43 protein-coding genes (1 of these 43 running past the window's edge) are annotated in these 57,671 nt (G+C 74.9%); 9 read left to right on the forward strand and 34 right to left on the reverse strand.

The features are described 5' to 3' along the window. Nucleotides 1-657 precede the first annotated feature (657 nt). A complete protein-coding gene (locus V6U89_RS15700) occupies nt 658-1,956 on the reverse strand; it encodes a DUF1479 domain-containing protein (protein WP_334571882.1) in 1,299 nt (432 codons plus the stop codon). A gap of 91 nt (nt 1,957-2,047) precedes the next feature. On the opposite strand from V6U89_RS15700, the gene V6U89_RS15705 reads away from it, so the two are divergent. Beyond that, the gene (locus V6U89_RS15705; protein ID WP_334571884.1) at nt 2,048-3,166 is read left to right on the forward strand and encodes an ROK family transcriptional regulator; all 1,119 of its coding nucleotides are present in this window, start codon (nt 2,048-2,050) and stop codon (nt 3,164-3,166) included. A gap of 282 nt (nt 3,167-3,448) precedes the next feature. Then, nucleotides 3,449-4,870, forward strand: a complete 1,422-nt coding sequence (locus V6U89_RS15710; RefSeq protein ID WP_334571885.1) for a hypothetical protein — start codon at nt 3,449-3,451, stop codon at nt 4,868-4,870. A 27-nt stretch (nt 4,871-4,897) separates the two neighbouring features. On the opposite strand, the gene V6U89_RS15715 is transcribed toward V6U89_RS15710, so the two are convergent. The 24 genes from V6U89_RS15715 to V6U89_RS15830 form a co-directional block, all read right to left on the reverse strand. Beyond that, nucleotides 4,898-5,869 (reverse strand): NAD(P)-dependent alcohol dehydrogenase, encoded by a 972-nt coding sequence (locus V6U89_RS15715; protein WP_334571886.1) that lies wholly within the window; start codon nt 5,867-5,869, stop codon nt 4,898-4,900. Continuing rightward, nucleotides 5,866-6,090 (reverse strand): helix-turn-helix transcriptional regulator, encoded by a 225-nt coding sequence (locus V6U89_RS15720; protein WP_442933932.1) that lies wholly within the window; start codon nt 6,088-6,090, stop codon nt 5,866-5,868. Before V6U89_RS15720 ends, V6U89_RS15715 begins: the two co-directional genes overlap by 4 nt. Then, complete coding sequence (locus V6U89_RS15725; protein ID WP_334571887.1) at nt 6,084-6,512, reverse strand: hypothetical protein; 429 nt, start codon at nt 6,510-6,512, stop codon at nt 6,084-6,086. Before V6U89_RS15725 ends, V6U89_RS15720 begins: the two co-directional genes overlap by 7 nt. Nucleotides 6,513-6,772: 260 nt before the next feature. Then, entirely contained in the window at nt 6,773-10,204 is a 3,432-nt protein-coding gene (locus V6U89_RS15730) for a DUF6519 domain-containing protein (RefSeq protein ID WP_334571889.1), read from the reverse strand. Next, nucleotides 10,201-12,324, reverse strand: a complete 2,124-nt coding sequence (locus V6U89_RS15735) for a phage tail protein (RefSeq protein ID WP_334571890.1) — start codon at nt 12,322-12,324, stop codon at nt 10,201-10,203. The genes V6U89_RS15730 and V6U89_RS15735 overlap by 4 nt, the downstream gene beginning before the upstream one ends. Continuing rightward, nucleotides 12,321-14,777, reverse strand: a complete 2,457-nt coding sequence (locus V6U89_RS15740; protein WP_334571891.1) for a putative baseplate assembly protein — start codon at nt 14,775-14,777, stop codon at nt 12,321-12,323. Before V6U89_RS15740 ends, V6U89_RS15735 begins: the two co-directional genes overlap by 4 nt. Then, a complete protein-coding gene (locus tag V6U89_RS15745) occupies nt 14,774-17,140 on the reverse strand; it encodes a hypothetical protein (protein WP_334571892.1) in 2,367 nt (788 codons plus the stop codon). Before V6U89_RS15745 ends, V6U89_RS15740 begins: the two co-directional genes overlap by 4 nt. Then, entirely contained in the window at nt 17,137-17,499 is a 363-nt protein-coding gene (locus V6U89_RS15750; protein ID WP_334571893.1) for a GPW/gp25 family protein, read from the reverse strand. The genes V6U89_RS15745 and V6U89_RS15750 overlap by 4 nt, the downstream gene beginning before the upstream one ends. Continuing rightward, nucleotides 17,496-17,840 (reverse strand): hypothetical protein, encoded by a 345-nt coding sequence (locus tag V6U89_RS15755; protein ID WP_088961873.1) that lies wholly within the window; start codon nt 17,838-17,840, stop codon nt 17,496-17,498. Before V6U89_RS15755 ends, V6U89_RS15750 begins: the two co-directional genes overlap by 4 nt. Then, the gene (locus V6U89_RS15760; protein ID WP_179805109.1) at nt 17,840-18,343 is read right to left on the reverse strand and encodes a phage baseplate assembly protein V; all 504 of its coding nucleotides are present in this window, start codon (nt 18,341-18,343) and stop codon (nt 17,840-17,842) included. Before V6U89_RS15760 ends, V6U89_RS15755 begins: the two co-directional genes overlap by 1 nt. Next, the gene (locus tag V6U89_RS15765; protein WP_334571895.1) at nt 18,340-19,491 is read right to left on the reverse strand and encodes a hypothetical protein; all 1,152 of its coding nucleotides are present in this window, start codon (nt 19,489-19,491) and stop codon (nt 18,340-18,342) included. The genes V6U89_RS15760 and V6U89_RS15765 overlap by 4 nt, the downstream gene beginning before the upstream one ends. After that, a complete protein-coding gene (locus tag V6U89_RS15770) occupies nt 19,484-19,912 on the reverse strand; it encodes a hypothetical protein (RefSeq protein WP_334571896.1) in 429 nt (142 codons plus the stop codon). Before V6U89_RS15770 ends, V6U89_RS15765 begins: the two co-directional genes overlap by 8 nt. Further along, nucleotides 19,909-20,565 carry a hypothetical protein gene (locus V6U89_RS15775; RefSeq protein WP_154936630.1) on the reverse strand — a complete coding sequence of 219 codons (657 nt, stop codon included), beginning with the start codon at nt 20,563-20,565 and terminating at the stop codon, nt 19,909-19,911. Before V6U89_RS15775 ends, V6U89_RS15770 begins: the two co-directional genes overlap by 4 nt. After that, the gene (locus V6U89_RS15780; RefSeq protein ID WP_334571897.1) at nt 20,562-28,094 is read right to left on the reverse strand and encodes an eCIS core domain-containing protein; all 7,533 of its coding nucleotides are present in this window, start codon (nt 28,092-28,094) and stop codon (nt 20,562-20,564) included. The genes V6U89_RS15775 and V6U89_RS15780 overlap by 4 nt, the downstream gene beginning before the upstream one ends. Continuing rightward, complete coding sequence (locus V6U89_RS15785; RefSeq protein WP_334571898.1) at nt 28,091-28,333, reverse strand: hypothetical protein; 243 nt, start codon at nt 28,331-28,333, stop codon at nt 28,091-28,093. The genes V6U89_RS15780 and V6U89_RS15785 overlap by 4 nt, the downstream gene beginning before the upstream one ends. Beyond that, nucleotides 28,330-30,165: an ATP-binding protein gene (locus tag V6U89_RS15790; protein WP_334571899.1), complete on the reverse strand. Its 1,836-nt coding sequence runs from the start codon at nt 30,163-30,165 to the stop codon at nt 28,330-28,332. Before V6U89_RS15790 ends, V6U89_RS15785 begins: the two co-directional genes overlap by 4 nt. Continuing rightward, nucleotides 30,165-31,451: a DUF4255 domain-containing protein gene (locus V6U89_RS15795; RefSeq protein ID WP_334571901.1), complete on the reverse strand. Its 1,287-nt coding sequence runs from the start codon at nt 31,449-31,451 to the stop codon at nt 30,165-30,167. Before V6U89_RS15795 ends, V6U89_RS15790 begins: the two co-directional genes overlap by 1 nt. Further along, nucleotides 31,448-32,203, reverse strand: a complete 756-nt coding sequence (locus V6U89_RS15800) for a hypothetical protein (protein WP_334571903.1) — start codon at nt 32,201-32,203, stop codon at nt 31,448-31,450. The genes V6U89_RS15795 and V6U89_RS15800 overlap by 4 nt, the downstream gene beginning before the upstream one ends. After that, complete coding sequence (locus tag V6U89_RS15805) at nt 32,200-32,901, reverse strand: hypothetical protein (RefSeq protein WP_334571904.1); 702 nt, start codon at nt 32,899-32,901, stop codon at nt 32,200-32,202. Before V6U89_RS15805 ends, V6U89_RS15800 begins: the two co-directional genes overlap by 4 nt. Next, nucleotides 32,898-33,416, reverse strand: coding sequence for a phage tail protein (locus V6U89_RS15810; RefSeq protein WP_088961863.1), 519 nt, complete (start codon nt 33,414-33,416; stop codon nt 32,898-32,900). Before V6U89_RS15810 ends, V6U89_RS15805 begins: the two co-directional genes overlap by 4 nt. Nucleotides 33,417-33,428: 12 nt before the next feature. Then, nucleotides 33,429-35,444, reverse strand: a complete 2,016-nt coding sequence (locus tag V6U89_RS15815; RefSeq protein WP_334571905.1) for a phage tail sheath family protein — start codon at nt 35,442-35,444, stop codon at nt 33,429-33,431. Nucleotides 35,445-35,664: 220 nt separating this feature from the next. After that, nucleotides 35,665-36,438 carry a nucleotidyltransferase domain-containing protein gene (locus tag V6U89_RS15820; RefSeq protein WP_334571906.1) on the reverse strand — a complete coding sequence of 258 codons (774 nt, stop codon included), beginning with the start codon at nt 36,436-36,438 and terminating at the stop codon, nt 35,665-35,667. A 68-nt stretch (nt 36,439-36,506) separates the two neighbouring features. Then, complete coding sequence (locus tag V6U89_RS15825) at nt 36,507-37,172, reverse strand: DUF998 domain-containing protein (RefSeq protein ID WP_334571908.1); 666 nt, start codon at nt 37,170-37,172, stop codon at nt 36,507-36,509. A gap of 32 nt (nt 37,173-37,204) precedes the next feature. Further along, entirely contained in the window at nt 37,205-38,140 is a 936-nt protein-coding gene (locus V6U89_RS15830; protein ID WP_334571912.1) for a diacylglycerol/lipid kinase family protein, read from the reverse strand. A gap of 211 nt (nt 38,141-38,351) precedes the next feature. Here V6U89_RS15830 and V6U89_RS15835 point away from each other — a divergent pair, with 211 nt between their 5' ends. Both V6U89_RS15835 and V6U89_RS15840 read left to right on the forward strand, forming a co-directional pair. After that, nucleotides 38,352-39,365, forward strand: a complete 1,014-nt coding sequence (locus V6U89_RS15835) for a helix-turn-helix domain-containing protein (RefSeq protein ID WP_334571914.1) — start codon at nt 38,352-38,354, stop codon at nt 39,363-39,365. Between the two features lie 232 nt (nt 39,366-39,597). Continuing rightward, a complete protein-coding gene (locus tag V6U89_RS15840; protein WP_334571918.1) occupies nt 39,598-40,551 on the forward strand; it encodes an alpha/beta fold hydrolase in 954 nt (317 codons plus the stop codon). Here V6U89_RS15840 and fxsT read toward each other — a convergent pair. The 7 genes from fxsT to V6U89_RS15875 form a co-directional block, all read right to left on the reverse strand. After that, nucleotides 40,545-44,459, reverse strand: a complete 3,915-nt coding sequence (gene fxsT / locus V6U89_RS15845) for an FxSxx-COOH system tetratricopeptide repeat protein (RefSeq protein ID WP_334571919.1) — start codon at nt 44,457-44,459, stop codon at nt 40,545-40,547. The genes V6U89_RS15840 and fxsT overlap by 7 nt on opposite strands. Further along, nucleotides 44,456-45,622 (reverse strand): TIR-like protein FxsC, encoded by a 1,167-nt coding sequence (locus V6U89_RS15850; protein ID WP_334571920.1) that lies wholly within the window; start codon nt 45,620-45,622, stop codon nt 44,456-44,458. Before V6U89_RS15850 ends, fxsT begins: the two co-directional genes overlap by 4 nt. Next, nucleotides 45,609-46,289 (reverse strand): TIR-like protein FxsC, encoded by a 681-nt coding sequence (locus V6U89_RS15855; protein ID WP_334571921.1) that lies wholly within the window; start codon nt 46,287-46,289, stop codon nt 45,609-45,611. Before V6U89_RS15855 ends, V6U89_RS15850 begins: the two co-directional genes overlap by 14 nt. 132 nt (nt 46,290-46,421) lie before the next feature. Beyond that, the gene (locus V6U89_RS15860; protein ID WP_334571922.1) at nt 46,422-48,755 is read right to left on the reverse strand and encodes an FxsB family cyclophane-forming radical SAM/SPASM peptide maturase; all 2,334 of its coding nucleotides are present in this window, start codon (nt 48,753-48,755) and stop codon (nt 46,422-46,424) included. Beyond that, the gene (gene fxsA, locus V6U89_RS15865) at nt 48,727-48,912 is read right to left on the reverse strand and encodes an FxSxx-COOH cyclophane-containing RiPP peptide (protein ID WP_334571923.1); all 186 of its coding nucleotides are present in this window, start codon (nt 48,910-48,912) and stop codon (nt 48,727-48,729) included. The genes V6U89_RS15860 and fxsA overlap by 29 nt, the downstream gene beginning before the upstream one ends. A gap of 87 nt (nt 48,913-48,999) precedes the next feature. After that, the gene (locus V6U89_RS15870) at nt 49,000-49,902 is read right to left on the reverse strand and encodes a DUF4231 domain-containing protein (protein WP_334571924.1); all 903 of its coding nucleotides are present in this window, start codon (nt 49,900-49,902) and stop codon (nt 49,000-49,002) included. Between the two features lie 57 nt (nt 49,903-49,959). Beyond that, nucleotides 49,960-50,319 carry a hypothetical protein gene (locus tag V6U89_RS15875; protein ID WP_334571925.1) on the reverse strand — a complete coding sequence of 120 codons (360 nt, stop codon included), beginning with the start codon at nt 50,317-50,319 and terminating at the stop codon, nt 49,960-49,962. A gap of 477 nt (nt 50,320-50,796) precedes the next feature. Here V6U89_RS15875 and V6U89_RS15880 point away from each other — a divergent pair, with 477 nt between their 5' ends. Together V6U89_RS15880 and V6U89_RS15885 are read left to right on the forward strand one after the other, a co-directional pair. Beyond that, nucleotides 50,797-52,851: a M4 family metallopeptidase gene (locus V6U89_RS15880; protein ID WP_334571926.1), complete on the forward strand. Its 2,055-nt coding sequence runs from the start codon at nt 50,797-50,799 to the stop codon at nt 52,849-52,851. Nucleotides 52,852-53,036: 185 nt separating this feature from the next. Continuing rightward, complete coding sequence (locus tag V6U89_RS15885; RefSeq protein ID WP_210775216.1) at nt 53,037-53,456, forward strand: TOBE domain-containing protein; 420 nt, start codon at nt 53,037-53,039, stop codon at nt 53,454-53,456. 119 nt (nt 53,457-53,575) lie between these two features. On the opposite strand, the gene V6U89_RS15890 is transcribed toward V6U89_RS15885, so the two are convergent. Continuing rightward, complete coding sequence (locus V6U89_RS15890) at nt 53,576-53,992, reverse strand: RNA-guided endonuclease TnpB family protein (protein ID WP_334571928.1); 417 nt, start codon at nt 53,990-53,992, stop codon at nt 53,576-53,578. Between the two features lie 2 nt (nt 53,993-53,994). On the opposite strand from V6U89_RS15890, the gene modA reads away from it, so the two are divergent. Genes modA through V6U89_RS15905 form a run of 3 tightly spaced genes read left to right on the forward strand, consistent with a single transcriptional unit; the run spans nt 53,995 to nt 56,671 of the window. Beyond that, nucleotides 53,995-54,777 carry a molybdate ABC transporter substrate-binding protein gene (modA, locus tag V6U89_RS15895; protein ID WP_334571929.1) on the forward strand — a complete coding sequence of 261 codons (783 nt, stop codon included), beginning with the start codon at nt 53,995-53,997 and terminating at the stop codon, nt 54,775-54,777. Beyond that, complete coding sequence (locus V6U89_RS15900) at nt 54,774-55,601, forward strand: ABC transporter permease (RefSeq protein WP_334571931.1); 828 nt, start codon at nt 54,774-54,776, stop codon at nt 55,599-55,601. The genes modA and V6U89_RS15900 overlap by 4 nt, the downstream gene beginning before the upstream one ends. Beyond that, nucleotides 55,598-56,671, forward strand: coding sequence for an ABC transporter ATP-binding protein (locus V6U89_RS15905; RefSeq protein ID WP_334571933.1), 1,074 nt, complete (start codon nt 55,598-55,600; stop codon nt 56,669-56,671). Before V6U89_RS15900 ends, V6U89_RS15905 begins: the two co-directional genes overlap by 4 nt. Here V6U89_RS15905 and nhaA read toward each other — a convergent pair. Continuing rightward, a protein-coding gene (nhaA, locus tag V6U89_RS15910; RefSeq protein WP_334571935.1) for a Na+/H+ antiporter NhaA crosses the window boundary here: on the reverse strand, nt 56,668-57,671 show its 3' portion. It continues 304 nt past the right edge of the window; only the last 1,004 of its 1,308 coding nucleotides appear in the window; the start codon falls outside the window, past its right edge; it ends in the stop codon at nt 56,668-56,670. The genes V6U89_RS15905 and nhaA overlap by 4 nt on opposite strands.

Genomic DNA, 57,671 nt, shown 5'->3' on the forward strand with positions numbered 1-57,671 from the left:
TTCTCAAAGAACAACCACACACCGCCCGGAAGCTCCACACTGTGGAGCCCCGACCCGGGGCAATTTCACACTGTCGCGACCGCCGCTCCCGCGCCGGGCACTTTTACTACGCTACCCGCTGATATCCGCCGTGTCAAACCGCTCTGTCGCGATCCGCACCACTTCCACCACAATTACGGGCACCACAATTCGACCGGCTCACGCCGCTCTCCTCAATGGCTTCCGACAGGCCGGCCGCTGCGGTCACCCGCCAGCTCGCCCGGTTCCCTACCGGCGATGAACCATACCCGGTCGACTCCGCCCCACCAAATCCGCCTCGCAGCGTCTTCGGGGCACCGCCCGGTCCAAGCTCACATGGGAATCAACCCATCCGACCCCGGCATCATTCCCACACCCCCACCGGCTTTCGCAAGCCCCGGGGAGCCGGTCCAGGCTCGTACCGGAAGACAACCCGGCCGACCCTTGAACCATTCCCGCACTCCGGCCTACCAGACCTTTCGCCTGTTTCGTCCGTTCCGCGCTGGCAGAGAGAAAGTTACGCGGGCCGCGAGTTGATCGTCAAATCTGCGGCCTGCGTCCCCCGTCACATCGGGGGCGCGCCGTTCCGCTGCTCCCGTCGGGCGCCAGTCATCCCTGGAGCCAGGCCCTGGCTACGGCTCAGTCGAGGCCGAGGCCGCGTCGGCCGGTGGAGTTCAGGCGCTCGGCCGAGAAGCGGTCGGGCCAGCTGCGCTCGTAGTGCTCCTCGGGAAAGTCGGCGGGACTGGCCCCGGAGTGGAAGGCCTCCCGGACGCTGGCCGCGTACCGCTCGTTGCGCGGGCACCAGGGTGCGGCGGGGATGTACATGACGTTGCCCCAGCCCAGCTGGTTCCGCACCGGCGCCACGCTGTGGATCATGTCGCAGTGCCACCAGACGGAGTCGCCGGCCCGGACGTCGGGAATGCCGACGAGGGCGCGCATCAGCAGCGGGTGCCAGGTCTGGTTGGCGGGGAACACCTGGTTGACCGTCACGCCGCACATGTCGTCCTCGGGCACGTCGGCCAGCAGCGGCCGGAGCATCAGGTACGCCATGGCCCCGGGGATCGGCACGGTGTGCAGCACCCCCTGGTCGTGGTCCATGTCGGACAGGGCGGTCCAGCCCTGGAAGGTGCGGAAGGCCGAGCACATGGTGGTGCCCGGGTACTGCGGCCCGGCGGTGCGGTAGGCGGCGTCCCAGGGGTCGTACTGCTCGACGGTGCCGTCGAAGAGGTGGCGGAAGGTCTGCTGGTACGCCTCGGTCATCCACAGGTCGAGGGTGCCGGGGTCGAGGTGGGTGCCGAGGCCCTGGGAGTCGGCGCCCGGCGGCCGGCGGCGGATCCGGTCGGGGTAGAGCGAATCGCGCTCCGGGTCGAACCACCGCACGCCCTCGGACTCGTGCTTCCACTGGCTGTTGAGGAACGCCTGCACCCGGGCCATCCGGTCGCTCTGGCGGGCCTGCATCTGCGCCGGCGACCAGTAGATCGGGTAGATCTCGGGCGTGGAACCCACGCTGCCGAAGAAGTCGTCGCCGGGGCCGCGGTAGGCGTCGAAGAAGCCGTTGCCCGCCACGTAGTCGACGATGTCGCGGTCCCAGGCGAGGGCCTGCTCCCGGTCGAAGTGTCCGCGCACGACGAGGCAGCCACGCCGGCGCACCGCCCGCAGGGTCTCGGCCGGCACCGTGCCGGCCTCGATGTCGGCGTACTCGATGACCGGCCAGACCGGCTCGCCGCGGTCGCGCGCCGCGACGATCTCGTCGACCTCCGCCTGGATCCGCTGCTCGACGACGGCGAACACCTCCTCGACCCTCCGGCCGGAGGCCTCGATGCGGGCGCGCAGCGCCGCCTTGATCTCCCGGATCGCGCCGGGCAGGTCGGTCGGGGTCGACTCCCAGTGCGGCAGCGGCGGGAGCGTGGCGGTCGGGCGGGCGGCTTGGGTGGTCACGGCAGGACTCCTTCTAGTTAAGGCTCCTTCTTTGTAAAGACTGTAGGTCGCGGGACGCTTTCTAGGCAAGACCCCTGACTAGAATCGTGGCGTGACCGCCGCCAAGCCCTCGCTCGAGCTGCTCCGCTCGCTGACCGACGAGCACGTGCTTCGCGAGCTGATGCAGTCCAGGCGCCTGACCCGGGCCGACCTGGCGGCCCGCAGCGGCCTGTCCAAGCCGACGGTGAGCGAGAGCGTGCGCCGGCTGACCGAGGCGGGGCTGGTCGTGGACACCGGAGAACGGACCCCCGGCGGACGCGGCCGGGGGCGCGTCGGCTCGTACTACGCGCTCGCCGACACCGTCGGCACCGCCCTGGTGATCGGCATCGCGCCCGACGGGGTGGTGGCCGAGTGCGTCGACGCCTACGGCGACACCCTGGCCCGGACGCACCACGAGATCAGCCGCCCGGCCCGGCCCGAGCAGGTCACGGCCGCGCTGCGCACCGCCGCCACGCAGGCCCAGCGGAGTACGGGACGGGCCACCCGGCTGGCGGTCGTCAGCGCCGCCGACCCGGTGCAGCGCGCCACCGGCCGCCTGATCCGGCTCCCCGACGCGCCGTTCCTGCTCGGCGAACTGGACCCGGTCGACGTGCTCGCGCCGCAGGTCCAGGGGCCGGTCGTCGTCGACAACGACGTCAACTGGGCGGCACAGGCCGAACGCGACAGCGATCCGACCAGCCTGACCGACTTCGCGTACCTCTTCCTCGGCGAGGGACTGGGCTGCGCGGTGGTCAGCGACGGCCAGGTACGCCGGGGGCACGCCGGCCTAGCCGGCGAGATCGCGCACCTGATCACCATCGGCCCGGACGGTCGGGCGACGCGGTTCATCGAGGTCTTCGGTGACCTGGGGCTGCGCCGGCCCGGCAGCACGGCGATCGACGTCGACCGGCTCCGCGGGCTGGCCGACGCGTCGGCGGCCACCTGCGAGGCGATCGGAGCGGCGGTGAGCGGCGTCCTCGCCGCCATCGTCGCGCTCACCGACCCGCAGCTGGTCGTCCTCGGCGGACCGTGGGGCCCGACGGTCCTCGACGCCGTCACCGCCGCCTTCGGCCGCCTGCCCCGGCACGTCGACCTCCGCGCGGCCCGACTGACCCGGGAACCGTCCCTGACCGGCGCGCGCACCGACGCCCTCGTCCGCCTCCGCTCGGCCATCGTCGCGGCCCCTCGGTGAACATCCGGCTGACCCGGCCGCCGGACCCCGATCCACCCGAGGGACGAGCACCGTCGGCCGACCGGGTAGCGGTCCGACCGGGGCACCGCACTGTCGACGCGGAAGCCACCGCATCGACAGGCCGTGACCCCGCGGACGCCACCGACGCGACAGGTGCCCCTCACCGCGTTCCGAGAACCGGGGCGGGCCTATTGTGCGGGGCCGGACGACGGTAGCGTTGCGCCACATCATGGCCCGTGGGCGTCCATCCGCGTGGCGTTCACACAGTACGGAGGGTGCGGCATGTCCAACGGCGAGGAGCCGTTCGCGCTGCGTGACGACGCGGCCGGACGGCCGCATTTCGAGACCGCCCTGCGCGGGTACGACAAGCGGCAGGTGGACCGGTACATCGAGCAGACCGACGGTCAGCTCGCGACGCTGTCGACCGAGCGGGACCAGGCGGCGGCCCAGGTGCACGGCCTTACCACGCACATCCAGCGACTCCAGGCGGAGCTGACCGAGCTGCGGCAGCGCCCCGCCCAGGTGGACCGGGCGTCCTTCCGGGACCTGGGCCCGATGGTGGACCAGATCCTGGCGCTGGCCGAGAAGCAGGGCGGGGCGATCACCGAGACGGCGACGCAGCGGGCGACCAGCCTGCAGGCCGAGGCCGAGAAGGTGCTGACCGAGGCGCGGGACCGGACTGTCCAGGCGCTGCGCGACCTCGACGAGGAACTGTCCGCGCGCCGGGCCGAGCAGGACAAGGTGTACGAGGAGCGCCGGTCGGCGGCCGAGCGGGAGCTGGCCGAGATCCACGAGCGGGCCGAGAAGCTGCGGGCGGAGGGTGAGGCCGCGCACGAGCGCGCCCAGCAGGAGGCGAAGCGGATCAGCGAGCAGACCGCCAAGCAGATCACTCAGACCCGTACGGCGGCGGAGGCGCTGACCAAGGCGGCCCGTACCCAGATCCAGCAGGAGATCCAGGCGGCGCGGGCGCAGAGCCAGCAGGAGCTGGCCCAGTGGCAGGCCACCGCCGAGAAGGAGATCGCCGAGCGGCGGGCCGCCGCCGAGCAGGAGCTGGCCGAGCACCGGGCGGCGGCCGAGCAGGAGCTGACCAACCAGCACAGCGCCGCGGAGCAGCAGATGCAGGCGCTGATCGCCGAGGCGCAGCAGTACGCCACCGAGGTGCGCCAGCGCGCCGACGAGCAGATGGCCGCGCAGCAGGAGCAGCTCACCGCGGTGCAGGAGGAGATCGCGGAGCGGCAGCAGGCGCTGACGCAGGTGAGCGAGGAGTTGGAGACCGCCCGGCAGCAGCTCGCCGAGATTCAGCAGGAGGGCGACACCACCGAGCGGGACCTCGTGCAGACGCAGCGCCGGCTGGAGGAGACCCGTCGGAGCCTGGTCGCCGAGACCCGGCGGTTGGAGGAGGCGCGGCAGGCGGCCGAGTCGGTCGAGCGGCACGCCAAGGACGTCCGGGCGCGCGTGCAGCGGGAGGCCAAGCGGGTGGCGGACCTGGCGGCCGCCGCGGTGATGGCGGCCGCGGCCGGTGGCGGGGAGACCGCCGAGTACCCGATGCTGGCCGTCCGTCCCGGCACAGACCGGTCCGCGAACGGAACGCCGGCGGAGCCGGAGACCGAGCAGCCGGCCGAACCGCCGGTGGCGGTGCGGCCGGCGCCCGAGCAGTACGTGCCGCCGGCGGCGCACCGGCCCGAGGTGGTCTCGAGCAGCTGAGCGGTGGCGCGCCAGCGGTCGCCCCGGTCAGGGCAGGACGACGTTCTTGCCCCGGGCGTGGCCGCCGCGCAGGTGCCGGATCGCGTCGGCCGCCTCGGCCAGCGGCCAGCTCCGGTCGAGGACGGGCCGGAGCCGGCCGGCGTCGACCAGCGCGGTGAGAGCGTCGAGGTTCTCGCTGCTCTCCTTGGCCACCAGGGGGATCAGCCGCTGGCCGACCAGCGGGGAGAGCAGCAGCGCGCGCAGCTGCCGGTCGAAGCCCTGCAGCAGCCTGCCGGTGGCGGCCTCGCCGCCGACGAGGACCAGCGTGCCGGTCGGGGTGAGGGCGCGGCGCAGGTGGGTCAGGGTGCGGTTGCCGGCGGTGTCGACGATGACGTCGTATCGCACGCCCCGGTCGGTGATGTCCTCGCGGGTGTGGTCGATGACGTCGGTCGCGCCGAGGGACGTCACGAGGTCGGGTTTGCTGGGTCCGCAGACGCCGGTGACCTCGGCGCCGGCTGCCGTGGCGAGCTGTACGGCGTACGAGCCGACGCCGCCACCGGCGCCGATGACGAGCACCCGCTGGCCGGGGCGGACCGTCGCGGCGTCCCGCACGGCGGTGAGCGCCGTCTGGCCGGAGACCGGGATGGCGGCGGCCTCGGCGAAGGTGAGCGCGGCGGGCTTGCGGGCGAGCTTGTGCTGCGGCGCGAGGGCGTACTCGGCGTAGCTGCCGGCGCCGGTGCCGTAGACCTCGTCGCCGGGGGCGAAGCGGGTGACCTGGCGGCCGACGGCCTCGACGACGCCGGCGAGGTCCATACCGGGGACGCGGTGGCGGGGGCGGCGCAGCCCGTAGCCGAGGCGGACCGGGTACGGCAGGCCGGTCATCAGGTGCCAGACGCCGGGGTCGACGCCGGCGGCGCGGACCCGGACGAGCACGTCGTCGTCGCCGACCCGGGGCGGGTCGATGTCGCGCAACTGGAGCACGTCGGCGGAGCCGTAGCGGTCCTGGACGATGGCTTTCACGAGCCCTCCCGGGGGTACTGGAACACGTCGGTGACGGGGACGTCGAACACGGCGGCGATCTGGAAGGCCATCTCCAACGACGGCGAGTACCGGCCCTGTTCGATGGCGATGACGGTCTGCCGCGTCACGCCGATGCGGCGGGCCAGTTCGGCCTGGGTCAGGTCGCCGTGCGCGGCGCGCAGGGCGCGGATGGAGTTGGTGATCCGGGTCGGTTTCACCACGACTGGAAGCCCCGCCGGTAGGCGACGATCTTGGCGGTGGAGCCGACCACGGCGGAGAGCACGAAGCACAGGTAGATGACGTTGGCGATCCAGAAGTGGTCCCAGCGGGCCAGCGCCATGCCGAGCGCGGCGACCCCGCCGACGACCACGAAGGACTGGCCGATGTGCTCGCCGGTGCGGTGGATCTCCCGGTCGCGCTGGTCGGACTGGTTGGCGCCCTCGGGCGAGACGATCGAGATGACGATGTGCGCGACGATCGACGCCGCGATCGCGCCGGCGATCGTCCACAGCAGGGCGCCGGCGTACGGCGCGTCGGCCAGCGGGCGGCCGTCGGCGCGGCCGAGGACGACGGCGGCGTACGTGGCGTAGCCGACGACCGCGACCACGGCCATCATCCAGGCGCGTTTCTCTTCGAACGCCACTGGCCCTCCCGGGTGTGTAAAGAATTCTTGACACCCGAACGGTATGCCCCGGCGGCCAGGCGTGTCAAGAATTCTTTACACGACGGGACGGGGCGCACACGCAGACAAGGCGGGCCCGTGAGGACCCGCCTTGCCTTTGTTGAGCGACTACCAGAGGACTTGAACCCCTAGACCACATCCGCAATCCGCAACCGTGCTAAGTGGCAGTCACCGAAAGCGTAGGGCGGCGCGGAAGCCCACGCAGTCACCCATGTGACAGCTCAGCTCACGTTGCCCGCGTTCCGCGCACCGCCCTCGACCCGGATCAGGCCGTCCATCGACACGTTGTCGGTCACCGACCAGAGGCGCTTCGCCGGGGCGCCCGACCAGAGCGGGTTGACCATGATGCCGGGGTTGCAGTTCTGCACCAGGTTGTCCCGCACCGCCAGGATCGGCCCCCCGGCCGCGAACGCCCAGATCCCCAGGCCGGTGCCGCCCGAGACGGAGATCCGGTTGTCCGAGACGAAGACGTGGCGCATGCTGCCGATCTTGATGCCGCGGATCGTGCCCTCCCCCCGCCACCAGGCCTTGACCAGGTGGATGTCGTTGCCGGTCACCCGGATCGTCCGGCCCTGGATGGGCGGACCGGGGTGGTACGACACCCCGATGTGGACACCCTCGGCCACCTGGTCGAAGCGGCAGTCGGAGACCTCGACGTCACCGACGGCCGTGCCGCCGCCGATCACCACCCCACAGGCCCCGATCGACGCCTCGGCCGCGGCCGCCAGTTCCTTGCGGTAACCGGCGGCGTACCGGTCGCCGAACGCCGGCTCCAGCAGGATCCGGTCGGCGACCGAGCGCAGGTGCTTGGCCGCCGCCGACGGCGTCTGCACCGGGCGCGACGGCGGTGACGCGGCCAGCGCCGCCTCCCAGGCGCCCTGGGCCAGGGTGGAGTCGAAGCGCAGGCTGGCTCCGGGCGCCGGCAGGGCGACGTCCCGTCGGTCCCGGGCGATGTCGTCGGCCCTGCGCACGTTGACGCCCTCGCCGACCAGGTAGTCCCGCAGCGCCTTGCGACCCTCGTCGGTGTCGAAGATCCGCCCGGCGGCGTCGCCGAGGCGGCCCTTGAGCGAGGTGAGCTGCCGCTTGTAGCTGGGCAGCCGGCCCGGGTCCGCGGCGGCCAGGTCCGCCAGCCGGTGCAGGTACGCCCCGGCGCTCTGGTCCGAGTGCAGGTCCTCCGGCGTCGGCGGGTGCAGGGCGGCCAGGGTCTTCCACTCGCTCTCCGGCACCGTCGAGTTCATCCGCACGCCCCACTGCCCGACCCGGACCACGGTGTTGAAGTCGCCGCGTTCCAGCCGGTCCGCCCGGTCCAACGCCAGCCGGCCGACCAGCTGGGTGGCCAGCTCGCCGCGGAACTTCTCGTCCTTGACCAGCTCCTGAAGGGTCAGCGAGAGCGGTCGGGGCGGGGTGCTGAACCGGCAGCGGGTGACGACGGCGTGGTCCGGGTTGACCAGGAGCACGCCCTGCTGGCCGTGACCGATCAGGAAGTCCGAGTCGAGCACCCGGACCCGCCCGGGCGGGGTGCCCTGGTCGTTGCGCACGGTGAGGCAGGTGCTGCGCGGCGCGGCGCCGGCGACCCCGGCCAGCCGGACGTGCTCGACGGTCACCTCCGTGCAGTTGATCGCGCTGACCGGACCGAGCCGCCCCGAACTGTCGGCCGGCCCCGGGGTCTCCACGAACAGGTGCGACACCGACACCGAGCCGCAGTTGGCGAAGAGCAGGGCGTACTCGTGGCCCTGCACCTGGATCCGGCTCGCCGGCCCGCTGCCGAGCAGCCGGATGTTCGCCCGGTTGCTGAAGGTCACCGGCGTGTTGCTGGTGTAGAGCCCGGGCGCGAAGCAGATCAGCGCGTCCCCGGCGGGCAGGGTGTTCAACGCCTGCACCCAGTCGATGCCCGGCCGCAGCGTCAGCGTCGCCCAGCCGCCGGTGCTGGCCGCGGCGAGCTGGTTGATGGCGGCCTGGACGGTGGTCGCCCCGGCCAGCGACGGCCGCCCGGTCGGGTCGTACGACACCCGGTCGGCGCGGGAGAGGCTTGCGGTGAAGGTGAGCGGCAGGTGGGCCGGCTGCATCGCCTCGTCGAGGAGCTGGGCGGTGACCGCCTGGGTGGCGGTGCCCGAGTCGAGCTGCCAGGCGCAGCGGGCCCGACCGTCCGTACCGGTCTCCACGGTGACCGTGCTCGCGGTGGTCGCGCCGGCGGTCAGCTTCCCCTGGCCGGTGCTGACGGTGAACCGCACGCGCGCCTTGGCGACCGGTTGGCCGCCCGTGGAGACACCCGCCACCAGGTCGTGGCCGAGCGGCACCAGCGTCGCCGGGCTGTTCGGCACCGGCACCGCCTCCTGGCCGTCCCCGCCGAGCAGGCTCAGGGTCACCTGCCCGGTCAGCGGGGCGAAGACCGGGCGGCAGTCGCGCAGCACGCTCCACTGGCTGCCGTCGTACCCGAGGACGCCCAGCCGGCCGTGGGCCCGGCGGGGGCCGTGCGGGGTCTGCGGCACCGGCGTCGTGCCGGTCCTCGGCCACTGGACGTCGTGCACCGCCGAGCGGGCGGGGAAGGACCACCAGTCCCCCGTCCGGTAACTGCCCGCCGCGCCGAAGCGGATCTTGATGCCGAGCTCCAGGTCCAGCTCGGCGCCGCCGGTGGGGACGGTGCCCCGGCCGTCCCAGCGGCGCACCCGTGGCCGCCGGGGGAAGTCGGCCCGGTTCAGGCTGCCGGTGGCGGTGGCCGGGCGGATCACGATCCGGTCGCCCTCCACCCGGTCGACCTGCACCAGCGTGCCCGGCGTCGCGTTCTGCTCCCGGGTGTCGTCGGTCAGCTCCACCCAGGACCCGTTGGCGAAGCCCGCGCTGCCGTCGCGGCCGGGCACCTTCACCGTGAGCACGTCGACGTCGATGCTCTCCCAGGTCGCGACCGTGGAGCCGTTGTCGCGGGACCACACGTAGGTCGCCCCGCCGGGAGCGCCGCCGGCGAGGATCTCCACCCGGTAGCACTGGTTGTCCAGGCCGGTGTACGGGGAACCGGTCGGGATGACGCAGTCGCCGCCCGGAGCGCCGGTGGGATCGGCGCGGACCGCGAGGGTGCCGGTCGAGGCGGCGGTCAGCTCCGCCCAGCCGGGCGGGGTGTCGGCGCACCCCACCGGGGTGCTCGGCGGGCCGGCCTGCACCAGCCGGACCTGCCAGACGGTGCGCAGTCGGGTGGCGGTGTCCGGGCCGCCCAGGGCCACCTCGCGCAGGCTCGCGTCCTCGATGGCGGTGATGTGCTGCGACCAGGCCTGGAGCCAGGCCACGTAGACCCCGGCGGGGACGGCCGCGCCGGCGGCCAGCCAGGTGCCGTCGAGCTTGCGCACGAACGGGCCGGCCGGCAGGTCGGGCTGGGCGAAGACGGAGACCTGCGCGTCGTTCTCGCAGAGCACCCCGTCGAGGTAGTAGCGGCCGGCCGACAGCTTCAGGTCGCCGCCGCCCCCGGTCAGCGCGAAGGCCCCGTTGGCCAGCGGCGCGCCGGCCGGGCCGACCAGATCGGTCAGCGCGGTCGCCCGCAGGTGCGCCTGGATGTCCTGCTGCTCGTTCCAGTCCGCGTCCAGGTCCACCCGGCCCTGCTGTTTGCGCACGCTCGTCGCGTGCCGCCGCTGGTCGAACGTCGAGCGGCTGATGTCGCCCTTCATGGTGTGGTTCCTCCGGTCGGCAGCACGGGCAAGGGAGATGCCACCCGCCCCAGCGGCAGGTGCTCCCGCAGGGCGAGGGCCAGGTTGTTGAGGCGTTGCGGGGTGAGCGCGCGCCGAAACGCGCCCATCTCTGCACCGGACTCCGCGCCGGTGCGCAGCTCGGCGGCGGCGGTCTCGGCGAGCCGGCCGTACGTCGCGTCGCCGTACCGGGTGCTGGCGAAGGCCGGACCCACCCGGGTGGCCACGTCCGGGTCGCCGGGGTGGGCCTGCACGGCCAGGTCCGGCTGGCAGCGGTAGCGGCGCGGGGTCACCGAGCCGGGCCGCAGGTAGCTGAACCGCACGTACCCCTGCTGCCGGCGGGCCACCGTGACCACCCCGTCGAGCAGGCAGTCGGTCGCGGTCAGCACCCGCGCGCCGGTCGCGCCGAGCACGGTGACGCCGGCCAGCTCGACCTCGGCGTCCGCGGCGCCGATCCCGCCGTGCACCAGGGTGTCGGTGACGGTGAGCGGGCCGTCGCCGACGGCCAGCGACCCGGTGACGCACCGGTGCAGCGCCACCTCGACCCGCTCGTTGCCGGCCGCCACGGTCAGCCCGGTCGCGCCGGGCCCGACCGTGCAGTGCCGCAGCTCCAGCCGTCCCAGCCCCGGGCCGCCGGCGGACGGCGCGGCCACCGTCACCGGGCCGGCCACCAGCAGGCCGTCGACGACCAGCTCGCCGGGGCGGTCCCCCGCGCCGGCGCCGGTGACCGCCAGCCCGCCCAGCAGGCAGGGCCGCACGCCGACCGGGTCCAGGTCGGTCTGCCGGCGGGGCCGGTCCGGCGGCCGGGGCCACTGGGCGGCCAGCAGGATGAGCCGGCTGCCCTGCCCGACGCGCACCGCGACGGTCTCGGCGTAGCGGTGGCTGTCCAGCAGCACGATCCGGCCGGCGGTGCCGGGATGGGCCGCCTGCCAGTCGTGCCAGGCGGTGACGGCCTCGCCGAGCGAGGCGACCACCTCACCCGCGCGGGGCGGCTCCGTCGCGCTCACCCCGAGCTGCCAGTCCACCGGGCCGTCGGCCGCGCCGAGGTCACCCCGACGGGGGTACGGGCCGGCGCCGACGTCGGCGCTGAACGCGTACCACCAGGAGAGGGCCAGGCGGTGCACCGGCCGCCCGGCGGCGACGGTGACCCGGCCGAGCACCGGGTCGACCCGGACCAGGCTGCCGGTGGGCAGCTCCCACCCGGTCAGGTCGCAGATCCGCAGGTGTTCCAGGGGTACGGGGCGCAACTCGTCCGCCGCGGTCGGCTGGATCCACACCACGAAGGAGGGGTCGTCCTCGCGGAACCAGCGCAGCTCCTCCGACGCGGGCGGCGCGGTGGAGCCCAGCGCGGCCAGCTCGTCGCGCAGCGGGCGGCGGCGCAACGGGCCGGGCACGTTCGCCTCGTCGGCACGGTGGTCGATGTCCGGCTCGGTCACGGTCGGGCCGGTCAGCTGCCGGCCCACTCCGACCGGCTCGATCCACCACCGGCCGTCCGGCGGGTCGGCCGCCGGGGCGGCGGTGGCCCGGTCCAGCCGGTACGACGGCAGCGGCCACACGTACATGCCGATGTTGGGGATGTTCGGCCTGCCCGTGCCGGCGCCCATCGCCCGCACGTCGACCGTGCGGCAGACCGGTTCGAACGGACCGCCGACCAGTTCCAGCGGCCCGGCGTCCCGGATCGCCGCGGTGGCCGGCGCGGTCTTCGGGTGGTTGACGTGCTGGGTGATCACCAGCCGCTCGAAGAACTCGACGGCGGCGGTGCTCCAGCCGGTGTTCGCCCGGGTCAGCTCCTCCAGCGCGGCGGCGGTGCCCTTGCGGCGCCGGAACCGGATGGTGTCGGCCACCCGGGCCCGGTCGGAGAAGGCGGCCGCGTCGGGCAGCGGATGCAGCCGGCCCGCGCCCACCAGCTCGCCCAGGTAGGGCACCACCCACTCGGCGCAGGTCTCCACGAACCAGTCGTCGGAGAGCTGGTCGACGTCGGCGCCGAGCAGGTCGGCCTGCTCGGCCATCACCTCGACCAGGGCGCGCAGCACGCCCCCGGCGGCCTCGTCCTCGCTGCGCAGCGCGGCGGGCAGCAACCCCCAGATCTCCTCGGTCCTCACGATGCCTCCAGCAGGGTGACGTCGCCGGCGTCCGCGGTGAGCAGGTCGGCGGGGAGCAGCAGGTCGCCGGCGCGGCGGGCCGGCGCGGCCACGATCACGTCCGCCCGGCCCGGGGGCAGCTCCGCGTCGTGCAGGAGTTCCAGCACCACGCCGGCCACCCCGGGCACCCGGTGCAGCAGGGCCTGCACCTCGCTGGCGCGTACCGGTTGGGCGTAGTCGCGGGCGTCGAAGGACAGGCCGGCGACCAGGGCCGCGCGGGCGGCGGCGGCGACCGCGACGAAGCGGTGCCCGGGGGCGACCAGCAGCCGGGCGGTCACCGCGACCCGGCGGCGGCGGTGGCCGAGGATCCGGACCGGCACGGCGGGTTGCCGGGCGGCGTCCAGCGCGCGGAGCAGGTCCGTGCGCAGCGGCGCGCCGTCCGGGATCGCCGCGCCGTCCGGCCCGGCGACGGTGAGCAGGACGATCTGCCGCTCGCCGTCCCAGACCAGGTCGGCGCGGGCCTTCCCGACGCCGGCGAAGGCCCGCGCGAAGTCCGCGTGATCGTCGAGGGAGACGACCCGGCCGAGGGTACGCACCGCCAGCGGCGCGTTGCGCCGCGCCCGGCCCACGTTCTCCGGGTCGTCGGCGCCAGCCGCCGGGACCGGGTTGGTGACCTCCATCAGGCCCAGCGGGCGGGACAGCGGAATGGTCAGCCGTCCCGCCGCCAGGTCGGCCGGCCGGCCGATGCCGGACCGGTAGGTGGCCACCACGTTGTCCTGCCCGGTGGGCAACCGTGCGCCGGTGCGGCCGTCGCCGAAGGTGACGGTGACGGTGCCGTCGTCGGCCCGGCGGACGGTGTAGACCCGGGCGGTGGGCGCCTGGCCGAGCAGCGCGGGGACCTCCTGCCAGCGGACCCCGTCCACCCAGACGGCCAGGGTGGTGCGCGCCCCGCTGGCGGTGGCGGCAGGTACGTGGGTCAGTGGCGCGTGCCGGAGGGTGAAGCGCTGGAACGCCTGCCGGGCGTCGCCGGCGCCGAGCACCTCGGCCCGGCTCTCGCCGTGCGTCGCCTTCGCCACGTTGCCGAGCAGCCGCACGCTGTCGCGGCGGTAGGTGTGGGCGATCGTGCTGTCCAGATCCACCGTGGACGGGCCGCGTACCCGCAGCACGGTGACCACCTCGGAGACCGCCGCGCCGGTCGGGTCGACGCCGGTGAGCACCAGCCGGCGGCCGGGTTCCAGGCCGGGCGTCGGGCGGGCCAGCTCCAGGGTGGCCACCGTCGCCAGCGGGGCGGTCTCCGGTCGCGGGGCCACGGGGAGCTGCCGGCTGTCGGCGAGCACGGTGGTGCTCCGTCGGGAGAACGTGTCCGAGTCGCCGCCCGTGACGGTGATCCGGCTGGTCCGGGCGGTGATGCCGAAGTCCGCCACCGGCACCTCGGCCACTCCGCTGACCCAGCGCACCTGCGCCGCCCCGGCGGTCTCGAGCACCACCCAGGACCCGGCCAGGATCGCCGGGTACGACTGGTCCAGGTGCAGGTGGCGGTCCGCGGCGGCGAGCGGGGCGTCCGCCCAGCTGTCCTTGCGGGCGGCGTACGCGCCGGGCAGCACCTGGCTGGTGCCCGGGTTCAGCTCGCCGACCCGCAGCGCCACCGGCAGCGCCGACCACGGCTGGGCGTTGAAGCCGAACAGCGCGGCCCGCTGCGCGAGCAGGTGCACCTGCACCCCGGTGACCCGGGGGCGCAGCTCGACCGGGAGCACCTGCGCGGTCAGCGGCGCGTCCAGCGTCACCACCGTGTACGCGGGCACCACCTGCCGGCCGTCCCCGCCGGCCTGCGGCGCGGGCAGCACCGCCGTGGCGGCCCGGACCCGCCGCACGTCGAACCAGTCCGGGCCGAGCACCAGCAGCACGCTGCCGGCCGGCAGGACGGTGTCGGCGCCGGCCAGTGTCAGCGTCTCGTCGCCGGGGCGGGGCGGCCGGGGCTCGGTGACCCGCAGTCCCACCGCGTTGAGCTCCGGCCGGGCGACCAGCGGCTCGACGGTCTCGAACACCTGCGGCAGCTCGCCGGGGCCGGGGACGCTCTGCGCCTGGCTGCCCGCCGGGATCGGCACCCCGTCCGGCGCGCCGGGGGTGGCGGTGACGGTGAACGACAACCAGGTCGTGGCGGCGACACCGGGCCGCAGCTCGTACCCGATGGCCCGGGCCAGCATCAGCACCGAGCCGCGCTCGGTGGCGGTGCCGAGGAAGCCCTCGTTGGCGATCCGCTCCTGATAGAAGGCGAGCACGTCCAGGGTGGTCGCCCAGGCGTGCAGCAGGGCCACGGCCGGGTCGTCGACCTCGCGGGTGGTCAGCCCGGCCAGCTCGGGGCGGGCCCCGAGCCGGGCGAGCATGTCGGCGGCGAAGTCCGCCTGCCGGCCCAGCCGGTAGCTCACGCCGGCCCGGCCGGGCGGGTTGGGCCCACGGCCCGCTCGTGTCGTCACAGTCCACCCACCAGGTCGAGGTGCAGGATGCCGTGCTCGGGCACGCTGGGATCGTTGTCGAGGCGGATCACCTCGGTGTCGCCCGCGCGCAGCACCCGCGCGGTCAGCTCGCCGCCGGGCGCCACCCCGACCGGGTGCAGCTCGGTGACCCGTACGTCGGTGACGCCCGGGACGGTGACGGCGGCGGCGAGCAGCTGGCTGAGGTACAGCGGCGTGCCGAAGCTGAACCGGTCCGGGTGGAAGAAGCCCCGGCTCCCGTCGGGCAGGTCCCGGGTCGAGAAGAGGTCCAGCAGGGCCCGCCGCACGTCGGAGCGGAACGCCCCGGGCGTGACGCACACCCACAGCCGCAGCTCGACCGGCAGGTCGACCGGGTCGCGCAGTTGCAGGTCGTACCCGGCCACGCGGAACCGGTCCAGCCGCCCGGCCAGCCCGGGCTCGCCGGCCAGCCGCTGCCCGCCGCGCAGGTCGAGGGTGAGGAACACCGTCCACCAGGAACCGGTCCAGCGGATCCGTGCGGTGGCGTTGTCCACCTCCGGCAGGCGCAGCGCCGCGGCCACCCAGTCCGTGGTGGTCACCGCCCGTTCCTGGGTTCCGAAGGCGACCGGGGCGTGCTGGCGGGCGTGCTCGATGTCCTCCGGGTCGGTGCCGCCGACGGCGGGCAGCGGGTTGGTCACGGCCAGCACGCCGGAGCGGTCCGTGACCAGGGTGGTCAGGGCGTCGTGGCCGAGGTTGCCGGCCGCGCCGCCGCCGCGCCACCAGGTCACCTCGAACACCGTGCCGGCCGGTGGGCGGCGACCGGACACGTCGTCGCCGAAGCGCAGGACGACCCGGCCGTCGCCCTCGCGTTCGGGCACGAACCCCTGGTCGAACCGGTCGGCGTTGAGCAGGTCCCGCCGGGGCCGCCAACTGCCCTCGGTGGTCTCCAGCCGGATCAGCGGCAGCGCGGCGCGCGGGTCCTGGGTCAGCGCCTGGCTGGCCGGCGTGTCGGCCGCGAACGGGGTGGCGGCGGCCACCGGCTCGGCGGTCAGCAGCGGCCGCCAGCGGGTCTCCTCGGCGGGCGGGAGCTGGCCGCGTACCCCGATGGCGTGCTGGGCGGCCACCACGTTGGCCCGGGCGACCGCGCAGGTGACCAGGTGGTCGGTGCCGGAGCCGGCCACCGGGGCGGTCACGGTGAGCGGGAAGGCCAGCCGGTCGGCGGCGCTCCACCCGACCTCCAGCACGTTCACCCGCGCCACCGGGTCGGTGCCGGGGCGTACCGAGGTCAGCCGGACCACCTGCCGCCGCGTCGGGTCGGCGTCCGCCCGACGCCCGGTCTCCGGCGAGACCACCTCCTCCAGCAGCAGCAGGTCGCCGGGGGCCAGGCCGGTGGCCGGCTGGTCGAGCAGGGTCGCCCCGACCGCGCCGGCGGGCAGGCAGCAGTCCCGGCCGCCCCAGACGTGCAGGGCGATCTCGTTGCGGCTGGCCCGCGGGGTGAGGGCGGTCAGCGTCTCGAACCCGGTGGCGCCGCCGGCCAGCAGCGCCACCGCGTCGGCGGCCGGCACCGCCGGGGTGGCCCGGTCGGCGGCCAGGACCGGGGTGCCCGCCGGGATGCCCTGGGTCTCGGCGTCCGAACCGGCGGTGACCCGCACGCTGAGCCAGGCGCGGGCGGCGCAGCCGTCGTGCACGGCGTAGTCGAGCAGCCGGGCGTGCCGGCGGACCGAGATCCGGCTGCGGGCGGTGCCCAGGTACGCCTCGGTGCCGGCGGCGTCCTGCCGGTAGGAGAGCCGGTCGGCGACGTGCGCCAGCGCCTCCACCACGGTGATCAGTGGGTCGGCCGGGTTGCGTTCCGCCCAGCCGGGCAGGGCCGCCAGCCGGTCCAGCATCAGCCGCCGGAACCCCGCATAGTCCTTGGCGAGGTAGTCGGCCGGCGCGCCGGCCGGGCGGGGCGCCGGCCCGGCCGGGGCCGCCGGGGCCGGGTCCAGGTCGCTCGGGCAGTTCGCCTTGAAGGAGAACGTCGCCTCGGCCAGCACCGGGTCGAAGCCGGCCGGCACCCGGTCGTCCACCGCCGAGCGCACCAGCCGCAGCGTGTACGGGGAGAAGTCGCCGGCCCGGTCCACCCGGACGGTCAGCTCCGCGCCGGCGGCGGAGACGCTGACCACCCGTACGCCGGTGATCCGCACCCCGCCCTCGACGACCACGTTGCCGGCGGCCAGCGCGGCGCCGGTGGGCACCCCGTCGGGCTGGCCCGGCAGCGGATGCAGGAACCCCACCCGCAGCAGCTTCTGGTCGGCCGCGTCCACCTCGACCCAGTCGATGCCGTTGAACCCGCTGCCCGGACGTGCCACCTCGGCCCGGCGCTCGTCGTCGGTGCACCGCACGGTCATCTGCTCCCCCTCACGATGGCGACCTCGGCCGCCCGCCCGGTGGCGCGCAGCCGGTAGCCGACGTGCACCCGGACCGTGGCCTCCGCCAGGTCGACCCGGACGTCGTCGACCTCGATCAGCTCGCCGAGCCAGCGCTGCAACGCGCTGCGCGCCTGCAATTCGGCCGCGCCGACCACCGCCTCGTCGACCGGGGCGAAGAGGAGCTGGCCCAGGCCGGCGCCGAAGTCCGGCCGGTTCACCCGCTCACCGGGCGAGGTGAACAGCACCGCCTCGACCAGGTCGGCGACGTGCCGCTGCGGGCTCGCCAGCCCGGAGCGGCCCCGGTTGTCGGGACGCCACGGAAAGGCCGGGTAGGTCACGACGCCACCGCCCTGATCTGGAAGCCGGCCACCGTCGGTGGCCCCTGCGGGATGCCCTCGGCGCTCACGCCCAGCCCGACGCTGACGGCGAGCATCGCCGGCTGGCCGTTGACCAGCACCCGCGCCGCCGGGGTGGTCCACTGGATCCGGACGCAGGGCTGAGGTTTGGTGCCCGCGCCGACCGGCACCTGGAACGGGCAGCCGGTCACCGGGTACGCGTCGGCGGCGGTCACCACCGGCAGGCCGCCCACCAGCACCCGGGAGTTGCCGGTCTGCGGGGTGACCGGCCCGGCGTGCGGGCAGGAGAGCACGGCGCCGACGTGCAGCAGCGGGCCGGGCATCAGGTCACCGTCAGCGCGGTCTGGTTGACGGCCACGGTCGGCCCGACCAGGGTGATCGAGGCGCCCTTGCCGTTGGAGATGACGATCCCGGTGTCATTTATCGAGATCATCGCCCCGGTGAGCGTCTTGAGCAGGATGCCGCCCGCCGGCCCCGGGGCGTCGGAGACCATCACCGTGGCCTGCCCGGGCGTCTGCAGCACGATCGGCGGGGTGGGTGGCGGGGCGGCGGACACCAGGGCCGGGATCTCCGCCTTGGAGCCGTACCAGCAGCCGGTCCAGATGGGATGGTCGGAGTCGCCCTGCTCGAACTCCACCCAGACCCCGGTGCCGGGCAGCGGCACCGCGTACATGCCGGACTGGATGCCGGCCAGCGGGAAGCAGGGCATCGCCCAGGTGGACGGCGGCAGCGTGACGTCGGGGACGGTCACCTGGATCCGGCCCTGCTGCAAGGGGTCGATGTGGTTGACCACCGTGCCGCGATACTTGCCGTAGTACCTGGTCATACGTCGACCCTTCCCGAGGTGGAGAGCTGGGCGTTGCGGCTGAGGTTGAACCGCTGCTTGACCTCGCCGGCCTTGACCGTGGTGGTGACGCTCTTCACCACGTACTCGCCGTCGTAGGCGCGGCCGGCGCCGCGCACCCCGACCAGCCGGCGGCACTGCAGCAGGCGGCCGTAGCGCAGCACGTCCAGCGAGCCCGAGCCAGTGATCACGTTCGCCGACTGGGCGGCGCGGGCCAGGCCCCGGGCGAGGGTCTGCACCACGTCCATCCGTGCGGTGGCGTCGTCGGTACGGCTCGGGTCCGCCCGGCCGATGTTCATCCGCCGGTACGACAGCGGGATCGGGATCTTGCGGCCCAGCGGCGGATTCAGCGGGCTGACGTCCGGCACCGGCAACGGGATCGGCACCCGGACCTGCTCCGGGAACGCGGTGAGCAGGTAGACGGTCTTCTGCACCCCGTCGAACGAGAAGGAGAGCGACTCCACGTTGGAGAAGGCGTCGGAGTTGACGGTCAGCGCCGGCTGCGCCCGCCCGGCCCGGACCTCCGGCCCCCAGTACGCGATGTTCATCCCGGGCGTGGGACCCGGCTCCACGTGGAAGGTGTAACCGACCTCGTCGGCCAGCTGCGACACGTACGCGAACGTGGTGCCGCGCACGGCCGGGACCCGCTGGACCGGGTTCGGGGCGAACACCAGCACGCTGGGCACCAGCATCGGCACCACGCCGTACGCGGCGAACGGCGCCAGCAGGGTGAGCACCCGCGCCTCGGCGGGCATCGGCATGGGCAGGCCCGACAGGTCGATCAGGTCCATCATCTGGCTGACGTCGACCCCGGTCAGGGTCAGCGTCGACGCGCCGGCCTCGTTGCTGCGGGCCACGTCGTGGCGGGTCACCACGCCGTCGGAGAGCACCTGCGGGCGGCCGTCCAGGTGCAGGACCAGCAGCACCCGGGTCGGCGGGTCGAGGCTGCCGTCGGCGAGCATCCGCTCCACCAGCGAGCCCCGGCCGAGGGCGAACCGCAACTGGAAGCCGGAGCGCTGGCCGGCGTTCTGGGTCACCTGCGCCTCCTGCAGGGCCTCGACGAGCTCGTACGGGGCGGGCCCGAAGGTCAGCGGTCCGACCAGCAGTTGCAGCCGCACTCCCCTAGGCATGGCCGGCTCCGGGGAACCCCTCGGGCAGCGCGACCCGGACCACCCGGCCCGGCTGCTCCAGCTCGGCCGGGTCGAACGCGCCGTTGGCGTCGCAGAGCTGCCAGAACGCGGTCGGGTCGCCGACCGTACGGGCGGCCAGCAGGTCGACCCGGTCGCCGTCGGCCACCTGCTCCCAGCCGGCGGTGGCGAGCCGCTCGGCGGGCGGAACGAACCGGCGACGCAGGTGGACGACCTCCTGCCCGGTGTCCGGGTCCACGGTCACCGCGGTGCCCGTCGTGGCGTACCGGCTCTCCGGCGCGATCGTGCCCGCCCCCGGTACGCCGGCGGTGCTCCCGCCGGTCGCGGCGAGCAGCGTCTCGGCGACCCGGCTGCGGGCGGCGACCAGGGCCGGGTCGGTCTCGGGCGGCTGTGGCGCGGTCACGGCAGCCGGTCGATTCCGAGGTCGGTCAGCCGGCCGCCACGCGCCCGGCCGGCGAGCTGTTCGAGTTGCTGGTGGGCGGCCATGGCGAGGCCACCGGCCCGGCCGGCGGTGCCGACGTCGTTGACCGTCAGCACCCGCAGGCCCAGCCGGATCTTCGCGCGGATGGGGTTCAGCATCGGGTCGAACGCCTCCTCGGTGATGGTCAGCTCGGTGATCCGTACCGGCCAGAGCCGGCGCCGCCCGAAGGCCAGCAGCACCAGCGGCGCCGGTGGCGGCACCACCTCCAGCGTTCCGGCGGCCAGCAGCGCCGCGGCGTCCTGCACGGCGGTCAGGCTCGGATAGGCCAGCGACTCCAGGGCGGCCAGCTGCGCGGTCAGGCCGAGCTCCACCGCGTCGGCGTTGGACCGCGGTTCGGCGAGCTGGTCGGCGGCGTCCAGCTCGGCCTCCAGGGTGAGCGTCTGCACCGGCGGTCCGGTGATCCGCAGCGCCTCACCCTTCGCGCCGCCCTCGGCGCCGCCGGTCTTGAGCTGGAAGCCCCGGGTCAGCGCGTCCGGGTTGTACTGCAGGGTGATCACCCGCCGGGTCCGGCCGCTGTCCGGGTCGAGGACCACCAGGCCGGCGCGGAGCAGGCGGGGGCTGAGCGGACTGGTCACGGGGTGCCTCCTGTCGAGGGTCGGCGCCAGCGGATCCGCTCCGCGACGGCCCGGCTGATCCGCCCCTGCAACTGCCGGGGGTTGAGCCCGTCGAAGGTCAGCGAGCAGTTGGTCAGGTCGGTCACCCGGATCTGGCCGGTCTGCAGGCCCAGGCCGGTGAAGAGCAGGTTCACCCGTGCCACGGTCACGCTGCTCAGGGAGATGGGCCGCAGCGCCCCCGGCTGGTCGCTGCCGTCGGCCGCCCGGCTGACCCCGCCACCGATCCGCAGGCCGAGCAGGGCGTCGGGGGCCAGGACGATCTCGTTGGCGCCGCCGAGCGGAAGGGCGATCTCCCGGGGGTTGTTGACCGACAGGTCGGCGTCGATGTTGCGGATCGCCAGCCGTCCGGGCGGGGACGGTTGGTCGCTCTGGACGTCGGCGATGGTGTGCAGCAGTTCGTCCCGGGACTCCGGGGTGGGCCGCAGCAACCGGTTCAACCGGATCAGGTGCTCGTCCCGGGCCGGCCGGACCTCGCCGGTGGGCAGCCGCCAGCGCAGCAGGTCGACGGTGTTCGGCTCCTGCGGGCCGAGCCCGGACGGGTCTGCCACGGCGGGCAGGGTCACCCGGTAGACGAGTTCCTCGCCCTCCATGGTGAACCGGCCCGGTGTCCACCACGGCAGCGCGCCCGTCATCCGCCGGTAGTCCAGCGCCCCGTCGTGGAAGGCCAGCCGGGCCTCCCAGGTCCGCTCGCCCCAGACGAACCCGGAGTGCACCACGTCGAAGTCCAGCCGGCCGTTGAGGCTGTCGAGAACCTCGCCCAGGTGGTAGGTGTTCAGCACGCGCAGCAGCCCGTCCCAGGCCGCGGCCATCTCCCGGCGGCGCTGCTGGCTGGTGGTCGGGGCGGGGGTCGGGCTCGGCCCGCCGCCCAGCAGCATGCCGAGGTCGAGCGCGAAGGTGGCGTCGCGGATGTCCAGCGAGGGCAGCTCGCCGGCGCCGGAGGTGATCTCGTGGGTGAGGTCGCCGAGCAGTCCACGCTGCACGAACACGTACAGGCCGATGCCGTGGTCGACGAAGGTCAGGCCGCTGATCTCGCCGCCGGTGGCGGTGACGGTGGCGGGTGGCGACCCGCTCGGACCGAGGCCGGCCCCGCCCTGCTCGTAGCCGATGGCGGTGAACCGCAGCCCGTACTCCGGCCGGCCGGCGGGGGCGCCGAGCAGGCGCAGCTCCCGCCGGGCGTCGGCGGTGACCTGGGCCCGGATCGCGGTGAGGGTGGGCTGGCGCAGGTTGAGCCGCAGGCCGCCGTGGTCGAGGAAGTCCACGGCCAACCCCGCCGCGCCGAAGTCGGCGGTGCCGCCGGAGAGGAAGGTGCCGATGTCGAAGCCGACCCGGGGTGCGCTGATCGCGCCCAGGTCCAGCCCGCCCATGATCCGCATGCCCTGCGCGGTGTGGGTCGGTTCGACCAGGAAGCCGTCCAGCGGCGGGGTGGGGCGCAGCCGCAGCTCGCCGAGGACCGTCTCCCGGTCGGTGGCCAGCCGGATGGTGGTGCCGTCGCCGAGGTCGACCAGCAGCCCGCTGGCCCGGGTCTGCCCGACCACCAGCTCGCGCAGCAGCAGCCGGCGGAACCGGCCGCCGGGCGTGCCCGGCGGGTGCAGGTCGATCCGGGCCCGCGCCCGGATGTCGAGCAGGGTGATGGCGCCCTCGCCCGGCCGGATGCGCAGGCCGAGGGACTGACCCTGCCAGTTGAGCGCGTCCACCGAGACGGTCGCCAGCCGCAGTCCGGGGCCGCCGTTGGCGCCGATGTCAATCCCGTCCGGGCGAATGCTGACCAGTCCGGTGTCCAGGCCCTCGAACTGGACGTGCTGGGTGTGCTCGCCGGGCGTCGGGCCGGTGCCCAGGTGCCCTTCCGCGCCGGTGACCCGGGCCTCGACGTGGCCGCCGCGGCCGAAGGCCAGGGTGATCTGGGCGGCCGACAGGGCGGCGTCGACCCGCAGCGCCGCGTCGACCCGCCCGGCGATCTCCAGCCGGGTGGCGCCGGCGGTGATCCGGCCGGCGACCAGTCCCGCCGCCCGCGACCAGCGCAGGCCGCGCACGTTCACGTCGAGGATCTCCAGTGGTGGCAGGTTCGGCTGCCCGGCCGGGGTGGGTACCGGGCGGCCCAGGCCGATGTCCAGCACGCCGCTGCGGTAGCGCAGGTCCCGGCTGGTGATCCGGTCGATGTGCAGGCGCTCGACGAGCAGTTCGGCGTCGCCGGGCGGCCGGACCTGCCCGTCGGGACCGGTCCGTTCCGGGGCGCTGTCCCAGCGCCCGGTGACGGTGAGACCGTCCAGCACGGTGGGGCCGTGGGAGACGATCCGGCCGTCGCCGGCCCGCCAGTCGATGCCGGACAGTTCGATCCGGGACGGGCCGATGTCCTCGAACCGCAGCCCGCCGGCCTGCTCGGTGACGATCCGGCCGCCCAGCCCGGCCCGGCGGACGGTGACCGAGCCGTCGGGGGTGCGCAGGGTGGTGTCGGCGAGGGTGACCCCGCTGAGGGTGATCTGCTGGCTGTCCGTGGGGTCGCTGAGGATCCGGCCGGTGGCCGGGTCGACGCGGTGCGCGCCGGCCCGGATCAGGTCCACCGTGACGGCGGCGGCGGCCGGGCCGACGGGCTGGCCGCCGACCGTGCCGGTGATGGTGGTCGGGCCGCCCTGCAGCGCCCGGGACAGCACACTGAACCGGAGCTGGTCGAGCTGGCGCATGCTCAGCCGGCCCGAGTAGGTCAGCTCCTCGCCGGACAGGTCCAGCTCCAGGTCCTGCACCCGGACGCCGACCAGCGCGCCGCTGACGACCTCCACCGAGTAGCCCGGCGCCGGGTCCGTGACGTCCATGCCGATCCGGTCGGCGTCGATCCGGTCGATCACCATGGTGCGGATCAGCGCGCCCCGGACCTGCCGGCCGGTGGCGGCGGGCGCGGTGCGGACCAGCACGTCGAGGCTCATCCGGCCGATCAGGGTGCTGCCCCGGGAGTAGAGGCTGCGGGTGGCCGAGCGCATGGTGACCCCGGTCAGCTCGGTGCGTTCCACGACCAGGTCGGGCAGGCGCAGGTCGTCGCCCTGCGGCAGCACCCGGCCGTGGATCGCCTCGCCCGGGCTGCCGTCGGCACGGGCGGGCGCGGTGAAGGCGATCCGCCCGGCCGTCGTACCCGGCCCGGACAGCCCGGTGACGGTGAGGTCGCCGACGCCGAAGCCCACGGCGGCCCGGCCGGTGGGCAGGCCGGCCTCGGTGGCCGGGCCGCTCAGCTCGGCGGGGAGCAGGCCGCCGCCGGCGACGTCCAGGTCGGCGCGGGCCCGCAGCCGGTGGGCCTCGATCCGGTCCACGATGGTCGCGCCGCTGCGGACGTCGGTCGCGGTCACCTCGGCCACCCGGATCTCGGCACCCAGGGTGGCCGGGTCCAGGCCCGCGCTCAGCCCACTGACGGTCAACCCGCCGACCGACAGACCGAAGTACCGCCGGGCCCGTTCCCGCAGCTCCTGGAACTCCCGTTCCTCGGCCGCGCTGCGGTGACCCGGGACGTACCGGCCCGCCGCGTCCACCGGCTCGGCGGGACGCGCCGCCAGGACGCGCAGCCGGTCGAGGTCGGTCAGCCAGCGGGTGAGCTCGGCGCGCCGGGCCGCCCACTGCGGCTCGTCGGGCAGCGCGCCGAGCTGGGCGGCGACCTGCTCCCCGGTGGGCAGCTCGGCGGCGGTGACCCGGAGCGCGGGCTGGCCGTCCGCGCCGGGCAGCAGTCGTACGCCGGCGGCGGTGACCGACGCGGTGCTGCCCCGGGCGAGGGTGGCGGCGTCCGGGGCGGTGCGGTCCCGACGGAACCGGGCGATCAGCTCGTCGTCGGGCAGGTACTCGCCCGATCGGGAGGGCGCGGAGCCCTCAACGTGGATCGGGTCGATCTCCAGCCCGGCGGCCTCGACCCGACCGGTCAGCCCGGTCACCCGGATCCCGCCGATGTCCAGGGTGCCGCCCGCCGTCTGGCGGAGCTGGTCCGAGAGCGCGACCAGGCGACGCCGTTCGGGCTCGGTCAGCGACTCGGCGTTCCAGCGGTGCCGGGCCTCCAGCCGGTGCAGCTCCCGCTCCAGCGGCTCCAGCTCGGTCACCTGCCGGGTCACCCGGCTCAGCCGGTCCTGCAACGCGGCCCGTTCGGCGACCGTCGCCCGGCCGAGCCGTTCCCGCAGCGAGTCCTGCTCGGCGCGCAGCCGGGCCGGCAGGCTGTTGCCCAGCCCGATCAGGGTCCGGCCCACCTCGATCCGGCCGACCTGCTGCATCCCGGCGAAGGAGAGCCCCTCGGCGGTGGCGCTGGCGAAGCTGACCCGCAGCGAGTGCAGCATGGCGGCGGCGTCGGTGGCCCGCTCCCCCACCGTGCGCGGCGGGCGCATCACCCCGTCGGTGAGCAGGCCGATGGTGGCGTTGGCCAGCGGCGTGAAGATCTCCCCGGCGCTCAGCGAGGCGAACTGGCGGGCCAGGAAGGGCGCCCCGGCCGTGTACGGGGCGAGCAGCGCGTCGCTGATCTTCGACAGGAACGGCAGGCCGCCGTAGAACGAGATCACGTTGTGCAGCAGGTGGATCAGCGGGTCGATCAGCGGGATACCGATCCAGCCCCGCCGGCTGGGCTCGGTGACGTCCTCCCGACCGGTCGCCCCGGCCCGGAAGGCCAGGCTGGACAGGCCGAAACGGGTCAGCCCGAGGATCCCGCCCGGCAGCGAGTCGCTGGCGTAGACCACATCGGAGACGCTGAGCCCGGTCATCCCGGCCTGCGCGCCGACCGGCCGCTCGTAGCCCCGGTCGGAGAAGGAGGCCACGATGTCCAGGCCGGTGAGGACGACCCGGCCGGTACGCAGGGAGCTGCCGGTGAACGTCCGGTTGAACCCGTCGAGCTCCAGCCGGGGCAGCCGGACGCGGAGGATGCCCTGCCGGGCGTCGACCGACGCGGACAGCTGGTTGGTGTGCGCGCGGTCGGTGTCACTCAGTCGGGCCCCACCGAGGTCACCGCTGATCCACTGCGCGTCGTGCAGGTCGAACTCGCGGAGGGTGACCTCCTGGGTGAACAAGCTCAGCCCGGTCCGGCTGAGGAAGAGCAGCTTCAGCCCCACCGCGACCAGTCGGGCCAGGTCACCGACCACGGTGGGCGCGTCGTCCGTGCGCAGCGTCTCGGGTTCGAACGAGGGCCGCAGCCGGGCGTGGTAGAGCCGCAGCTGGTCGACCAGCTCGCGCAGGCCGGGGACCTGGTCGGCCCGGACGTCGCGGGAGCGCAGGAACACCCAGCGGCGGTCGTCGAGGGCGTACAGCTGGACGATCAGCGAACGCAGCTCGGTGGCGCGGTCCGCCCGCCAGAGCCGGTCGTCGCGCAGCCGGTCGCGGAGCTGGTCGCGGGCCTCGATCCGGCGCGGGCCGGAGATCGCGGTGACCGCCAGGGAGGCGCGCATCTCCGGGGTCATCGCCGAGCGCATCCGGGCCCAGCGGTCCGGGTCCTCGGCCTCCAGCCGGGCCTGGTCGGCCACCGGCAGGTTCCGCACCAGCTGGAAGGCGAGCCACGCCTCGCGCGGGTTGACCGCCCAGTCGGTCAGGCCGACGGCGAGCAGTTGGCGGGCCTGCCGCTCCAGGTGGGCGGGGTCCCGCAGGGCCAGCAGGTCCAGCACCTCGGTCCGCCACATCTCGTGGGTGAGGTGGGCGTCGGGCAGCGCGTCGAGGATCCGGTCCAGGTCGCGCAGCGCGTCGAGCCGGTGGACTGCGGTGCGCAGGGTCTCCCGGCCCCGGGCGGCCGCCGCGCCGGTCACCGCCCCGGTGGGCTGGTCGAGGCCGATCAGGCGGCGGACCAGCGCGACCGCCCGCGGCCCGTCCAACCCGCCCTGCACCTCCCGGTGGATCTCCTCGACGACCCGACCGGCGTCGACCTGCCCGGCGCTGCGGCGGGCCGGGTCGAGCGGTTCGGCGAGGCTGCCCACCCCGGTGTACCGGCCGCCGAGGATGTCCTCGGCCGGGATGTTCTCCTCCAGCCGGGCGAACCACCGGCCCTGCTCCAGCCGCCGCCACCGGTCCTGCGCGGCCAGCGGCAGGCTGCGCACCAGCAGGTACGCGAAGCGGGCCTCGTGGTCGCGGATCGCCCAGTCGAATACCCCGTACGACAGCAGCCCCTCGATCCGGGTCAGGTTCTGGTGCTCCTCCCGGGCGGCCAGGACGACGAGCAGCCGGGGGCCGAGGGTCGCGCCGATCCGCTTCTCCGCCCAGGGCAGGTCGTCGAGGAGCACGTCGAGCCGGCCGCCCTCGTCGAGCCGGCGCACCACGTGGCGCAGCCGGGCACCGGGTTCCGGCGGGCCGGCGGTGGCCGTACCCGCGCCGGCCGCGCCGCCGCTCGGCGCGGTGGCGGCCGCGCCCCCGGCGGTGGGCGGCGCGGTGGCGAGCGCGGCGAGCAGGTCCAGCGCCTCCGCGGCCCGGTGCTCGCCGATCAGCCGCTCGGCCCGCCGCGACACCGTCCGCAGGTCGGCGTCTGCGTCCAGCCGCCGGCTCTCGTCGTCGACCCCGCCGAGCGCGGTGAGCTGCGCCCGCAGCGCGGCGGCGTCGGTGCCGCGCGGCGTCCGCTCGGCCACCAGCGCGTGGAAGAAGACCTTGCGGTCGCCGTTGAGGAGTTCCCGCAGGACGCTGTCGCGCAGCGCGCGCACCACGTTGAGCGCGGTGCGCCGCTCGACCGGGCCGAGCCCCTCGGTGCTCAGCCCGTGCACGTTGCCGGCTTCCAGGACCCGCAGCAGGTAGGGCGTCTGGCCGCCGAGGGCGGCGAGGGCGGCGCCCGGGTAGAGCCGGTGGTGGTCGTCGTCGAGGTTGCGGGCCAGGTCGGTGCGGCGGTTCGCGGGCAGGCTGTGCACCAGGTTGCGGGCGACCAGGAAGGGCATCGTGTCGAGCACCCGCAGGCAGCCCCGCACGTCGTCGCCGGAGACCCACAACCCGTCGAGCAGGTCGATCAGCCGGGCCCGTTCCGCGCGGTAGCGTCGGTCGACGATCTCGCTGAGCTGTGACTCCAGCAGCCCGGTCTCGGTCTCGCTCGCCGCCGCCGTGCTGGCCGGGGGCGACGGGGCGGTGCCGACGGCGCCGGTGTCGGCGGCGACCGCGCCGGTGGGCAGCCGCGCCGCCGGCGCCCACAGCGGCCGGCCGGCTGCGGCCGCCTCGGCGAGCTGCCGGGCCTCGGCCTCCGGGTCGGTCCGGTCCGGGTACGCCCCGGGCGCCGCGCTCGCCTGCGCCAGGTGCCCGAGTTCGTGGGCCAGCAGGGCCCGCCCGGCGGCCCGTTGCGGGTCGAAGCCGGGGGCCAGGTAGAGCGCGCCGTCGGCGAACAGGCCCCGGGCGCCGTGGTTGCCGGCCCGGCGCCCGGCGTCGCCGAGGTGCACCCGCACGGCGTCCGGCCGCAGGCCCAGCGCGGGAGCCCACCGGCCGACCAGGTCACTGGTGAGCGCGGCCAGCGCCTCGTCCCGCGCCGGGGCGTCGTCCCGGTCCGGGGCCGGCGCGGCGTGGACCGCCGCCTCGCGCTCGGTCATCGGCCCGGCTCCGGGTGTCCGGGGCGGCCCAGCCCGGCCCAGATCGCCTCGGCCAGCGCGGCCGGCAGGTCGACGTCGGGGCGGGCGCGCAGCGGCCCGGGCGCGGGGGCGGTCCGCGGCAGGCCCCGGTCGGTGAGGAGCCTGGTCAACGCCGCGGTCACGGCGGCCGCGAGCGCGGCCGGGTCGGGCACCTCGACCCCGGTGAGGACCAGCTCGCGGACGTCCACCTCGATGTTCATGTCCACAGCCCCGGGTCCGCGGGCCGGTCGTGCTTGGCGTACTCGGCGGCGACCGCGTCGAGGACGTGTCGCATCCCGACCGGGGCGCCGTCGCCGGACGCGACGAGCGCGGCGCGCAGCGCGATGGTGTGGATGTCCCCGCCGGTGAGGTCCAGCTCGGCGAGCCGGGCCAGGTCGAGGCCGTCGGTGGCCAGCCCGGGCGGGAAGGCCCGCCGCCACAGGTCGGCCCGCTCGACCGGGCCGGGGTGTCCGAACGGGACCACCACCCGCAGCCGGCGCAGGAACGCCGGGTCGATCGCGGTGCGCATGTTGGTGGTCAGCACCGCCACGCCCCGGTACTGCTCCATCCGTTGCAGCAGGTACGACACCTCGATGTTGGCGTACCGGTCGTGGCTGTCCTTCACCTCCGAGCGCCGGCCGAACAGCGCGTCGGCCTCGTCGAAGAGCAGCACGGTGCCGCCGCGTTCGGCGGCGTCGAAGATCCGGCGCAGCTGCTTCTCGGTCTCCCCGATCCACTTGCTCACCACGGTGGCCAGGTCGATGCGGTGCAGGTCCAGGCCGAGCGCGCCGGCCACCACCTCGGCGGCGAGGGTCTTGCCGGTGCCGCTCGGCCCGGCGAACAGCGCGGTGACGCCCAGCCCCCGGGCGGTGCGCTGGCCGAAGCCCCGCTCGGCGAGCAGCACCCGGCCCGCGGCGGCGGCGGTGAGCTGGCGCAGCTGCTCACGCGCCGGCGCGGGCAGCACCAGGTCGTCCCAGCCGGCCCGGACGTCGATCCGCTCGGCGAGGCCGTCGAGGTCCCGGCGTACCCCGGCGCGGACCAGGTCCCGGGCGGCGGTGACCGGATCGGCGCCGGGCCGTCCGGCGGTGGCGAGGATGTCGCTGTGCGCCAGGTCGAACTCGCGGGCCAGTGCGGCGGCCGGCCCGCCGGCGCGGCCGGGCAGCACCCGCCGCCACAGCTCCCGCTGCTCGTCGCGGGTCGGCCGGTCCACGACCGGCCCGGCGCCGACCCCGTGCAGCGGCACGGCCCGGGGGGTGGAGAGCAGGACGTCGCCGATGATCCGGGCCAGCAGGTACTCCACGGTGGTCAGCAGCTCGGGCGGCTCGTCGCCGGCCAGCTCGACCAGCAGGACCGGGTCGGCGAGCACCACCTCCCGGTTCCACAGCCGGGCGAAGGCGTCCCGGTCGGTGACGACGCGGGGCAGGTCGGCGGCGGCGACCCGGTGACCGGTACGCCGCACCGTGGCGACGGCCAGCGCGACCACGTCGGTCCGGTCGGCCCGGTCCGGTCCGCAGATCCGCAGCGCGCGGCGGCCGGCCTGCCACGCCTCGGCCAGCTGGGTCGCGGCCCGTCGCCGGCTCGCCGGCAGGGTGGCCGGTGCGGCGGGCAGGTCCGCCAGGTACGGCCGGAGCCGCTCGTCGAGCCGGCCGGCGCCGCGTACCTCGTGCAGGATCCGCTCGTCGGGGCGGACCGGGGCGTGCGGCAGCGGCCCGTCACCCAGCTCGACCAGCCGGGCGGCGCGCAGCGGCCGGTCGGCGGCGAGCGCGTCCCAGTGCGGACCGGGCAGGGTGTCCAGGCACCAGGCGAAGGTGGGGGGACGGTCCAGCAGCCCGAGCTCCCCGGCGACGGCGGCGACCAAAACGTCGCGTTCGAACCCGCTGAGCCCGAAGCCGGCGGCGATCCGGTCCAGTGCGGGGCAGCCGGCGGGCGGCGGGTCCGCCGGTTCGCCCTTGAGCAGGAGCCGGATGCGGTCCACCTCGGCGGGCAGCCCGTCGGCGGCGGTGGCGGCGACCGGCGGGGCGGGCCAGCGGGCGGCGGGGCGTGGGGCGGGCATCACAGGACCACCGACGGTCCGGTGTACCGGCCGGCGGGGTCGGCGGTCAGCGGGCTGTCCACCCCGTCCACCCGGAGCCGGGCCAGGTACGTGCCGGCGGGCAGGTCCCGGAAGCCGAAGCGGATCCGGTCGGTGCTGTCGGCGCCCGACGCGACGCCGTTGCCGGGCGGTGCGGGCAGCACGGTGCCGGCGCCGCCGGTCAGCGAGAGGGTGACCTGCTGGGTCGCGCCGACGCGCGGGTCGACGGTGACGGTGACCGCGCCGGTGCGCAGCGGCACCCCGTCGACGGTGCGGGTGGAGTCGACCACCACGTCGCCGGGCGCGACGGTGATCAGCGGGCGGTAGGTGACCGGCACCGCGTCCGAGCTGAGCGCCGGCCGGGGGCTGGGCGGGTCGCCGAGGTCGACGGCGTGCGTGACGACCAGTCCGGAGATCCCGGCCGGCACCGGCCGGTCGAAGGCGGCCAGCGGCACCCGCAGCTCCCCGGCGGTGGCGGACGCCGGGCTGGCGCCGGCCGCGCCGATCCGGATCCGGGTGTCCCGGCCGGACAGGTTGCGGCCGGTGACCACCAGCGTCGCCCCGGCGGTGACCGGGGTGCCGGTCGGGCCGTCCGCCCGCACCTGGTCGACCTCGGGCCCGGCGACGTCGACGGTGCCGGCGGTGACCGCGCGGACCGGCAGCGGTTCCCGCGCGCCGCGCACCGGGTCGATCAGCACCACCGAGACGTCGAAGAAGACGCTGGTCCGGTACGGCGCGCTGAACGCCGACCAGAGCCGGAAGGTCTCCTCCCCGCCCGGGCTGTTGGTGGTGGCGATCCGCAGCTGCTCGAACTGCTCGGCGAGGCGGGAGTCGGCGACCGGTGCGGGCAGGGTCGGGTCCGGCGGGTCGGGTGCGAGGGACCGGCGGATCGCCGTGCGGGTGAGCACCGGCGTCTCGTGCAGCATGGCCAGCAGGTGCCCGAGCAGGATCTCGCTGGTCAGCGGGTCGTGGCCGTAGACGCTCGCGACGTAGTGCAGGTCCACGCCGAGCGGCGGCGCGGCGACGTCGCTGCCGGCCGCGTCCCGCGGCGGCGGGCCGAGGTTGGCCCAGGACGGGTTGCGGGTGACCCGGTTCAGGAACAGGTTGACCTGGTTGCCCTCCTGGTTGCCCACGGTCACCCGGTCGGGCGGGCCGGCGGAGACGGTGACCCCGCCGACGGCCGAGGAGGCGCCGGTGGCGCGCAGGTAGGCCATCAGCTGGCCGCGCAGCACCGCGGTGACCGCGGCGAGGGCGTACGCGGTGCTCATCGTGGCCCTCCCGGGTCGCGCAGGTAGGCCTCCAGCTCGGGGGCCGGCCCCGGCTCGGCGACGGGCGGCGGGGCGGCGGGCGGGACTGGCGGCCCCGCGGCGGTCACCGGGCGCTGGCCGGGGGCGAGCCGGACGTCGATCCGGCCGATGTGGACGTGCACGGTGGGCCGCTCCGGCGCCCGGACGGCGGCCCGGGTCACCGGTGCGACGCGCGCCGGCGGGGCGGGCGGCGCGGGCCGTACCACGGGCGGCGCGACCGGGGGCGGTGCCGGCTGCGGCGGCAGGGCCGGCGCGGCGGGCGGGGGCAGCTCCGCCGGCCCGGCCGGCGGGGGCCCGGTCACCAGCCGGTCGAGGGTGACCTCCCGCAGCACCCGGGTCGTCTCCTCCCGGGTGACCGGCTCGGGCGCGGCCGGACGCGACGGAGCCGCCTCGCGCGGCGGGGCGGCGGGGACGGCCGGCACGGCCGCCCGAACCGGCTCGACCGCCGGCGCGGTGGCCGCCGCCGGCCGCCCGACCGGTGGCACCGGTGCCCGCGCGGCGGCGGACGCCGGGCTGCTGGGCGACGCCGGCGGCGCGGCCACCGGACGGGTCGCGGGGCGTGGTGGGAACGGAGCGTCCCGCTCGATGTCGTACGCCTCGAAGCCGCCGCCCGGCTCGGGCTGCTCGGGTTCGAACCGGCCGAGGGTGCGCGGCCGGAGCCGGTGCGCGCTGCCCACGGCCAGCGCGGCCAGCGCGGCCAGGTAGCCGGTCATGGCACCTGCTCCAGGTACGCGGCCCGGCGGTGCGGGCCCAGGCCCAGCACCTCCGCCTCCGACCAGCCGTACGCGCGGGCCAGCCGGTGCACCTCGCCGAGCAGCCGCCGGACCCGGGCGTCGGCGGCCTGCCACGCCCAGGCGGGGAGGTCCAGCAGGGCCTCGGTGCCGGTGCCGCAGGCCGGGCAGGTCAGCGCCACGGCGACCACCCCGAGTGGGTCCCGTTCGGCCATCGCCGCCGACACGGCGGGCAGCAGCTCGGCCGGCTCGGCCACCGGCGGCTCGGCGGCGACCAGGCAGCGCTGGAGCAGCCGGCGCTCGGCGGCCGCGAGGTCACCCGCGCGTGCCGCTTCGGCCAGGTCGGCCGGGGTGGGCAGGCGCAGCGTCAGCCGGTGCCCCCGCCAGTCGAGGGTGAACGTACCGGTGGGCGGTTGCGGCGCGGCGGCCAGCAGCTCGGCCACGGTGAAGCCGACCTCGAGGCGCTCCGGGCAGGCCGGACAGTCCATGATGGTCTCCACCCGCCCACCGGTCCAGTCCCCCGCGGTCCGCAGCAGCAGGGCCGCCACCGCGCCCACCGGCAGCCGCTCGGCGTCGGGGCGGTCGAGCAGCAGCAGCGGTCGGTGTGCCGCCGGCCGGTCGAGCGCGTGGTCCCAGGCGGAGACCAGCTCCGCCTCGGTCAGCGGCCGCCCCCTGGTCACGACCCGAGCCGGGGCTCGGCCGGCTCGGCGACCGCCTCGTCGCGCTCCCAGCCCTCGTTCTCCAGCTTGATGTGCTCGATCGCCACCGCGTTGGCGTTGGCGTCCAGCTCCGGCAGCGCCTGGTACTCCGACACCCAGCACCGGAACAGCCGGTACGACTGGGCGACCTGGCCGGCCTCGTTGAGCAGCTCGATGGTGATGTCCCGGCGGAAGTCGGCCAGCGACACCTCGGAGCCGAGCCCGGCGTGCAGCGCCCAGATCTTCCCGGCCCACGCGGCGAACTCCGCGTCGTGGGTCAGCCCGCGCTCCAGCGTCACCGCCTCGAACTCGCTGCGCCCCGGCGACTTGCGGCTGGTGGACGGGTCGCCGCCGTCGCGGTGCTTGACCACCTCGGTGGTCCGCTTCAAGGCGCTGACCTTGCTCACCCCGGCCACGTACCGGCCGTCCCACTTGACCCGGAACTTGAAGTTCTTGTACGGGTCGAACCGGGTCGGGTTGACGGCGAACTGCACCATGGCTCACACCTCTCAGGACGGGTTCTGGCCGGCGAGCTGCTGGATCCGGATGATCACGAACTCGGCGGGTTTGAGCGGGGCGAATCCGACGACCACGTTCACCACGCCGCGGTCCCGGTCGTCGCTGGTGGTCGTCTCCGCGTCGCAGCGCACCAGGTACGCCTCGCGCGGGGTCCGCCCGGCGAACGCGCCCTTGCGGAACAGGTCCTGCATGAACGACGTCAGGTTGAGCCGCAGCTGCGACCAGAGCGGCTCGTCGTTCGGCTCGAAGACGGCCCACTGGGTGCCCCGGAACACGCTCTCCTCGATGTAGAGCGCCAGCCGGCGGACCGGGGTGTACTTCCACTGGCTGGCCAGCACGTCCGCGCCGGCCGTCGTCCGGGTGCCCCAGTTGACCGTGCCGACCACCGGGAAGGTGCGCAGGCAGTTGAGCCCGAGCGGGTTGAGCACGCCGTTCTCGGCGTCGGTCAGCGGGTACGCCAGGGTGGTCACGCCGCGCAGCTGCGCCTCGGTGCCGGCCGGGGCCTTCCACACGCCCCGCTCGGCGTCCTGGCGGGCGTACAGGCCGGCGAGGGTGCCGCTGGGCGCCACGGTGCGCGGCTGGAAACCGTCGGAGGGGTCGGGGATACGCAGCCGGGGGAAGTGCGCGACCGCGTTCGGCCCCTTGACCCCGAGCTGGTTGATCCAGTCCAGGGCGCGGTCCGGGTCGTCCACCCCGGGCGGCGGGTCGACCAGCAGCATCGCCCGGCGCCGCTCGCACAGCTCGTACGCCGCGGACCAGACCGCCTCGGGGTCCACTCCACTGTCGACGGTGCTCGGATCGCCGTGCCGGGCCCGGGTGGCGTCGGGGATGCAGAGCAGGTTGAACAGGTCGGTCTTGAGCAGGGCGTAGAGGCCCGAGTAGGCGGCCTCCGAGCCGATCAGGGCCGCGGTGCCGGGCAGCGTGCTGCCGTAGGCGCCGGTGACCAGGTCACCCTGGCCGAGCCGCTTCGCACCGACCGGCGTGTACCGGCCCACGTTGGCCGTCGCCCCGCCCAGGCCGAGCAGGGTGGCGCCGTTGGCGACATCGCCGGAGGCGGTCACCCCGGCGACGGTGAAGGCGGCGTCCACGGCGGCCGGCGCGACCAGCGGGTCGACGTCGCCGAGGAGGCGTACCCCGCCCTCGGCGGTGGGCACGACCCGGACCCGCAGGCCGGCGGCCCCGTCGGCGGCGCCGAGCGCGGCGTTGACCTTGCGCTGCACCAGGGCGGCCACCCCGGCGGGCGAGGACGGCAGCCGCTCGCCCTTCTCCAGCACGGTCACCGTCACCGCCGCGACGGCCGGCACCGTTTTGGTGGCGTCGGCCGGGTCCGGCTTGGTGGGCCGGTCGGGCTGGACGGTGAGCCGGTAGTTCTTGCCGGCGTCGACGGTGGGGGCGCCGATCGGGGCCCCGACCGTGCCGCTGGGGACCGGCCGGCCGGCGCCGCTCGCGCCGGGGCGGGCCCGGACCAGGGACGAGCCGCGGTCGGGATCGTTGAGCAGGGTGACGGCGTAGGCGGCGCTGGTCGGGTCGGCGGAGAGGCCGGTGAACCGCTCGGTGACGCCGGTGGACCCGTCGCGCACGCTGAGGTTGAAGATTTTCGGATCGGCGGCACCGTCGTGGTCGACGTCGACCAGCAGGTTGCTGCCCCACTGCCCGGTGCTGGCGGCGTCCAGGACCAGCGCCGACTTCGGGCCGGTGCCGACCTTGTCCAGCAGCGTCACCGACGCCGCGCGGGCGTCGCTCTTCGGCACCCGGACGACCAGGGCGGCCGAGCCGCCGTTGCGGAAGAACTGCTGCACGGCCAGGCTCAGCTCGGAATCCCGGTCCACCCCGCCGAAGCGGCGCTCGAAATCGCCGAAGCTGTCCACCCGGACGGCGCGGTTCTCCGGCCCGGTGCGGACGTATCCCACGAACGCGGTCACGCCGGTCGCCACACCGATCACGGGACGGACGCCGCTCGGGACTTCCTCGATGTAGACGCCGGGGTAGCTCGGAGTCACGGGCATGACTACCTCGTCTCGGAGTGCGGGGTGGGCTGGTCACACCCTCCGCCCCCCGGGCCGGGCCGCTCTAGCGCGGAACCGACTGCGCCGAGACGCGTACCCGACACGCGGTGTCGGTCCGGTCACTCCCCGCCGACCGGACCGGCCGGCGTCGGGGGCCGATCGTCGCGCGCCCCGGCACCGCCGGGCGATGCGCCGGCGTCCGACCCTTCACGCCCGCCGGTCAGCTCGCCGCGGCGATCTCCGCCAGCACCCGCCGCTGGAACGCCCGGGCCTCGGCGCCGCTGGGCGGGACGCCCCCGGCGCGCGCGGCGACACAGCGCCCGATCAGCTCGTTCTCGTAGCCGGCGTCGGCCAGCCGGCTGCCGGCGGCGACCTTCGACAGCCACACCCCGTCCCGGGCCTTCACCAACGACCGGCAGGCGCCGAGCACCGCGTCCTCGGCGCCCGGGGCGGGCGCGTCGTCGGCGGGGATGGGCAGGGCGAGCCACCAGCGCAGCGCCTCGACGAGCAGCCGGCGCAGGTCGGCCGGGGCCAGGGCGGCGAAGACGTCGGCGGCGGGCGGGCCGAGCAGTGCGTACCCGTGCTCGTGCAGGATGTCGCGGTCCAGGCCGTACCAGAAGCGGCCGTCGGCGGCGGGCCGCTCGGCCGGGTCCCAGGTGGCGCGGAAGGGCATCTGGGACCCGGTGTTCAGCTCGACCTCGAAACCCGGTTCGGGGGTGCCGGAGCCGGCGACCGCGCGGGTGTAGGCGACCAGTTCCAGGCCGCGCGCCGGGCAGGGCAGCGCCTCGTGCCGCAGCCGGGCCACCAGGTCGCGCTTGCGTCGGCTGTCCAGCGGTCCGGCGACGACCAGCGCCACGTCCACGTCGCTGCGGCCCGGCTGGTACGCCCCCATGCCCACCGAGCCGGCCGCGTACGCCCCCACGAGGTCGTCGTCGAGGACGTCGCGGGCCGCGTCGACCAGGTCGTCGAGATAGCGCCGCACGGTCGGGTCCATGGCCGTCATCCTGCCTCGGCCCGGTCGACGGGCGGCATGCCACCCCCGGACGGGCACGGCGGGACCGCTCAGCTCGGGTCCGCGCCCCGACCGCTGCCGTCCCGGATGATCGCCTCCCCCTTGACCAGCCAGGCGACGCCGAAGGCCAGCACGGCGACGGTCTCGCACCAGAAGACCGGCTTCACCGCCTCCTGCACCGGCTCCGGCAGCAGGGTGCTCGCCGGCGCGAGCGCCACCGCCACGACGATGATCGCGCCGCAGACCCGGTAGACGCGGTTGCGGACCAGCTTCTCCGGGGTGACCGGGACGACGGCCGGGTCGGTCCGGGTGAACAGGAACAGGCAGAAGCCGGCCAGCAGCAGGAACAGGGCGGCGGCGCTGACCTGGTGCACCCGCCCGACCAGGATGTCGGTCGCGCTGACCGGGTCGTCCCGAGCCCCCGAGGCGGTGGGGAACAGCGCGACCACGACCGCCAGCGCGCCGCCGACGCTGCTCAGCACGTCGTCGAGGGGCCGGTACCGGTAGCAGATGAGGAAGACGCCGATGGCGCACATGCTGCCGACGAAGACGTCCCGCATGGCGGTGTGGTACGCCCCGCTGATCGATTCGAGCAGCGTGAGGCGCCCGGCGAAGAGGGCGTTTCCGAGGGTCACCACGAACGGCATCGCGATACCGACCAGGCCGATGCCCCGGCGCAGGCGGCGGACGGTGACCATGTCCTGTGACGGGCCCATCGCCCCTCCCCCCGGTCGTGCCGGTTCGCCCCTCAACTGTCCGTCTCGGGGCAGCACACCGTCAACGCCCCCGGCGCCACCCTGACCTTCAGCCGGGTCGTCTCGCCCCGCGCGCCGCCGTCCAGCTCGTACGTCTTCGGCACCGCGAAGCGGACCTTGATCCGGCGACCGCGGGTGATCCGGACGAACGGCGAGTCCTCGGAGCGGCCGGCGGCCATCCGGCCGAGGGTCCGCGCCCAGTCGATCGCGCCGCCGGCGGTGGAGACGCCGATCTCCAGGGCGCCGTCGTCGGGGCGGGCGTCGTCGAAGGCGGGTACTCCCCCGGTGATCGTGCCGACGTTGCCGAAGAGCACGCAGCTCGCCTCGCCGTCGAACCAGTCGGACCCGTCGACCCGGATCCGGGTACGCACCAGCTCGCCCCGCACGTGGCGCAGGCCGGTCCACAGGTACGCGGCCCGGCCGAGTCGACCCTTGAGGGTGCGGTCGGCCTCCCGGATCAAATCCCCGTCGAAGCCGGCGCCGGCCATCACCGCGAAGTGCTCGCCGTTGAGCCGGCCCAGGTCCAGCCGGCGGCGGTGGCCGTGCAGGCCGACGCGGACCGCCTCGGCGAGGTCGGTGGGGATGCCGAGGTTGGCGGCGAAGAGGTTGGCGGTGCCGGCGGGCAGGATCGCCATCGCGGCATCCGATCCGGCGAGGGCGTCGGCGCAGCGCTGCACCATGCCGTCGCCGCCCCAGACGAAGACCAGCTCGGCGCCCTTCTTGAGCGCCTTTCGGGCCTTCTTGGGTGCCTTGCGGCTCTTGGGCACCTCGTACCAGAGCAGGTCCTCGACCCCGGCGGCGACGAGGGTCGCGCGCAGCTCGTCGAGGCCGCCGCCGAGGGTCTTCTTCCGGTGGGCGACGACCGCGACCGTGCCCACGTTCACGCTGGTCGCGGGGCGCTCGTCGGTGGCCGTGCTGCGCGTGCTCATGACCGGAGGTGATACCCAGGCGCCCGGAGTCCCACGCGTCGCGGCACGAGGCGGGACCGACGCCCGCGTGGCGACGGTGTTGGCCGCCCGGTAACGCCCTGTTCACAGTTTCGACGCCGGCCGGCGGAACCTGCTGCCGGCCGGCGAATCATGGCTGGCGCGGCCGCAACACCTGGGACACACTTGAGGCCCGACACCCAGGGACGGGGGCATGGACGGCTCCATACAGGACGATGCGGCCGCGGCTTTCGTACGGGAGCTCACGCACTGGCGACACCAGCGCCGACTGTCCAAGAAGGAACTGGCGGAGCGGACCGGCTTCGACCCCTCGTACGTCAGCCACATCGAGAACGGCCGGCACCAGCCGACCGAGGAGTTCGCCCGCCGCGTCGAACTGGTGCTCGACAGCGGCAACCGGATCTGGCAGCGGTACGTCGAGTTCGCCGGCGCGCGCGGCGAGGGCCGACTGCCCGCCCTGGGCCCGACCGCCGTGCCGCCGCCCGCCGGGCCGCACCTGGTGATCGACGACGAGCAGGCCACCCTCTCCCTCGTCGACGGCTGGTACGAGTGCCGGTTCCGGCGCGTCCTGCACAGCGTCGGCACCGAGCCGATCACCCGGCACACCGTGCAGATCGACATCGACCGGTTCCCGGACGACCCGGCCCGCTCCACGGACTTCCACAGCCGCCACCCGCTCACCCTGGACGAGGTCGACTTCGCCGCCACCATCGGCGCCGACCGACCGGAACCGATGCGCTGGCGGGTGACCCGCAGCCGGGACGCCTTCCTGAAGATCGCCCTGATGTTCGACACCGGCGGCGCGCCCGTGCCGCTCTACCCCGGGCAGCGCACCGTGCTCGCCTACGCCTACCGGGTGCCGGCGTGGAAGTTCGGCGACTGGTTGCAGCGCGACATCCGGCTGCCCACCCGCCGCCTCGCCATCCGGCTGGACCTTCCCGCCGCCGCCCGTCCCACGGTCTGGGGCAGCGAGACGTCGTTCACCTCCGAGACGACCGCCGACGTGCTCCCGCGCCGCCAGGAACGCGAGGGCGTCGTCGCGTACGAGTGGCAGGTGCCCCGGCCCCGGCTGCGCGCCCAGTACCGGCTGCACTGGCGCTACGGCGACCCGAGTGCCGCCGGGGCCGACCCGGACGCGGCCGGCGGGTGGGCCGCCCACGCCTGGCCGCAGGCGTGCGGCGCGGGCCGCCCGGGTGCCGACCGGTGACCCGCCTGGCACCCGTAACGGCCGGTCAGGGCGTCGGGCGGAAGTTCCAGGATAAGGGACCGGACGGGTGTCGTTTCCGACAGATCCGGCCCCTTGTCGATGCTCTCTGTAGCGACGCGGACGGCCCGACCGTTAGGCTCGACTGCTGAGTGAGGTTGTCGCAGCCGGATCAGCTTCCTCACCCGCCGGGTTACGCACGTTGGCTGAACGCAGCACCGGAAGGCAGGCTCGAGTGACCCGAGATGGCGAGCCAGGGGCCGAATTCGCCCACCGCGCGGACAACAAGCGCGTGGCGTACGAGGTCACCGGCGCGCCCGACGGGTTTCCGGTCTTCCTGCTCCACGGTACCCCCGGCAGCCGCCGCGGCCCGAAGCCACGCGGCATTGTTCTCTACCGGCTCGGCGTCCGGCTCATCGCGCACGACCGTCCCGGGTACGGCGACTCCGACCGGCGGGAGGGTCGCGACGTCGCCGACGCCGCCCGCGACGTGGAGGCGATCGCCGACCAGCTCGGGTTGGCGCACTTCGCCGTCGCCGGCCGCTCCGGGGGCGGCCCGCACGCGCTGGCCTGCGCCGCCGACGGCGCGTTACGCGGCCGGGTGACCCGGGTCGCGGTGCTGGTGAGCTTCGCCCCGTCCGACGCCACGCAGCTGGACTGGTTCGCCGGGATGAACGGCGACAACGTGCGCGGCTTCGGCGGCGACGGCAACCGCGACACCGCCTCGCTGATCGAGCAGATCCGGCGCCGCGCCGCGCGGGCGGTCGAGGATCCGCGGATCCTGCTGGAAGAGCTGATGGTGGAGATGAGCGCGGCGGACCGGCGGGCGGTCAACGACGCGGCGCTGCGCCGGCTCATCACCGACACCTACGAGGAGGCGCTGCGCGCCGGCCCGTACGGGTGGATCGACGACGTGCTCGCGCTGCGGCGGAGCTGGAAGTTCGACCTCGGGGCGATCGACACCGCGGTGACGCCGGTGCGGCTGTGGCACGGCGCGGAGGACACCTTCGCCCCGGCCAGCCACGCACGGTGGCTGGCCGGTCAGATTCCGGGGGCCGAGGTGGAGGTGCAGCCCGGCGCGGCGCACTTCGACGCCGTCGAGGAGCTGCCGCGCATGCTGCGCTGGCTCACCGACGTTGGCGCGCCGGTGGGCCGGGACGTGCTGATCGGCAGCCGGCCCGATCAGTAGGGGTGCGGGTCGACGACCCGGCGCACCAGCCGGCCGTCGCGCAGCACCACCACGCTCGGATGCCGCTGACCGATCCGGTCGGCCAGCCGGTCGGCGATCCGGGTCCGGCCGATGCTCACCAGCCCGCCCGAGGCCATCTGGTGGACGACCTCCAGGTTGCCCAGGCCGCGCAGGGTGTCGGGGTGTTCGGGGCCGAGCACCTCGACCATCCGCTCCACGACGGTTCGCAGTCGCGCCCGGCCCTCCTCCAGCTCGCCGGAGTAGATGTCGAAGACCGCGGCGTTGTTCGCCGCCGCCATCGCGAACGGATGCCGCTCCTCCAGCGCCGCGCGCAGCGCCTCCGCGGCGGACTCGGCGAGCGCGCGGGCCGTGGCGTGCTCCCCCGCGTCCCAGGTCGCCACCGCGAGGTTGTTGCGGCAGACCAGCGCGTACGGGTGCTCGGCGCCGAACACCTGGGCGAACATCTGCCCGACCTCGGCCAGCTCGGCCCGGGCCCGGGCGCCCTGCCCCTGCAGCATCATGTTCGCCGTGCGGCTCAGCCAGCTGAACAGGGTGTCCGGGCTGGTCGGGCCGAAGCTGGTGCGCAGCCGCTCGTAGGCGACGTCGAGCAGCTCGGCCGCCTCGTCGATCTCCCCGGTGCTGCGCAGCGAGACGGCGAGGTTGGCCTGGGCGACGAGCGCGTCGCGGGAGTGCTCGCCGAAGAGCCGGCGGTAGCCCTCCACCACGCCGCGCAGCAGCGACACCGACCGCTCGTACTCGCCCACCTCGCGCAGGTCCCGGGCCAGGTTGCTGGCGGAGAAGAGGGTCCGCGGGTGCTCGGCGCCGAGCACCAGCCGCAGCCGGCGGTAGGTGCTCTCGTCCAGCTCCCGGGAGCGGGCGAACTGGCCCATCAGCTGGTAGGAGGCGGCGAGATTGTTGGCGGCGACCAGGGTGCGACGGTTGTCCTCGCCGAACACCTCCACCGAGGCGGAGTAGGTGCGCAGGTCCCGCTCCAGCGCCTCCCGGTAGCGGCCGAGGGCGCGCAGGTCGCCGGCGTAGCTGCCGGCGGTCATCAACGTGTACGGGTGGCTGGCGCCGATCAGCTCCTCCTGCTGGCGCAGGGTGTCCTCGTCGAGCTGGCGGGCCTCCTCGAACCGGCCCAGGCCGCGCAGCAGGTTCGCCCAGTTGAACCGCAGGTGCAGCAGCTGCACCCGCAGCGCCCGGTGCGGCGGCGAGTCCGGGGACAGCTCCTCCAGCCGCGTCGACCAGGTCTTGTCGGCCTGCCGCGCGTACTGCTCGCCCTGCTCGAAGCCGCCGTTGAGGTAGATGTACCGGATCCGGTCGATCACCAGCTGGCGGACGTTGTCGTCCTGGCAGGAGACGGCGTCGGAGCCGTCCAGGTGCGGCCAGAGGATGCGGAACCGGTCCTGCACGGCCGGGTCCTCCACCTCGCCCGACGGGCGCGACCCGGCGAGGATCCGGTGCACGTCGTGCTTGATCTCGTTCAGCTCGGTGTCGGACATCCGGACCCGCAGCGCGGCCTGGAGCAGGCGGTGCACCTGCACCCGCTGGGCGTGCAGGTCCACCTTGATCAACGCGAGCCGGTTGATCCGCTGCACCAGGGCCGCCGCGATGTCCCGCTCGGACACCCGGTCGGCGACCCGGGCCGCCACCACCGGGTCGTGCGGCGCGATGACCCGCGCCACCTGGTCGCCGTAGAGCAGGTCCAGGGAGATCTCCGGCGCCAGCACCGAGGAGAGCTGGAGCAGCCGGTACGCACCGGCGGACTGCTCCTTGAGCCGCTGCAGGGAGTGGCCCCACACGTCGGTCTCCGGGCCGGTGCGGGCCAGCCCGGCCAGGTAGTCGCCCACCGGGGTGCCGGTGTCGGCCAGCCAGGCGCCGGCCATCGCGACCAGGATCGGGATGTTCTCCACCGCCTCGGCGACCTGCTCGGCCTCGGCGACGCTCATCAGCTGCTCGCCGATGCGGGCGCGCAGGTGCGACACGCTCTCCGTCCGCTGGAACGCCTCCACGTCCACCGCCCGGGCCAGGTCCCCCCAGTCCGGGTTGCGGGTGGTGACCAGGACGTGCCCGTTGCCCTGCGGCAGGAAGTCCTTGACGTGCTCGTACTGGTCGGCGTTGTCGAACACCAGCAGCCACCGGGGTGGCTGGCCGCCGTCCTCGTGGCGCTCCGCGCGGCTGAGCCACTGCCGCACGGCCCGGGTCTTCTCCGGAATGGTCGGCAGCTCCGGCAGGCCGAGTTCGCGGCCGAGGTCGGACACCTGCACGTCGACGAACTGCGGCGGGTCCGCGTCGATCCACCAGACGATGTCGTACGCGCCGCGGAAGCGGTGCGCGTACTCGATGGCCAGCTGGGTCTTGCCGATGCCGGCGCCGCCGAGCAGCGCCACCGGGGTGCGCTCGGTGCCGCCGGCCTTCAGTTCCTCGCGCAGCCGGCGCAGCAACTGCTCGCGGCCGGTGAAGCGGACGTTGCGGCCGGGCGGGTTGAACACCTCCGCCCCGACGGCGGGGAAACGGGCGCCCGCCAGGCCCCGCCCGCCGTCGCCGGTGGGCCGCCCCACGAGCTTGAGCAGCTGCTCGGTGGCGGCCTCCACGCCCCGGTTGTGCACCGAGGTCCAGCTGCCGACGGGGACGTCCGGGGTGGGCGGGGTGTCGTCGAGGTGCACGGCCAGGGTGGCGCCGCCGCGCCCGACGACGTCCGGGCCGAGCCGGTCCCGCGCGGCGACGTACGCCCGGCTGACCAGCCGCAGTTCGCGGGAGGCGGTGTCGGCCTTCACCGGCGCGACGGCGCCCGGCGCGACGGTCAGCACCCGCAGGTCCGCGCCGGTGAGCACCGCCTGCACCCACTCCGCCCAGGCCTGGTCCTCGGCGGCGTGCCGCAGCACGATCAGCTCGTCGGGGACGGCCGGCTTGCGCTCGAAGCGCTGGACGGTCTGCCGGCGCAGCGCCTCGTCGAGGCGGGGCAGCGCGCCGATCCGGCCGTTGGTGATGTGGCTGGTCAACGTCTCGTACGCGGACAGCAGGGTGGTCCGGCCGCCCGGCTCGTCGCCGAAGGTCGCCAGCGTCTCCTCGTAGGCGTAGTACGCCCGGTAGGGCACCTCGACGGTCAGCCAGTACTCCTGGCGTTCGGCGTCGGTCATGCCGCTGGGCAGGCCGGCGAAGCGCTGCATCGCCAGCGTCCGGCCGGCGTCCCGCTTGCCCTTCTCCCCGTCGTCGACCCGCATCGGCACCGGCAGCACCCGCCGTGCGCGGCGTCCCTCGTAGCCCCGGACCCGGCGGGCGACCGCCGAGGCGCCGTCGATGCCCTGGTCGCTGAGGGTGAAGCAGTCCACCAGCACGTCCGGCAGGTGGATGGTGCAGATCTCGGCGACGTCGCTGATGCCGGTGCGGCTGTCGATCAGCGTGTAGTCGTAGTGCCGCTTCATGTCCTCGCGCAGGGCGTCGAAGAACTGGGCGCCGCCGAGACGGTTGTAGAAGTTGTCCCAGTTCAGGCCGGTGACGCTGGTGGCGTAGTCGGGGTTGTGCCGGCCGGCGAGCAGCAGGTCGAGGCTGCCGCCGCCGGGGAACTCCCAGTTCACCGAGAAGGCGTACTTGTGCACCCGGGCGAACTGGCGGTGCCAGTCACCGGGGCGGGCGGCGGCGTCGGACTCGGCGCGCCGCCGGGCGTTCTCCCACTCGTACTCCAGGATCAGGTCCATCACCCCACCGGTGGAGGCGACCTGCTCGGGGTCGAGGAACGGCGCGTAGAACCGATGCAGGCCGGGGGATTCCAGGTCCCAGTCGGCGACGAGCACCCGCTGCCCGTTCGCGGCCAGGATCCAGGCCGTGTTGGCCAGCGCCATCGTGCGGCCGGTGCCACCCTTGTATGAGTAGAAGGTGACGACCTGGCCATCGCGCGGTCCCGTCATCGGTCTTCCTTCCCTCGCCCTACGTCTGATGCGCCGGCCGGACGCAGGCTCGGCCGGGGCACGGCCGGGCCGTCGGGGGGATCGACCGGACCGTGTCGGAGGAACTGCTTACGGGCCTCGATCACCAGCTGCGGCGCGCAGCGCTCGAACTCGGCGATGTCGCGCACCGGCAGCACCTGCGGAAAGCGCGCGTCCTGCAACGTACCGGCGATCGCCTCGGGCGTCGTCTCGCCACGCTCGCCGTCGGCGGCGATGACCAGCGGCACCGCCCAGCGGGGCAGCCCGTCGACCGCGTCGCGGGCGGCCTCGGCGCCGATGGCGGCGTCGACCAGCACGACGGTGGGGCACTGCGGCGCCTGCGCGCGGGCGTCGGCGAAGCCGACCACCCGGGTGGACAGGCCCAGCCGCTCGGCGGTGGCCGCGACGTAGTCGGCGACGGCCAGCTCGTGCTGGTCGCCGTACGGCCGCCAGCCGGGGGCGTGCGGGGTGAGCGTGGTGACGACCAGCGCGGTCTCCCCGCTGTCGGTCACCGGGTGGCTGGTCACCGTCGCGGCGCGGGACGGGGCGAGCGGCTCGCTCTCCGCCACCGTGATGATCCGTTCGGCGAGCACCGCCAGGATGCTCTCGTACTGCCGGCGGTAGGCGCTGAGCTTGCACAGCGCCCGCAGCCCGTTCTCGGCGTAGTCGGCCCGCTCGACGTCGTCGCCGACCAGTTCCAGCGCCAGCGCCGTCTCGGGCCGCTCCTCCCAGGGCGACAGGGGCAGCCAGAGCACCGGCAGGATGTGCCGCGCGGCCCGGCCGGGCGCCAGCCGGGTGAGCCGGCTGCGGAACGAGTCCCGCTCGCCGACCGCCCAGGCGTTGCTGAAGTACTTGGGCGAGTAGAGCGGCACGAAGACGTGGGCGACGCTGAGCGCGTCGGTGAGCGTCTGCTTGAGGTCGGCGCCCGGGCTGACCAGCCCGTCGAAGAACCCCACGTCCAGCTCGCCGGTACGGCGGGCACCGCGTCGCACGGCGGCGCCGAGGTCCTGGAAGAACCGGTTGACCCAGAAGTCGGTGTCGGGGCGGGCCGACGCGGACAGCGGCACCGAGTGCGCGTAGCTCAGGAAAAAGTACGTCTGCCGCCCCGGCGGCGCGCCGGACGAGGAAGCGTCAGACCAGGTCATGCCCGACCTCCTCGAACGTCGCGCGGAGCTGCTGCAGGTCGGCGGGGACCTGGGCCTGCACCCAGTGCGTGTGGTACGCCCGGGCGACCCGCTGCGCCAGCCGCCACACCACCGCGTCGTAGGCGTCCTTGCCGTTCTTGCCGAGGCTGAGCAGGCCGTAGATGCCCTCGTCGTGGTACTGCGGGGCGATGTCCGAGGGTAACCGGGTGGGGGTGAACATCTGCCGCTGCGACACGACCGGCGGCACCCGGTGCCGCTCCACCACCGACCAGTTGACCGGGATGATCGGGGTCTCCCCCGGGGTGGCCGCCGCGCCCGGGCGCAGGGCGAACCGGCGGCGGGCGAAGGCGTCCCACTCGCGGGCGCACCAGGCGCTGTTGAGGTACTGCGGTGAGATCAGCGGGAGGAAGACCTGGCTGTGACCGGCGGCGAAGGCCAGGTCCTCCGTCCAGAGCTGCCCGCCGTCGATCATCCGGTCCATGAAGCCGGCCGGGCGCCCCGGCGGCAGGCCGAGCAGCTCGACCACGTGGTCGGAGAGGTCGACGAAGAGCTGGAACACCTTGCGGTTGGTGTCCCGCGGGGGCGCGGCGATCCGGTTCTTCGTCCGGGCGTAGCTGAGGAAGAACACGGGCGCGGACGGGTCGACCCGGAACTCTTCCTCGGTCACCTGCCGCTCCCCCGCCCGACGTGGGACATCCTGAACCGTCCACAGTATCGGCGTACGCAATACCGCGGTGTCCCCGTCACCCGCGCCGCGACCGGTCGGTGCCCGGAGCGGTGACCGCGGCGGCATCGGGGGTCACGACCAACTGTCCAGCGTGTCGCGCATCCGGTGCGCGAACCGCTCGCCGGCGGCGGTCAGCGCACCGAGGTCGAGCAGCGCGTCGAGGGCGCCGTCGGTCCAGTCGCGGTAGCGGCGGAAGGTGGCCGCCGCCGCGCCGCCGGGCCGGCGACGCCACACGTCGGCGACGGCCAGATGGGCGTACGTGCCGTGCAGGACGCCCTCCACCGGTCGCGGGTCCGCCCGCCAGGGCACGGTCAGCCGGCGCCGGTCGTGCCGGTCGAACAGGTCGCACACGTCCAGCACGGCGTGCATCTTGAGGTGCTGCACCTCGTGCACCAGCAGCACCGCGAGCGCCGCGTCGTCGCCGACCGGCGCGACGGCCACCGCGCCGAAGGCGGCCCCGGCGGCGGCACTGCGCTGCATCCCGCCCTCGTCGGCCTCCAGCGGCACCACCGCGCGCAGCAGCGTCCGCAGGCCCGGGGCGTACCCGCCGGCCTCGACGTCGACGCGGCGCAGCGCCCGGGTCAGCTGCCGGGTCCAGCCGTCGGCGGTGGCCGCCGGCAGCCGGGCCGCGACCGGCACCGCGAAACAGTCCCGGTACGGGTCGGTGTCCTCCAGCAGGACGCGGTGCCCGTCGGCGTCCGCCGCCCGCACCGGCCGCCAGCCGTCCGGCAGGTCCGGCCGGCCAGGCCGCACGGTGATCCGGCGACCACCGGCCCGCGCGGTGAACTCCCCCTCGTGGATGGACAGGAGCACCGCCTCCTCGTCGGCGTCGACGGCGAGCGCGCCGAGCGTGGGCAGGCTCAACGCTCCGTCGCGGGCCGGCACGGTGAGCTCGGCGTCGGCTCCGGCGCGGATCGCGGCGGCGGCCGCCACGCACGCCAGGTACGCCAGTTCGGCGGTCGCGTCGTCGCGGCACCGCTGCGCCCAGCGGCGGACGAACGGGTGCTCCAGCACGGCGCGGACGGCCTCGGGGGCGGTGGAATCGAGATCGACCAGCAGTTGCCACCCGGCCGCTGCCCGCTCGTCGTGCGCCGCCCGGGGGCTGAGGTCGACCAGCAGCGCGCGGACCAGCCCGAGGTGGACCGAGGCGAGGTGGCGGGCCGACTCCACGGTGCCGTAGCCGGTGCCGAGGTCGTCGAGCACGGTCGGGCTCAGCGCGTCGGCGGGCTGCCGCTGGGCGGGTACGTCGGCGGGCGTCATCGCGTGGATCAGTTCCTTGAGGTCTGCGCAGTAGGCCGAGGGATTGTCGAAGCCGGTGTCGGGGCGGTAGCGGTGGGCGAAGAGCCCGCCGCCGCACTGCCGCACGACCTCGCACTCCCGGCAGGTGGCGCAGAGGCCGGCGAGGCCGGTCTGCCGAATGGCGATCATCGGGTGGGCGGCGGCGTCGTCGACCCGGTGGCGGAAGATGTCCAGCCCGGTGGCCGGGGCGCCGTCGTAGGCCGACTTGAGGGAGTCGACCTGCTCGAAGGTCCCGTCCGTCTCGACGACGACCAGGTCGGCGAAGCCCAGCCCGACCGCCTCGGTGCGGGTGGCCCCGCCGGACGCGGTGGAGAGCAGGGATTCCAGCAGCCGGATCGGCACCGGCCGCCCGTCGGCCAGCCAGCGCCGGTGAATCGCCAGCAGCCAGTCGGCGTACGGGGTGGGCACCCCCTCGGGGCGCGCCGGCGGGCGCTCCCAGTTGGCGTGCGGGAGCAGGAAGTCGATCTGCGGCGGCTCCTGGGCCAGCAGCGCCTCGTAGACCGCGACCGGGTCGTTGGCCAGGTCGATGGTGCACAGGATGCCGGCGTAGCTGGACCGGTATTCGGGGCGGCGCAGCAGCGCCAGCCCGCGCAGCACGGCGGCGTGGCTGCTCTGGCCGCTGGCATAGCGGCGGTGCAGGTCGTTGGCCGCCAGGTCACCGTCGAGGGAGATGCCGACCTTCACGTCGTACGCGACCAGCACGTCGCAGATGCGCGGCGTGAGCAGCACGCCGTTGGACTGCATCCGCAGGTCGAGCCGCGCCACCGGGTCGATCCGACGGCGCAGCTCGGCGGCGGCGGCGGCCAGGCCGCCCGCGCCGGCCAGCAGCGGCTCGCCGCCGTGCAGCACGACGCGGACGGTGTCGAGCCCGTGCGCGGCGGCGTGTTCGGCGATCCGACGCGCCGCCTGCTCCAGTGTGGACGCCGCCATCACGTGTGGCTGGTGGCGCCAGGACTGGTCGGGATGCTGGTAGACGTAGCAGTGGTCGCAGGCGAGGTCGCACCGGCTGGTCAGCTTGAGCACGTACTGACTGAGCGGGCTGACCCGGCCGGGCGGCTTCCTGCCCGGCCCGCCAGCGTCAGATCGAAGAGCCGAAGCCTGCGACATCGACGCCGGTCGGGCGGTCGACCCTGCGGTCGTGGACCCGGGCGACGGCACGCGCCCGGGAGAGGGAGATCTGGCCGAGCGGTGTGTGCCGCAGGTCGTCCAGTGGCGGCGGGCTCGGGGTCGGGGTCGGGTCGGGACGGACTGCGATGCGATCCACGTCGGTTCCCCCATATGCGGTTGATGGTCGGTCGACATCCACGGTCGACGACACCATCGAAGATAATACATTTCACTCGCTGTGATGTCACTGCTGCGCTGCGCCATCTTCTTCGATCATCTTCGCCATCCAACCCTCGTTGGAGAGCGAGATGATCCGCTCGGCCTCGGCGACGAACGCGTCGTCGTCGGTCCAGCCGTGCCCGGTCTCGCGGGTCACGCACAGCCGGGCCAGCTGGTCGGCCGTCCGGGCGAACTCGATCTGCTGGGCCTCGTACTGCTGCGCGGCCCCGTAGCCGACCAGGGCGGTCGTCACGGTCGCCGCGACCCCGAGCCACGCGGTCAGGCCCAGCCCGTCGCCGAGCACCCCGACGGTCGCGGCGAGCAGGGCGCTGGCCACGGTCACCGCCGTCGCGGCCCACCGGACGCGCGCGGCCAGTCGGGCCATCCGCCGCGCCATCGGGGTGTAGTAGCCCGTCACCTCCCCCCGCACCCGGGCGGTGAGATAGCTCGGCACGTCCTCGACGTCGGGCAGCGGCCGCGCGACCGGCGCGAGGCCGACGGTCCGCCCGGCCAGGTCACCCGAGTCGTCGAGCAGGGTGTCGGCGCGCCGCAGCAGCACCGCGTCGCGGTCGGCGCCGGCGAACGGGGCCACCCCGGCCAGGTAGCGGTGGACGTCGGCCTTCAACGCCTCGGAGACCGACCGCAGCCGGGTCCACGCGTGCACCGTGTCCCGCGAGGTCCACCTCGCCGCCACCGGCACCAGCAGCAGCGCGGCGGCGGCGAGGATGGCCAGCGCGCGGCTGGCCGTCCGGTGCGGCTCGCCGAGCTGGGTGGCGAGCGAGCCGGCGACGGCGGCGCCGATGGTGAGGCCGACGACCGTACGCCGCGCGCGCACCACGCGCCGTTTCTCGGCCACCGCGGCCTGCGACCAGACGCTCTGCCGCTGCCAGACCATCGTGAGCGCCGCCGACGCATCGAAGTTCGCCACGCCCGCATGGTAGGTCAGCCGCGCCCACGGCCCGGGGACGCCGGGCGGCGGACGGGTCTAGCCGCGGGTCAACCGCTCGAGGTGCTCGGCCTCCCCGGGCGACGGCTCGCTCGGTCCGCTCAGCCGCAGCCGCCAGCGGGTCGTCCCGCCGTCGGGGCCGCGCAGCTCGCCGCGCGCCAGGGCACGGTCGATGTCCTGCCGCACCCGCTCCTCCCGGTGCGGTTCGGTGGCGAAGAGGATGTGCAGGCGCACCTCACCCCCGGACCGCTCGGCCCGGGTGTGGTGGGACGCGACCGGACAGGGCGGCTCGTGTTCCCAGTGGCCGCACAGGACCGTGGTGATCGCCGCCCCGGGCGCGCCCGGATCGGCGTCCGGCGCCATGTCGAGTACCGCCTGGTGAGCGAACCCCTGCCGCATGGCCACCATTCTGCCCCTGCCAGGCGCCGGCAGCCCATTGGTCGGGCCAGGTCAGGCGGCCGCGCCGGTGATCTCGGCCACCATGACGGACAGGGCGAACATGCCGGATTGCCACCGCTCTGCGCCGGTGCCCGCATCATGCACCTAGCGGCAAACCGCGCGAGCCGGGCAGCGCCCGCCCCGAGGCCCCGACAGAGATCACCTGTTCAGACCGCGACGGGTGGACCTCCGTTCACCAGACCGAAACAACCGGATGAGCCCCACCATCATCGGTTGCCTGAGTCAACCCATTGATATCAATGTTTGCGCGTGTGATCGTGCCTCCAGCACGTCGCCAACCCCCGGCGGCGCGCGACGGCCGGTCGTCACTCCGGGCACGCCGGCAGCTCCGGAGACCGCCGTCGCACCTGCTTTCGCTCGACCGGCGCGCCACCCCACCGGGCAACGGACGCGCCGACCCAGAACAGGAGCGCCCCTTTGAAGATCTCACCTCGCCTCGTCGCGCTCTCCGGCGCGGCAGCGGCCGGCCTGCTCGCCGCGGGAACAGCGGCGGCAGTCCAGGCCGCACCCCCGAGCCCCGCCCCGGCACCCGCCGAGGCCCGCGCGCTCGCCGCCAACGCGGCCAGCTCCCTGGTGGCCAGCCGGCCGCAGTACCTGCACGCCGGCGCCAACGACGGGTTCGTCCAGAAGCCGGTCATCTCCTCGGAGGGCACCCAGTACGTGCCGTACGAGCGCACCTACAAGGGCCTGCCGGTGGAGGGCGGCGACTTCGTCCTGGCCACGAACTCCGCCGGCCAGGTCACCTACGCCTCGGTGGCCCAGCAGCGGCCGCTCGGCGAGATCGCCACGACCCCGAAGCTCACCGCCGCGAGGGCGGAGAAGACGGCCCGCGCCCAACTGCGCACGGTCGCCGGGGTCGAGGGCACCACCCTCGTCGTCTACAACCTCGCCGAGACGCCCACGCTGGCCTGGCAGACCACCCTCACCGGCACCTCGGCCGAGGGCCCGAGCCGGCTGACCGTCGACGTGGACGCCGCGACCGGAAAGGTGCTGCGGAACCGGGAACGGGTCATGGACGGCACCGGCACCGGTTACTACAACGGGCCGAGCCCGCTGGCGCTCGACACCACCCTGTCCGGGAGCACGTACTCGCTGAAGGACCCGAACGTCGCCAACCAGAGCTGCCAGGACGCGGCCACCAACACCACGTTCTCCGGCTCGGACGACGCGTGGGGCAACGGCAGCGGCACGAGCAAGGAGACCGGCTGCGTCGACGCGCTCTTCGCCGCCCAGACCCAGCACAGGATGCTCTCCCAGTGGCTGGGCCGCAACGGCGCCAACGGCACCGGCGGCGCCTGGCCGATCCGGGTCGGCCTCAACGACCAGAACGCCTACTACGACGGGACCCAGGTCCAGATCGGCAAGAACACCGCCGGTCAGTGGATCAGCTCGATCGACGTGGTCGCCCACGAGATCGGCCACGGCATCGACGACAGGACGCCGGGCGGCATCTCCGGCGGCAACACCCAGGAGTTCGTGGCGGACACCTTCGGCGCCGCCACCGAGTGGTTCGCCAACGAGCCGTCCACCTACGACGCCCCGGACTTCCTGGTCGGCGAGAAGATCAACCTGGTCGGCAACGGCCCGATCCGCAACATGTACAACCCGTCGGCGGTGGGTGACGCCAACTGCTACTCCAGCAGCATCCCCACCCAGGAGGTGCACGCCGCGGCCGGCCCCGGCAACCACTGGTTCTACCTGCTGGCCATGGGCAGCAACCCGACCAACGGCCAGCCGACCAGCCCGACCTGCAACGGCAGCACCGTGACCGGCCTCGGCATCCAGAAGGCCATGAAGATCATGTACAACGCGATGCTGCTCAAGACGTCGTCCTCGTCGTACCTGAAGTACCGCACCTGGACGCTGCAGGCCGCCAAGAACCTCTACCCGGGCAGCTGCGCCGAGTTCGACACGGTCAAGGCCGCCTGGAACGCCGTCAGCGTCCCGGCCCAGACCGCCGACCCGACGTGCAGCACCAGCCCGACGCCGACCCCGACCACCACGACCACCCCGCCGTCGGGCAGCTGCTCCGGCCAGAAGCTGGCCAACCCCGGCTTCGAGTCCGGCAACGTCAGCTGGACCGCCTCCTCGGGCGTGATCACCAACTCGACCAGCCAGGCCGCGCACGGCGGTTCCTACAAGGCCTGGATGGACGGGTACGGCTCCACCCACACCGACACCCTGTCGCAGTCGGTGAGCATCCCGGCCGGGTGCCGCGCCACGCTCAGCTTCTGGCTGCACATCGACACGGCTGAGTCGGGCACCACCGCGTACGACCGGCTGACCGTGAAGGCCGGCAGCACCACCCTGGCCACGTACTCCAACGTCAACGCCGCCGCCGGCTACGTGCAGAAGACCTTCGACGTCTCCTCGCTCGCCGGCACCACCGCGACCATCTCGTTCAGCGGGGTGGAGGACAGCTCACTGCAGACGTCCTTCGTGGTGGACGACACCGCGCTCACCCTGAGCTGATCCGACCCGTACCACCGGCGGTCGGTCGCCGCGTCCCGCGGCGGCCGACCGCCGTCGTTTCGCGGCGGCGCCCGCCGGGCGCACCGCCGCACCCGCAGATGCGACCGTTCACCCACCATGACCCTCGGGCACGCGAGCCTGGTCGCCGCTTCCGCCACGCAGACGCGAGCCGCTAGGGTGACCCGGTGACCGTGTTCCGGATCAGCGAGGCCGCCGAGCTGTTGGGCGTCAGCACCGACACCGTGCGGCGCTGGGTGGACGCCGGGCGCCTGCCGGCGACCCGGGACGAGCACGGCCACCGGCTGGTCGACGGCGTCGAGCTGGCCGGCTTCGTCCGGGCCCAGGCCGCCGAGCCGGACGGGCGCGCCGAGTTCTCCTCGGCCCGCAACCGGCTGCGCGGGATCGTCACCGCCGTCGTCCGGGACACGGTGATGGCGCAGGTCGACATCCAGGCCGGCCCGTTCCGGGTGGTCTCGCTGATGAGCCGCGAGGCGGTCGACGAGCTGGGCCTGACGGTCGGCTCGGTCGCGGTCGCCGTGATCAAGTCCACCACGGTCGTGGTCGAGCGGGCCGCGCCGCTGCTGCGCGGGAGGAACAGCTGTTGACATCCTCCCCTCCCTGAAGGGAGGCGATTCCCCGTGGTCGCCCGTGGGGTTTCCTGCTTCATCGCCGACTGCCCGTAGGGAGGACTCCCGTGAGGTCTTACGTCAGCTCCACAGGCGTTTCACCTCTCCGCCAGCCCGGCGGCGAGGATGTTCCTGGCGGCGTTGACGTCCCGGTCATGCTCTGTGGCGCATCCGGGGCAGGTCCACGACCTGACGGTCAGCGGCATGGCCGTGGTGATGCGGCCACACGTCGAGCAGGTCTTGGACGACGGGTACCAGCGGTCGACCGCGATCACCGTCCGCCCGTACCAGGCGGCTTTGTACTCCAGCATTGCGCGCCGGTCCGACCAGGCAGCGTCGGAGATGGCACGGGCCAGACTGTGATTGCGGATCATGTTGCGCACGTTGAGGTCTTCGATCACGACCGTTTGATTTTCGCGGACGAGTCGGGTGGCCTCGTTCAGGAACGCCTCACTGAGGGGAGGGAGTGGCGTTTCCTTTCCCACCTGAAGGCGGGAGTATCCACGCCACAACACTGATGACGAGGATCCGTACCGCCCTGGCCGTCCTGCCGGTGGTGGCCGCCCTCGGCCTCGCCGGCTGCGGCGACGCCGACGACGGCGACCCGAGCGGCGTCGCCGGCACGGTGACCGTCTTCGCCGCCGCGTCGCTGACCGGGTCCTTCACCACCCTTGGCCGGCAGTTCGAGGACGCGCACCCGGGCGTACGGGTCACCTTCAACTTCGCCGGCAGCTCGGCCCTGGCCACCCAGATCACCCAGGGGGCCCCGGCGGACGTGTTCGCCTCGGCCGCCCCGAGGAACATGGCCACCGTCACCGACGCCGGGGCCGCCGACGGCTCCCCCACCGTCTTCGCCCGCAACCAGCTCGTCATCGCCGTGCCGAAGGGCAATCCCGCCGGGGTCGCCGGATTGGCCGACCTGACCCGGCCCGGCGTCAAGGTGGCGCTCTGCGCCGAGCAGGTGCCCTGCGGCGCGGCCGCCACCAGGGTGCTCGGCGCGGCGGGCGTGAAGCTGACACCGGTGACGCTGGAGCAGGACGTCAAGGGCGCGCTGTCCAAGGTGACGCTCGGCGAGGTCGACGCCGCGCTGGTCTACCGCACCGACGTCAGGTCTGCCGCCGCGAAGGCCGACGGCGTCGAGTTCCCCGAGTCCGCCGACGCCGTCAACGACTACCCGGTGGTGGTGCTGAAGGACGCGCCGAACCCGACCGCCGCCCGCGCCTTCGTCGCGCACGTCCGCTCCGACCAGGGCCGGGCCGTGCTCACCGACGCCGGCTTCCAGCCGCCCACCGGGTCGTGACCGCCGCACCGGAGGCCGCTGCGCCGCGTACCCGGCGGCGGCCCGGCCGGCGGGTGCCGGTCGCGCTGCTCGTACCGGCCGGGCTGGGGCTGCTCTTCCTGGTGCTGCCGCTGGCCGGGCTGCTGGCGCGTACCCCGTGGGCGACGCTGCCGCAGCGGCTGACCGCGCCGGGCGTGCTCACCGCGCTGCGGCTGTCGGTGCAGTGCGCCACCCTGGCCACCCTGCTCTGCCTGGCCTGCGGCGTACCCCTGGCCTGGCTGCTGGCGCGGGTGGAGTTCCCCGGCCGCCGGTTGGTGCGGGCCCTGGTCACCGTGCCGCTGGTGCTGCCCCCGGTGGTCGGCGGCGTGGCGTTGCTGCTGGTGTTCGGCCGCAACGGGCTGATCGGGCGGTGGCTGGACGGCGCCTTCGGCCTGACCCTGCCGTTCACCACCACCGGCGTGGTGCTCGCCGAGGCGTTCGTGGCGATGCCGTTCCTGATCATCGCGGTCGAGGGCGCGCTGCGCGGCGCGGACAGCCGCTACGAGGAGGCGGCGGCGACCCTCGGCGCGGGCCGGTGGACCACCTTCACCCACGTCACCCTGCCGCTGATCGCCCCCGGCGTCGCCGCCGGCGCGGTGCTCTGCTGGGCCCGGGCGCTGGGCGAGTTCGGGGCGACGATCACCTTCGCCGGCAACTATCCCGGCCGCACCCAGACCATGCCGCTCGCCGTCTACCTGGCCCTGGAGACCGACCTGGACGCGGCGATCGTGCTCAGCCTGATCCTGCTCACCGTCTCGGTGGCGATCCTCGCCGGGCTGCGCGACCGCTGGATCACCGGCCCGTGAGCACTCCGCTGCTCGACGCTCACCTGGTCGTCGACCGGGGCGCCTTCCGACTCGACGTCCGGCTGACCGTCGGCGCCGGCGAGGTGGTCGCGCTGCTCGGCCCGAACGGCGCCGGCAAGACCACCGCCCTGCGCGCCCTCGCCGGGCTCCAGCCGCTGACCGCCGGCCACGTCCTGCTCGACGGCGTCGACCTGGACCGGCCCGACCGGGCCCGCTGGATCCCGCCGGAGCGGCGCCGGGTCGGCGTGGTGTTCCAGGACTACCTGCTCTTCCCGCACCTGAGCGCGCTGGACAACATCGCGTTCGGCCCCCGCCGGCAGGGCCTCGACCGGCGGGCCGCCCGCGAGCAGGCGGCCGGCTGGCTGGACCGGGTCGGGCTGTCCGGGCACGCCCGGAGCCGGCCGCGGCAGCTCTCCGGCGGGCAGGCCCAGCGGGTCGCCCTGGCCCGCGCGCTCGCCGTACGCCCGCGGTTGCTCCTGCTCGACGAGCCGCTGGCGGCGCTGGACGCCCGGACCCGCCTGGACACCCGGGCCCACCTGCACCGGCACCTGGCCGATCACGACGGCGCGACGCTGCTGGTCACCCACGACCCGCTGGACGCGCTCGCCCTGGCCGACCGGCTGGTCATCGTCGAGGACGGCCGGGTGGTGCAGGAGGGGGACGCCGCCACCGTCACCGCCCGGCCGCGCACCGACTACGTCGCCCGCCTCGTCGGGCTGAACCTCTACCGGGGCCACGCCGACGGGCAGCGGGTACGCCTCGGCGACGGCTTCGCCCTGGTCACCGCAGACCGGCTGGACGGCGACGCCTTCGTGGTCTTCCGGCCCGCCGCCGTGGCCCTGCACCCGCGGCGGCCTGACGGCAGCCCCCGCAACACCTGGCCGGCCACCGTCGCCGGAGTGCAGCGGCACGGGGACAACCTGCGGGTGCAGCTCGCCGGCCCGGTCCCGGCCGCCGCCGACGTCACCCCGGCCGCCGCCGCCCAGCTTCGCCTGCAGCCCGGGCAGCGGGTGTGGGCGGCGGTCAAGGCCAGCGAGACCCGGGCATACCCGGCGGGGCCGGTAGGCTAGCGGTCCGGCTCCGGCTCGAAGACGTCCGGGACGCCGTCGTGGTCCTCGTCGGCGGTCTCGATCTCGTGCACCCGCCGGTAGACCCGGGTGCGGGCCCGCAGGATCACCGTCGCCAGCAGCGCGGAGAGCAGCGAGCCGGTGAGCACCGCGACCTTGACGTGGCCGTCACGCGCGCTGCCCAAACCGAAGGCCAACTCGCCGATCAGCAGCGACACGGTGAACCCGATCCCGCCGAGCAGCGCCAGGCCGAGCACGTCGAGCCAGTTCAGCCCCTCGTCGAGGTTGGCCCGGGTGAACCGGGACACCAGCCAGGTGGCGGCCAGGATGCCCACCGGCTTGCCGACCACCAGGCCGACCACGATGCCGGTCGCGACCCGGTCGGTCAGCGCGGTGGCCAGCCCGGCCAGGCCGCCGACCGTGACGCCGGCGGAGAGGAACGCGAAGATCGGCACCGCCACCCCGGCGGAGATCGGCCGGAACCGGTGCTCGAAGTGCTCGGCCAGGCCCGGCCCGGCGTCCGGCCCGCCGGCGGCCTCGCTGCGCAGCACCGGGACGGTGAAGGCGAGCAGCACCCCCGCCACCGTGGCGTGCACTCCCGAGGCGTGCACGAGCGTCCAGGTCACGGCGGCCAGCGGCAGCAGCAGCCACCAGGACCGGACCCGGCGCTGCACCAGCACGGCGAAGAGCGCGAGTGGCACCAGCGCGGCCAGCAGCGGGGCCACGGCGAGGCTGGAGGTGTAGAAGACCGCGATGATGACGATGGCGAGCAGGTCGTCGACGACCGCCAGGGTGAGCAGGAAGGTACGCAGCGCCGACGGCAGCAGCGGTCCCACCACCGCGAGCACCGCCAGGGCGAACGCGATGTCGGTGGCCGTGGGGATCGCCCACCCCCGGGCACCGTCGACCCCGGCGATGAGGACGAACAGCACCGCGGGTACGACCACCCCGCCGACCGCCGCCGCCACCGGCACCGCGGCCCGGCGCGGGTCGCGCAGGTCGC

Source organism: Micromonospora sp. CPCC 206171, from assembly GCF_036906755.1.
Taxonomy (GTDB): domain Bacteria; phylum Actinomycetota; class Actinomycetes; order Mycobacteriales; family Micromonosporaceae; genus Micromonospora; species Micromonospora purpureochromogenes.

Coding starts and splice junctions, on each gene's coding strand:
- V6U89_RS15810 (WP_088961863.1), bottom strand. CDS start 33,416: ATGGTGCAGTTCGCCGTCAACCCGACCCGGTTCGACCCGTACAAGAAC.
- V6U89_RS15790 (WP_334571899.1), bottom strand. CDS start 30,165: ATGCCCGCCCCACGCCCCGCCGCCCGCTGGCCCGCCCCGCCGGTCGCC.
- V6U89_RS15860 (WP_334571922.1), bottom strand. CDS start 48,755: ATGTCGCAGGCTTCGGCTCTTCGATCTGACGCTGGCGGGCCGGGCAGG.
- V6U89_RS15820 (WP_334571906.1), bottom strand. CDS start 36,438: ATGGACCCGACCGTGCGGCGCTATCTCGACGACCTGGTCGACGCGGCC.
- V6U89_RS15710 (WP_334571885.1), top strand. CDS start 3,449: ATGTCCAACGGCGAGGAGCCGTTCGCGCTGCGTGACGACGCGGCCGGA.
- V6U89_RS15875 (WP_334571925.1), bottom strand. CDS start 50,319: ATGCGGCAGGGGTTCGCTCACCAGGCGGTACTCGACATGGCGCCGGAC.
- V6U89_RS15765 (WP_334571895.1), bottom strand. CDS start 19,491: ATGCCTAGGGGAGTGCGGCTGCAACTGCTGGTCGGACCGCTGACCTTC.
- V6U89_RS15755 (WP_088961873.1), bottom strand. CDS start 17,840: ATGCCCGGCCCGCTGCTGCACGTCGGCGCCGTGCTCTCCTGCCCGCAC.
- V6U89_RS15780 (WP_334571897.1), bottom strand. CDS start 28,094: ATGACCGAGCGCGAGGCGGCGGTCCACGCCGCGCCGGCCCCGGACCGG.
- V6U89_RS15800 (WP_334571903.1), bottom strand. CDS start 32,203: ATGACCGGCTACCTGGCCGCGCTGGCCGCGCTGGCCGTGGGCAGCGCG.
- V6U89_RS15745 (WP_334571892.1), bottom strand. CDS start 17,140: ATGACCGTGCGGTGCACCGACGACGAGCGCCGGGCCGAGGTGGCACGT.
- V6U89_RS15815 (WP_334571905.1), bottom strand. CDS start 35,444: ATGCCCGTGACTCCGAGCTACCCCGGCGTCTACATCGAGGAAGTCCCG.
- V6U89_RS15850 (WP_334571920.1), bottom strand. CDS start 45,622: ATGACCTGGTCTGACGCTTCCTCGTCCGGCGCGCCGCCGGGGCGGCAG.
- V6U89_RS15830 (WP_334571912.1), bottom strand. CDS start 38,140: ATGAGCACGCGCAGCACGGCCACCGACGAGCGCCCCGCGACCAGCGTG.
- V6U89_RS15835 (WP_334571914.1), top strand. CDS start 38,352: ATGGACGGCTCCATACAGGACGATGCGGCCGCGGCTTTCGTACGGGAG.
- V6U89_RS15795 (WP_334571901.1), bottom strand. CDS start 31,451: ATGAGCACCGCGTACGCCCTCGCCGCGGTCACCGCGGTGCTGCGCGGC.
- fxsT (WP_334571919.1), bottom strand. CDS start 44,459: ATGACGGGACCGCGCGATGGCCAGGTCGTCACCTTCTACTCATACAAG.
- V6U89_RS15825 (WP_334571908.1), bottom strand. CDS start 37,172: ATGGGCCCGTCACAGGACATGGTCACCGTCCGCCGCCTGCGCCGGGGC.
- V6U89_RS15785 (WP_334571898.1), bottom strand. CDS start 28,333: ATGAACATCGAGGTGGACGTCCGCGAGCTGGTCCTCACCGGGGTCGAG.
- V6U89_RS15730 (WP_334571889.1), bottom strand. CDS start 10,204: ATGAAGGGCGACATCAGCCGCTCGACGTTCGACCAGCGGCGGCACGCG.
- modA (WP_334571929.1), top strand. CDS start 53,995: ATGACGAGGATCCGTACCGCCCTGGCCGTCCTGCCGGTGGTGGCCGCC.
- V6U89_RS15760 (WP_179805109.1), bottom strand. CDS start 18,343: ATGACCAGGTACTACGGCAAGTATCGCGGCACGGTGGTCAACCACATC.